Raw genomic sequence first — 44,555 nt, forward strand, 5'->3', positions numbered from 1 at the left:
ACTCCGTTTTTTCATAGATTACTTGACACTACCTTTATACCGCCGGTTAAACAAAAGAGCGATTTCATCATCATCTGCCTTACCGTTCCGGTTACAACCGTCTCTCCTCTCTGGTTTCTGCACTCTCCGTAAAATTCTCCGACATAAAATAACTTTGTCTCCCGGCAGGAGACAAAAGTCACTACGGCTTCAACCGTATCCCCAAAATATACCGGATTCACAAACTCCAGATTTTCACTCATCAGGATTGTACCGTTTCCCGGCATCTTCGTTCCCATCACCGTGGACAGCAGGCTGGCCGTCAGGACGCCATGAACTACCGGCCGTCCAAACCACTGCCGTTCGGAAAACTCCCGATCCGTATGAAGGCGGTTATTATCCCCCGTCAGCAGCGCAAATTTGTCCGCATCCTCTTTGTAAAATGTCTTTACAGCCGATGCACGTTCACCAATCCTAAGATATCTGACCGTTCCTGCTTCGGCCGTTTCTGCTTTCTCTTTTTCTTTCCCCTGTTTCATCTGCTGCCCGCTCTCTGTCTTCAGGTAATCCTCCGCCTTCGAAAACTCCTTCATGCTTGTCAGCACGAACCGTTTTTTCAGGGCGCTCAGGCCTTCGCCTGAAACACAGGCCGAGGAACAGCCGCAAACCAGCAGCCAGATATCGCACTCCGTCCGCTCAGACGCAGTCACATAGATATGATGCGGAAAACGCTCTTTCAGCTTTTTTACAAGCTCCTCTCTCACGTATCCCGGATTACAGCCGCCGCAATACTTTATACCGATCACCATACTGCCTCCTGTCACCGTATGAACGGTGCGCCGTCCCGTCCGGCACTCTTTTTACCGGCAGCCCTGTCATCACTGCCCCCGCTGCGGCTCAGGATTTTTCTCGCCATATCGAGAAGCTCGCTGCTCACTTCATGTACCAGCAGCACCTGCTCCACTTCGGGGATCTTTTCCTTCACCGCCTTTTCAATTACCTCTTCCGTTGTAAGCTGTGCCGAAGGACATCCGGAACATTGCCCCGTCAGCCGGACCCGCAGTATCTTACTTTTTTCCTCATATGATACAATCTGAACGTTGCCCTCGTGGGACAGCAGGGATGGACGGACATCCTGTTCAAGCACTTTCTCTATTCTTTCAATCATTTCTGCCATATCAACTGCCTCCTGTTTTCTTCGTCCTGATATGAACCGGATACGAATATTATAATAAGCAATTATCATGCCAGAAATCTCGTAACAGTTCAGACAGCATGAGCTGTAACTAAATTCCTCCCTTTTACGGTTTCAGCGTTCTGTCCCTAATCCTTTGTTGCAAATTTGGTGTTGCATAAATGAAACAGAAGGTCTGTTGTTGCATTTTTGCAACAACGGTTCAGCCGCCGTAAGCTGTCTTATGGGAACTGTTCCTGCCGTCCAAACTGTTACGTCTTAAGGGAACTGTTACGACTGGCCTGCCTTTTTTCTATATTTCATTTACTATGTATTTTTCTGGCACGATAATTGCTCTTAATATTGGCAGAAACGATAACCTGCACGCTCCGCGCACAGGTCACCGCCTTCAATCAAACACTAACACATTACTTATCAGGAAAGGAAGAATCATTATGGCTTTAATGACAGGAGAACAGTATGTAGAAAGTATGAGGAAGCTGAACCTTCAGGTTTATATGTTTGGGGAAAAAATTGAAAACCCGGTCGACGACCCGATCTTGCGTCCGTCTCTTAATTCCGTAAAAATGACCTATGATTTGGCACAGATGCCGGAATATGAGGATTTGATGACGAGTACCTCCAACCTGACGGGAGAAAAAATCAACCGCTTTACCAACATCCACATGAACGCCCAGGATCTCGTCAAGAAAGTAAAAATGCAGCGGCTCTGCGGTCAGAAGACAGCGGCCTGCTTCCAGCGCTGTGTCGGAATGGACGCTTTCAACGCCGTTTACAGCACCTCTTATGAAATTGATGAAAAATATGGCACCCATTATTTCGAAAACTTTAAAAAGTTCCTCCAGTATACACAGGAGAAGGATTTGACTGTGGACGGCGCCATGACAGACCCGAAAGGTGACCGCTCCCTGGCCCCGCATGCGCAGAAGGATCCTGATTTGTTCCTCCATGTAGTGGAGAGACGTCCCGACGGTATCGTGGTCCGCGGCGCAAAGGCTCATCAGACAGGCTTTGTCAATTCCCATGAGGTGATTGTCATGCCTACCCAGTCCATGGGACCTGAAGACAGGGATTATGCGGTTTCTTTCGCATGTCCCACCGATGCAGAAGGCATTTTTATGATCGTGGGCCGTCAGTCCTGCGATACGAGAAAGCTGGAGGGCTCCGATATTGATGTGGGCAACAGCCGGTTTGGCGGCATGGAAGCGCTCGTAATATTTGATAATGTATTTATTCCGAACGACCGAATTTTCCTCGACGGCGAAACAGAATTCGCCGGCGTCCTCGTGGAGCGGTTTGCCGGATATCACAGACAGTCTTACGGCGGATGCAAGGTAGGCGTCGGCGACGTCTTAATTGGAGCTGCCGCTGCGGCAGCCGATTATAACGGAGCTGCCAGAGCCTCCCATGTCAAAGACAAACTGATTGAAATGACCCATTTAAACGAGACGCTGTACTGCTGCGGCATCGCCTGCTCAGCAGAAGGCGCGCAGACAAAATCAGGCAACTATTTAATTGATCTGCTGCTGGCCAATGTCTGTAAACAGAATGTAACCAGGTTCCCCTATGAGATTGCCAGACTGGCCGAGGATATTGCCGGAGGACTGATGGTTACGGCTCCCTCCGAGAAGGATCTGCGTGATCCGAAGCTGGGCCGCTACATAGACAAATATTTCCGGGGCGTGAATGATGTACCGACCGAGGACAGGATGCGGATGATGCGCCTGGTTGAAAATCTGACACTCGGCTCCGCTGCCGTCGGCTACCGGACTGAGTCCATGCACGGCGCCGGCTCCCCGCAGGCCCAGCGCATTATGATTGCACGCCAGGGCAATATCGGCATGAAGAAAAAGCTGGCAAAGGATATCGCCGGAATTAAAGAAAGTTAAATGGAGGAGGGAATTACCATGTCCTTTAAAGAACTCTATCAGAGCAAAAAGATGGACGCGGATCAGGCGCTTAATCTGATCCGCTCCGGAGACCGGGTCGTTGTAGGCCACGCCTGCGCAGAACCGTCCTACCTCCTGGATGTTTTAACCGAAAAAGCAGAACAGTATGAGAATGTTGAGATCGTTCATATGGTGGCGATGGGAACAGCCGGATACTGCGCCCCCGGCATGGAAAAGCATTTCCGGCACAATTCGCTGTTCGTGGGCGGTTCGACCAGAAAAGCCGTTGCAGAAGGAAGAGGTGACTTCACCCCCTGCTTTTTCTCTGAAATTCCAAAGCTTTTTAAAAACGGCAGCCTCCCCGTGGACGCAGCATTAATCCAGACGGCTCCTCCCGATGAGAACGGTAACCTCAGCCTCGGCATCTCCGTAGATTATACGCTGCAGGCTGCGAAATCCGCAAAAACCGTGATTGTCCAGGTAAATCCACAGATGCCTGTCACCTTCGGAGGCACAATCCATATCTCCGACGTGACGGCTGTTGTCGAACATGACGCGCCGCTTCTTACGCTGGAGCCCCCGGTGATTGGGGATGTGGAACTGGCTATCGGGGCCAACTGTGCCGGCCTGATCAGGGACGGCGATACGCTGCAGCTTGGCATCGGGGCTATCCCGGACGCAGTGCTCCGCTTTCTGGGTGATAAAAAAGATTTGGGAATCCACTCAGAGATGTTCTCCGACGGAGTCGTGGAGCTGGCCGAAGCCGGAGTCATCACAAACCGTTTAAAAAAGACGAATCCCGGAAAATACGTAGCCAGCTTTCTGATGGGAACAAGGAAACTCTATGATTTCGTAGATGGAAACCCGGATGTGGCGATGCTTCCGGTGGACTATGTCAATAATCCGGTCGAAGTCATGAAGGAGGACAATATTGTCTCCGTCAATTCCTGCGTCCAGATCGATCTGATGGGCCAGGCCGCATCGGAATCCGTGGGCCTCACCCAAATTAGCGGAGTCGGCGGCCAGGTGGATTTCGTCCGTGGTGCCGCCATGGCGGCAAACGGCCGTTCCATCCTGGCCTTCCCCTCCACCGCCGCAAAGGGAAAAATATCAAAGATTGTTCCCCTGCTGGATGAGGGAGCCGCCGTCACCACCTCGCGAAACGATATCGATTACGCGGTTACGGAATACGGAATCGCCAAATTAAAGGGACGTACCTTGAGACAGCGCGCCCTGGCTCTCATTGAAATTGCCCATCCCGATTTCAGGGACGGGCTGAGAAAAGTATTCGAGGAGCGTTTTCCCGGCCGGCGGCCTTAAACGCAGCAGGATTGGCAGGCTTAAGCAGGCTTGGCAGGCTTAAACGTCAGCGGTCTGAAACGTTATAATCCGGCCGGCTGCGCAAGCTTTCTGACAAAGTCTTTCATCGCTCCTGCGATCTCAAGCTGCTGCGGACAGACGGCTTCACAGCTGTGACAGCCCGCGCACGCATCCGGCCGCTTTTCTTCATCAAGAGCGTCCACCGCCATATGGGTAATCAGGCCGTTTACAAAACGTGTCTCATTGTAAAGGGAAAGCAGGGTTGGAATATCCAGCCCCTTCGGGCAATGGGACACGCAGTAGCGGCAGGCGGTACAGGGAAGCACATCCAGCATACTGTCGGCAGCCTCAAGTATGGCAGTCATCTCTTCCTCATTCAGCGGCCTGTCCTCTGCAAAGGTGGCGATATTTTTCTCAAGCTGGTCTCTGTTTGACATGCCGGAGAGAACCATTGTCACGCCCGGTATGGACTGTAAGAAACGGAACGCCCAGGCTGGCACTGCCTCCTCCGGCCTCAGAGCATGGAGCTTTGCCTCATTTTCGGCGGAAAGCTCAGCCAGCTTGCCGCCCCGCAGCGGCTCCATGACCCAAATCGGGATGTGGTACTCGTTCAAAAGCTCCACCTTTGCTTTTGCATCCTGCAATTTCCAGTCCAGATAATTTAACTGGATCTGGCAGAACTCCATCTTATCTCCATAGGCCTCCAGAAAACGTTTCATCGTATCATACCGCCCATGAGCGGAAAATCCGAGATGCCTGATGCGTCCGTTCTCCTTTTGCTTTAACAGATAGTCCATAATTCCGTACTTCGGATCCAGATACGGATCGATATTCTTCTCATATATATTATGGAGCAGATAGAAGTCGAAATATTCCATGCCGCATTTGCCCAGCTGTTCTTCGAAAATCGTATCCACCTTATCCATATTGGATAAATCATATCCCGGAAATTTTGTAGCCAGATAATAGCTGTCCCTCGGGTACTTACCGAGTACTTTTCCCATTACAACTTCTGATGTCCCGTCATGATAGCCATAGGCCGTATCGAAATAATTAACGCCGTGACGGAGGGCAAAATCCACCATCTCTTCCGTTTTCTCTTCATCGATGGGGGTACCCGGGATGCTGTCCGACACAGGGAGACGCATTGCACCGAACCCCAGTGCGGATAATTTCTTATCCTGAAACTCTTTATATACCATGTTGAAACCTCCTTTGGTATTCTGCTTCGTATGTCTTTATCAGAATACACCTTGAAGTTAACTCCAAGTCAAGAGGTTTTTTATATGTTGAAGGTGGGACGCGTCGGGAACGGGGAATCCGGCCAGAATCAATTGTGCAGGGGACTGAAGACTCAGGCGAAGGTTTTCGCGGCACCGGCAGCGTCCTCACCTGCTTAAATACCCCCAACCTCTAATTATTCAAGAATTTCCGCAGCTTTTTTAAGCTCCTCCCTGATGGAAATATGCTGCGGACAGACGGCTTCACAGGCTCCGCAGCCGATGCAGGCGGACGCCTTGCCCCATCCATGTCCCTCCGTATTCCATTTATACTTTCCTTTGGCTCCGTTCAGATCCTGGTACCGTTTAAATATATTAACGGCCTGGAATGTTCCGTAAATAGCTACGGATTCCGGGCATCCCTCCATACAATAACCGCATGCGGTGCAGGGAACCGTCGGACAGGATTCCAGAACTTTTCTGACCTCCTCAATCACTTTCCGCTCCTTTTGTGTCAGCGGTTTGAAATCCTTCATAAAGGAAATATTATCCCGCATCTGCTCCGTATTTGACATGCCCGACAGAACGGTTATCACTCCGTCCAGGGAAGCTGCATAGCGGATGGCCCAGGAAGAAGGTGACTGCTCCGGATCTGCTTTTCTGAAAATGTTATCCGCCTCCTCCGGAAGGACGGCAAGCGTCCCGCCTTTAACCGGTTCCATGATAATAACCGGTTTTCCGTGCTTTCTCGCCACTTCATAACATTTTCCGGATTCTACGTGCGGATCCTCCCAGTCTGCATAGTTAATCTGGAGCTGTACAAATTCCATCTCCGGATGGGCCGTCAATATTTTATCCAGTTCCTCCGCCTTGTCGTGGAAAGAAAAGCCGAGATGACGGATTACCCCCTCTTCCTTCTTCTTTGCAAGGAATTCCCAAATCCCGTAATCATCAAAATAATGGCTTCTCGACTCGCCCAGATTGTGAAGCAGGTAAAAGTCAAAATAACCGGCTCCTGTACGCTCCAGCGATTTATCCAGCATACTCTGCGCCTTTTCCTTTGTCTTTGCCGCCCAGGCGGGACATTTTGTCGCCAGAAGATAGCTTTCACGGGGATGGCGCTTCACCAGGGCCTCTCTTGCAGCGGCTTCTGAACCTATGTATCCCCAGGACGTATCGAAGTAGTTAAATCCGGCCTCCAGAAACAGATCAACCATCTCCTTTGTCTGTTCCACATCGATTTCCTCTCCGTTTTTCGGAAGCCTCATCAGTCCAAAGCCAAGTTTCGGGATCTCTTTTCCCAGATAGTGTTCCATACTCTTATCCTCCTGTTTCCGTGGTAACAGTTCAGACAGCATGAACTGTTACGGCATCCGTCTAATTAAATCGCTACGCGATGAGCCGGACTGCCACTACATTTTCGCACGGTCAGCGCAGCCAGTGCGCAGACCTGTCTGAACTGTTACTTTCCATGTTCTATATTTTATATTCTTTACTTTATTTTGCATACCTTTTTCTCTTGCGTACAAAGGTGGATGGCGTCATTCCCAGGCTTTCGGCGGCGTCTCTGACATTGCCGTATTTTTCATATGCGTGGTTAATATACCGAAGCTCCAGCTCCCCCATTGCCTCCTTCAAGTCCTCCACCTGACCGAGCATTACCTGCTTCTCTCTTTTTTCCCCGCAGGGGCGGTCCCCGGCCGGGAATACGGGAAGGCTGTCAGGCATGATTTCATCTCCGCTGCTGATAATCACGGCCCTCTCAACGATATTTCTCAGTTCCCTGATATTGCCGGGCCAGTGGTAATCATTCAAAAGCTGGTATGCCTCTCGGGAGAAGTTCCGGTGAAAACCGTATTTTCCATTCAATTCTTCCAGGAATCTGGAGGCCAGCGGGACGATATCCTCCCGCCTCTCACGAAGCGGCGGTATCGTAATGGGAAATACCATGAGGCGGTAATACAGATCCTCGCGGAACAGCTTCTTTTCCACCATATCTTCAAGATTCCGGTTCGTAGCGGCGATCACCCTGACATTCACCTTCACAGGCTTTGAACTGCCAACCCTCTCTATCTCCTTCTCCTGAAGGACCCTCAGCAGCTTTACCTGCATCTTCATCGGAAGCTCGCCGATCTCATCCAGAAAGATCGTTCCGTTGTTGGCCGCCTCAAAGAGCCCTATTTTACCATTCCGGTCCGCACCGGTAAAGGCCCCTTTTTCATATCCGAAAAGCTCGCTCTCAATCAGGCTTTCCGGAATTGCGCCGCAGTTTACTTTGATAAAACTCTCTTCCTTTCTGCGGCTGCCGGAATAGATGTACTTGGCAAATACTTCCTTTCCCACTCCCGTCTCACCCAGAAGCATGACCGTCGTATCAAGGGGCGCTACCTTATCCGCCATGACAAAGGCCTGCAGGGAACTGCGGTCCACCGCAACAATCTGATCTCCGATGCTGAACCGTTCATACATATGGCTCAGCTCCCTTTTCAGACGCATTCCCTCCAGCTTCGTCTTCTCGACTTCTTCTCTCAGGCTGTATAACTCCGTCAAATCCCGGACGTTGGTCACTACCATGACAATCTCGCCCTTCTCATTATAAATCGGAGAACTGGTGATCAGCGCTTTCTTCCCTGTCTTAAATTCCTGCCGGATTGTGACGGGCCTTTTTTCCCGGATAGCGATCAGGGAACCGCTGGCAGAAACAATCCCTTTTTCTACCAGCTCCTCCATATTGCAGCCGAGCACCTCTGACTTCTTAAGCCCCGTGATCGTCTCATACGCCCTGTTTGCTTTTATTGTATTTGCATTGCCGTCTGTTATGTAGATACCGTCAAAGGAATGCTCGATAATTGCATCCAGCCATTCATTCGCCTCCTCCACACTTGAAAACATCTCCGATGTGTCTGTTTTTTTCACGTTCCACCTCTTTTGCCAATGCTTAATTATTCAGATCCTGTCTACTATTATACAGGAAGAAATGCACCTTCACAATCCTTAAAGAGCATCAAAACACGCCCGTCTGGAACCGGCAAAGTCCCCCACGGGCGTATTTTAATGCTCTAATACAATTCATTATATATGTTAAAAATCTGTTTTCTATCGAGCGGTACAAAGTTATTGGCCAGGAGTCTGCCCTGGTTTTCAAGAACCGAGCCGGTAAACGCCTCCAAATCTTCCACCGTGACACCGTATTCACGCAGTGCCTTTTTGGGGAGCAGGTGATTTAAAAGCTCTTCCAGCTTATCATAAACCTCGGCGGTCCCGCACCCCAGAATCGCGGCAATATACCGGTTCAGCCTGTCAATCTCCCCGTCGCTCCTAATTTCCATGTATTGTTTCATAACCCCTGTAAACATGGCATAATTGGACTCGCCGTGGGCCACGTGATATTTGGCGCCGAGAGGATAGCTCAGGGCATGGACAGCGGCGCAGCCTGCATTCCCGAAAGCGATGCCCGCGTAATTACTGGCTGTCAGGAAATCACTTAGCAGCGGGATTCTGGCCTCTTCTCCCTTCTCAGCAATGATTTTGTAACCATTCAATATCATTTCAATTGCCTTATAGCCGAACAGCCGCGTCATCTCATTTCCCTTTGGGGACAGGCTGGATTCAACCGCATGGATCAGCGCATCGATGGAACTGGCGGCAAAGAATTTGAATGGAAGGCCTCCTAAAAGTTCAGGGATCAGAACCGCGCTGTCTGCATACATCTCATCCACTGCCAACCCCTTCTTTGTCCCTTTTTTATTCAGCGCCAGGATTGCAATATTGGTAACTTCGCTTCCCGTCCCACAGGTCGTCGGCACCAGGACAAGTTCCTTGTCCTTTACAATCTCCAGTCTTCCATCGTACAAGTCTTCCACCGGCGAGACATTCTTCAGGGCAAACAGCTTTGATATATCAATCACCGTGCCGCCGCCGATTGCAATGATCCTTCTGTGGCTTCCCTTCATATCGCGGTACATAGCCTCCGCCATATCATCCGACGGCTCCCCCGCCCCGTATTTTTCCTGGAACAGGACGTCGCAGCCAAGATTCAGCCCTCCGAAATACGGTTCATAAATATATTCATTTGTAATGACCAGATCACCCTTTCCCAGGGCAAATTCCTCAGCAAAGTCTCCGGCTTTTTCGTATTTGTAAATTGCCGGTTTTATCATCAGCTGTTTCATCATATCACTCACTTTCCTAAATACAGAACCGCTTCTATAGCCGGATCATCGTTTTAAGCCAGGTTCCCCCCTGTTCCAGGGTGTCCCTGAATGCCTGTTCAATCTGCTCCAGCGGATAAATCCTGGAAATCATCTTATCTGTGATTAAGCCTTCCTTAAGCCATTCTGCCACAATATCAAAGCGATGGCAGTTCATTCGGGAGCCTTTAATTGTCAGTTCCTTTTTTGTTATATCGCTCGGGCGGATAAGAGATTCCTGTTCATCAAAGCCAATTTCCACAATATTGGCACAGGGTGCTGCCAATTGAATACATTCTGACAGGATTGATGCCGTACCAACCGCATCGATTAATATATCTGCGCCACCGGGACTGAATGCTCCGACAGCTTCATGCAAATTATCCTTCAGACTGTTCACCGTTTCGTCCGCCCCAAAGCCTCTTGCCAGCGCCAGCTTTTCTACCGCCATATCTGTAACCAGAACCTGGTTTCCCAACCGTTTAACTGCCTGCAAAACTGCAATTCCAATCGTCCCGGCTCCAAAAATAACCACGCGATCCTCTTGCCTCATATCCGCTTTTGCAATAATATTCGCAGCAATGGAAAACGGTTCCGCAAGTGCTGCACACTCGAACGGAATTTCCTTTGGAACAGGATAAAGCTTATCCTCCGAAACTGCAATCACGTCCTGAAATCCTCCGTCCATCTGGACGCCGAAGCACTTGACTTCGCGGCAGACATTTTCGTGGCCGCTTGAACACGTCCTACAGTTTCCGCAGGAATTTACAGGGTCATATATTACATGGTCCCCTTCCTTTACCCGGCTGACCGAGTCCCCCGCGCCAATCACAATACCGGAGAGCTCGTGACCCATCACCCGGGGAAATTCAACATCCGTCCGTTCTCCTTTAAATGTATGTAGATCGGTCCCGCAAATTCCCACTGCCTTCACCCTGACGAGTACCTGATGGGAGTCATTAACCTGCGGTTCCTGAGCCTCCCCTACTTCAATCCGATATGGGGCAACTAATTTTGCTGTACGCATGCTCCTCACTCTCCTCACTGCCATTCTCTGAATGACACTTTATTCCCATTAACATTCCCTCTAATAATGTTCTGTTTTTCTCAAAATATTTTTGTTCTGCAATCACAGTTCCCATAATAATGCGGCCGGAGGTATTACAGTAACAGGCTGTCTGCATTACCGTCAGTTCCAGTGCCTTTCCCATTGCCCGAAACACATGCGTATTGGATGAAAGCCCGGCCTCCAAAAATCCTGCCTCATGCCCATTGAGCTTCTCCAGCTTTTTTTCCACTATCCGGCAGCGTCCTTTCACTTTCTTTTTGTAATTCTTTTCAGCACTCTCAAGATATGCCGCAGCAAAGCCTTCAACAGGCCCTGCGTCTTCCCAGGAAAGTGTGAAGGAGGCCCTGCTGTCCGCCCCTGAGACATCATCAAATTTCAGGACACCGTCCTTCCAGCAAAAGCTCTGGCTTTGCGGTATGTAAATCCTCCATTCAGAAGGATATCGGACTGTGATACCGTATGCCTGAAATAAACAAGTCATATCCATCAACTTTCCTCGGCTACTTTAAGTCCTTCACCTGTACACATTTTCTTTGCTTCATTCACTGCTGTGTTCGTCACTTCAAAAATCTCCGGACTTCCGCTGATAATCTTATCGACTCTCACAATATATTTTTCAACGATTTCCTCCGGAACCACTGTCATCAGGCTTACGCCCACATATAGTACGATATTAACGGCAAGCCCCCAGAGCAAAGCGGAGAATCCCATCGGAGGAGCAATCACAAAGGTCATCAGGAATGTGACGATAACACCCGCAGCCGTACCGGCTATAGCCCCCTCCTTTGTACCCTTTTTCCAGAATAAACCTCCGATTGTACAGGGAAGTATCATGGCAAAGAATGGTGATGACAGCCTATAGGCATATTCTGTTATATATGTTGATTTTGTAGCCGTGACAATGATGCAGGCTATCATCAGCACCACCAGCACAACTCTGCCGAAATGCACCACCTGCCTGGAATCAGCCTGTTTACCTTTTAACTCGTAAAAATGGCGCACATAGATATCTCTGGATGCCAGCGCGCTCGCAGACAGAAGTAATGAATCTGCTGTGGACACCGCAAAAGCAAACAGACAGAGAATCGATACGAAAGAAATAAGCGGCGGACAATACTGTGTGACCAGTGTAGGCAAAAGATTATCAACGTCTTGAAATCCTGCGCCTAAAACTGCCGGGCCGATCAAGGAACCGATGATTACGAGGCCAAATACAGGAATCACATAAGCAAGCGGAAGCGCCCACGACATTACCTTAAAATTCTTTGTTCCTTTTGCAATATAGCATCTCATGAAAATATGCGGCCATACAATCGTGGCAACTGCCGCCGTCAGAGCCTGGTTCAACAGTCCCTTCCAGGTATAGGTTCCGTTTGGCCCCGGTGTGCTAAGAATAGAAGCCGTGTCCGGGTTGCTTTTTACAATGTTGGCAGCCTCCACAAGCCCTCCGTCCGGGAAGAAATGTTTCACAAGATAATAAACTACAATATAAACTGCACATACTCCCAAAATAGCATGGAAAGTATCCAGCCAGGCTACGGATTTCATACCTCCCCCGATAACATGAAGCGATACACAGACTGTTCCGAGAAGTACCGCCGGCAGGTAGGGAAACATCCCCTTTGTCGTAACTTCAATTCCGCTTCCGATCGTCATAAGCTGTACGGCCACATATGGCACGATAAAAATCACCAGCAGAACCGATACAAACAAACCAAAGCCTTCGGAATAGTATCTGGTACGCAGGTAATCCGACGGTGTCTGAAAGCCGTATTCGCGGCCCAGAATCCAGATTCGGTAGCCCATCAGACAGAATAAAAGGCCGCTGACCGCGCATCCTGCTGCAGCAACATAGCCGATTCCATTTGCGTAAGTAGATGCAGGATACCCATAGTAGGATAACCCGCTATATACTGAAATCGCCGTAGTACATACAAGGACAAATGAATTCACCCCTCTGTCCGCATTAAAAAAGCTTTCCGATGATTTTGAAGTTGCCCGGAAATTAGAAAACCCGTGGCATACCATAAACAGTGCATATGCAATAATTCCAATAATAATCCAAACTTCTGTACGCATGAAACCCCTCCTGTAAATGCTTTTTACTCTTCCCCATATCTCTCATCAATGTGTTTCTGTTTATTAAAAAAACAATTATAATAAAGCCCCCATACAGCCGCAGCCACCAGCATGGACATATAGAAAAACAATAATTGAAACGGAATCCAGCCAAAAACAAGGTAGCTCGGAAACCATGCGACAAAAATATAATTGGATGATAACAACAGAATATTAAATATAGCAAATACAATTTTAGACATTTTACTCATCTGCTCACTCTCCCATTTCTTCCGTACCCTGACAGCGCCATGGTACAATAATATGTTTAAATCCTTCCCCATCGATTGCTTCTTTAAAACCCTTTTCCCAGTCTTCCAGCGGATATACTGAGCTTAAAAGCGGTTTCAGGCTGATTTTTCCGGCATTCAGCAGTTCCAATGTTTTATCCCACCAGACCGGCCTGGTGGCATAGGTACCCTTTATTGTATATTCCCGGAGTACGATTTTCCCCATGTCGAGTCCCGCTTCCCGCGCCGGGATACCTACCTGAATATAGCATGCGCCCTTTCTCATCAGATCCATGGACAGCCGGATGGCCGGGACCGCTCCGGAGCATTCAAATACGGCATCTGCGCCGATTCCTCTGCAATAGGACTTCACCTTCACCGCTATATCTTCATCCTCTACATACATTACTTTGTCTGCCCCCAGCTCCAAAGCCATGTCAAGACGCTGCCTGTCCTTTTTTGTCCCCAGCACAATGGTCCTGCAGCCAAACAGTTTAATCACCTGCAAGGTGAGAAGACCGATTGTTCCCGGTCCCGTCACCACTACGTAATCTTCCGGTAAAAGACTGGTATGCTGAAATACGGCCTGTACACAGCAGACAAGCGGCTCTGTCATGCATGCCTCCTCAAAGCTGAGCCTTTCAGGGAAATTGTGCAGGTTTTTAGCAGGTACTTTCACATATTCCGCCATAGCGCCGTCAACGCCGCTGCCGATAGACAGCTTCTGCTCACACAGATTGGCATTTCCCGTCTTGCAGAAGTAACACCCGCCGCAGGTATAATAATACGTCTCACTGACCACTTTATCCCCCTGTTTCCAGCCGGAGACCTTCCCACCGACTTCTTCAATTACACCCGACACCTCATGCCCCAGAGTTACCGGCGGCTTCACCGGATAACTGTCATCTTTAAGAATATGCAGGTCTGTTCCGCATATTCCGGCCCCCATAACTCTGATAAGCACCTCATCCGGTCCGATTACAGGCATGTCGACATCAGCCACCCTCACATTTCCGGATCCCGGTTTGTACTTAATAAGTGCTTTCATTCCTCTCCTCCTCTGTCTGATTTACTGCTTCGTCTTTCTTTTTACCGCTTTCTTAACTGCCGCCGCAATATAATCGGCTTTCAGTTCAAAACGCTCTGCCAGATACTCCAGGTTCCCTACCTCCCCGAACAGATCCTGTATCCCTATCATCTCCACCGGAACCGGGTTATTCTTAACCAGAACTTCAGCCACTGCGGATCCCAGCCCGTTGATTACATTGTGGTTTTCTGCCGTTACTACTGCGCCGGTTTCCTTTGCCGCCAGTATCACAGCCTCTTCGTCAACCGGTTTCCAGGTAAACATATCTAAAACCCGGATATGTATCCCCTCTCCGTCCAGTATTTCTCCTGCTATCAGCGCTTGTGCCGTACAATAGCCACTGGCGATAACCGTCGCGTCACCACCGTCTCGGAGCATTACGGATTTTCCTATTTCAAATTCTGAACCTTCTTCATAAATTTTCATACAGGATTTCCTTACCAACCGCATATAGTACATTCCATAATTCTCTTTCATTTGCCGCAGCACCGATTTCAGCATAGCAATGTCGGTCGGCTCCACAATCGTCATCTCCGGGATTCCCCGCATAATACCCATATCTTCAAACGGCATATGAGTCCCGCCATTAATCTGAGCTGTAATACCGGGATCTGATCCAACCAGTTTGACATTTAACTTCGCATAGGCCCCGGACATAAATACTTGATCACAGGCTCTTCTTGTGATAAAGGGGCCGAAGGAATGCACAAATGGTATTTTACCGACTGCGGACAATCCTGCCGCAACGCCCACAGCATTGGCTTCCTGGATGCCGCAGTCTATGGTCTGTTCCGGGAATTCCTGTGCAAAAGGCTTGGTTCCCATGGCTCCCATCAAATCTCCGTCCATTAAAATAACATTTTTATCCTCACCTGCCAATTCCATAAGCGTATCACAAAAAGCTTTTCTCATCTCTGTGTTTTCCGGAAGAATTTCGTCGGACAGCCTAATCATAATATCCCCTCCTTAATTTTATCGTATGCCCCCTGCATTTCTGCCAGGGCTGAATCGAGCTGTACCTTGGAAACAGTGGGACAGTGGCCGTTTAGCTTTCCGGCAATCTCACTCCAGCCATGCCCTTTCTCCGTTTCCAGAACAATCATTGAAGGCTTTTCTTTCTGGGATTTCGCAATCTTTACTGCTTGGGCAACCGCTTCCACATCGTGCCCGTCCACATCCTGGGCAAACCATCCAAAGGACTCGAACTTCTCTCTCACATCCCCCAGGGAACATATATCGTCTGTATAACCGTCCAATTGGACATGATTGTAATCTACAAACGCAATCAGGTTGGAAAGCTTTCTATGTGCTGCAAACAATGCCATCTCCCAGACCTGCCCTTCCTGTATTTCCCCATCTCCCAGTATCAGGTAGACCATGTTTGTTTTGCCGTCCAGCTGCATTCCATAGGCGATTCCCGCTGCGGTAGACGCGCCCTGGCCCAGAGAACCGGTTGTCATATCGATCCCCGTTGTCAGATTCCTGTCACAGTGACTGGGCAGACGGGTTCCCGGCCGATTCAAAGTTTCCAGCTCACTTTCCGGAAAATATCCCATCAGTGCCAGCGCCGAATAAAGCGCCGGCCCGGCGTGTCCTTTAGAACATACCAGCCAGTCCCGTTCCTCCCACTTTGGATTCCTGCTGTCATACTTCATCTCTTTCCCGTAAAGCACAGCGAGCAAATCGGCAATTGATAATGAGCCTCCGACATGACCCACGCCCAGAGAACCGATTGTCTTCATTGTATACATTTGAATTCTTTTGGATAATAACTGTAATCGTTGTTTTTCTTTTCTCTCCAACATATCCCCTCCGATATTTTATTATATCCTTTTTAACTTTATAAAGTTTATTTATATATAATATAATAACATACGATTTAATTATTGCAATTGGCGTTTTATACAAAATATTATACCAGATTTTAGTAATAAAGTTTTGCATATTTATATTATATATATTTAAACTTTATAAAGTTTTGCATTTATGATTGAATTTTATTAAATATTACTATATAATAGAATCAAATATTAAAAATGAAACATAAGGGGGATTTTTTTGAAGACACAATCATCGGCCAGTCTGGCTGAACCTGTATATGAGCATATACTTAATATGATATTGAATATGGAGTTAAAACCTGGCGATCGCATTCCGGAAGTTGAGATTGCAAAGGATCTGGGAATCAGCCGCACCCCTGTGAGAAGCGCCTTGAAGCAGCTTGAAAGCGAGGGGCTGGTCACAATTTATCCGAACCGTTTCGTCAAGGTCACAACTTTCGATGACGAAATGATTCAGGATCTTGGTATTATGAGAATCGCCGTAGACTGCATGGCAGTAAGGCTTGCCATTTTCCGCGGAAGCAATGAAGACTTTCGCCAGCTCAGTATTCTTGCGGATAAATGCAGTGAAAGTGATTTTTCCGATGGAAAGGAGCGTATGGAACATATCAAAAATGATTACCTGTTCCATCTTCAGCTCAGCATAATAGCGAAAAATCCTGTACTGGAAAAATATCAGCTTCAGTTTCTCAGGCAGATGGAGGTCATGCTCTCCCACCGCTATGCCGACGTGATAGCCAATAAAATTACTCACAGAATGATCGCCGACGCCATCGAGGCCCGGGATGAAGAGCTGGCTGTTAAACTGACTGCGACACATCTCGCGGAGTTTTACCACCTGAAAGAGAACTTTCCGTTCCTGCTTAAGAATACGCACCTGCTGTAGCAAGCTTGAAAATAATGCACGCAAAAAAACCGTCCGGATATAACACGCCTTTTCCTTTCATGGTTTTGGTCTGTCCGAACGGTTTTTCTATGTAATTTTCTTATTTCAGTCCTTCAGATAATCAATCGCAACAGCGGCCATCGTCCTCGACGCCAGCTTTATATATGTTTCATCCACCTTAAATTCCGGATTGTGGACCGGAGCGCCTTCGCCTGTACCCATCATGATATAACAGGAAGGCACCTTCTGCGAAAAGAAGCCGAAATCCTCCGAAGCAAGTCTGAGAAGATCGCCGGTGACGATTTCCGGATACGGCTCACCTGTGGGAAGCCCCTTATAAAGTGCCTCCTCATTCTCTTTAATAGTGGCAATCACCCGTTTCGCCAGGGTTTTGTCATTATAGACCGCCGCATACCCCTCTTCAAATTTCACTTCGCAGCTTCCGCCCATGGCAGATGCGATCCCTTCCGACAGGGATCGTATCTTTTCCATCATAACACTCCTGGTCTGTGCTTCAGCGTTGCGCATCATGCCATGCATTTCAACCCGGTCGGTAATTACGTTAAGCGCAGCTCCGCCGGATATCATTCCCATATTCAAAGTTGAATGCTCCATGGGACTTAAGTTCTTCGGCACCAGTGTGTTGAGGGCCACAATGATCGATGCGGCAATATAGACGGCGTCAACTCCCTCCTGCGGCTCTGAGGAATGGGCCGCTTTTCCATGCACCACAATTTCACAGCGGTCGGAGAACGCCGTCACCGGACCGACACCCACATAGAACTTTCCCCTCTGATCGGATGTCACATGAAGTGCCATACAAGCGTCGGGAAGTTCCTCCATCAGCCCTGCTTCTATCATCTGGCGGCCTCCGCCTCCGCGCTCCTCCGCAGGCTGGAATACCAGCTTGACCCTGCCGCTCCAAAATTCCTTCATTCCGTTTAAAATTTCCCCGACAGCCAGCAGATTTGCCGTATGGACATCATGGCCGCAGGCATGCATGACGCCTTTATTCAGGGAACGAAAAGACACCTGCGCCGTCTCCTCGATTGGCAGTGCATCCATATCGGCCCTGAGCATCAAAAGCTTCCCCGGCTTGCCGCTGTCAATTACCGCCACAATTCCCGGCTCCACCGGACTCTCCTCATATGGTATTCCCATCCGCCGAAGTTCCTGCATAACCAGCCCTGCTGTCTTATATTCTTCAAAGGCCAGCTCCGGTTTCTGATGAATCATCCTGCGGACAGCGATCGTATGCTTCTCCAGGCTGTCGGACAGCCGAAGAAGCGTTTCCACCTGTTCCATTTAAGTCTTGCCTCCTGTCACTTTATCACGTCTTTAACGGGCTCATTCCCCGCCTATTCCCCTTTTTTTAAAGCTTTGATTCCATTCTCCAGGCCGCTTACCGTCAGAGGAAACATCGGAATCGTCTCCCGAATCAGGCCAATCGTCTGGTAGCCGTACGTGTAATCCCACACCTTCTCATTAATCGGGTTCATCCAGACGGAGGACGGAAATCTCCGTTTTAATGTCTCCAGCCAGTAGAGGCCCGTCTTGTCATTTCGGTGGAAATAGTCGAGGCTCCCGCCGCGGTAGAGCAGCTCCGAGGGCGCCATGGCCCCGTCCCCTACCAGGATAACCTTATACTCCGGCTTCAGATTATTAAACACCCATTCCGTCGATACCTTCTCCCTCCAGGAACAGGAAGGCGTTGTGAACAGATAATCATAAAAACAATTGTGAAAATAGTATACCTTTAAATCTTTAAAATGGGATGACTGATCCACTGCCTGGAACAGACGGTTGCACAGCTCAGCATAGCTCCACATCGAGCCGCCGCTGTCCATCAAAAGAAGAAGCTTTGTCTGGTTTTTCCTGGGACGTTCCATGACAAGCTCCAGTCTTCCGCCTTGATCACACGTTTTTTCAATCGTTTTTTCCACATTCAGCTCGGTCTTCGGCCCGTCTTCACGGCAGGAAAGCAGACGCAGCTTTCTTAAGGCTATCTGGAACTGGCGTATCTGCAGGACGGAATCATCCCGGAAATCCCTGTAGTTTCGTTCCTCAGCCACCTGAAGGGCGCTCCTGTTCTTTCCAGGTCCTCCCACACGGATTCCCCTCGGACTATAGCCGGAATGGCCGAACGCGGAGGTTCCCCCCGTTCCTATCCATTTCGTTCCGCCGTGGTGCTGCTCATGCTGTTCCTTTAAGCGCTCCTCCATCATTTTCCGGATTTCGTCCAGACCAAGGCCCTCAAAGCGGGCGTCCACCTCATCTTTGTCATAGGGCGTCTGCTCTCTCGCTTTTGCAAGCCAGTCGAGAACTTCCTGAGGCAGTCTGTCATATGTCGTGACGTTTTCAAAATATTCCAGAAACGCCTGGTCGAATTTGTCATAATCCGATTCCTTTTTCACAAGCACCGCCCTGGCCGTATAATAGAATTCCGTCAGGCTGGCCTCGTTGAGATTCATGGACAGGGCGTCCATCAGGCTGTTCCATTCATTCAGGCCTGTCTTCATTCCCTGCGCACGCAATAGATAAAGAAAATCAGTAAACATTTTTTCGCTCCACCTGCTTTAAATCCTCTGTCTTCTTTAACAATACACCGGCAAAGGGAATCTCCCTCTCAAGCTTTTTCACCGGAATGCCTCCAATTGACAAAGCCTGAATCCAATCCAGTACCTCCGAGGTACTCGGTTTCTTCTGAAGTCCCCGGATGTCCCTGATTTTATAAAATGCCTCCAGCACGCCGTCAATCAGCTTCTGTTCCAAATCCGGGTAATGAGCCTTGATGATACGTTCCATCATAGACGCATCCGGAAATGCAATGTAATGGAAGATACAGCGGCGCAGAAATGCATCCGGCAGCTCCTTTTCCGCGTTTGACGTGATGATGACGATTGGGCGTACCGTTGCCTTGACCGTCTCCCCTGTCTCAGGAATATAAAATTCCATCTTGTCCAGCTCCCAGAGCAGATCGTTTGGAAATTCCAAATCGGCCTTGTCAATCTCGTCAATCAGCAGAACCGTCTGCTTTTCACGCTTAAACGCCTCCCCCAGCTTGCCCAAACGGATATATTTGCCGATATCATTTACTCCCTCGGTTCCGAACTGGCTGTCATACAGTCTCTGTACCGTGTCATATACATAGAGGCCGTCCTGCGCTCTTGTGGTAGATTTGATATTCCAGATTAAAAGCTCCATTCCAAGGGACTTTGCAATCGCTTCAGCCAGCATCGTCTTTCCGGTTCCCGGTTCTCCCTTTAACAGCAGCGGTTTCTTTAAAGCAGCAGCGATATTGACACTGCGGATCAGTTCGTCCGACGCGATATATTCTTCACTTCCATGAAATTGCAGCATGATTTTTCTCTCCTTTTACTTAAAAATAATCCATTCATCTTTTAATTTTGTATAACTTGACTCGCACCAGTATCGTGGGATACCTCATCAAGTGCTCATAGTATATCATAACCATTGGCTGTATAACTACTGTTATTTGCAAATTTCTGCCGGTAAAAATAGTGTGCCTGAATTACAAAAAGTATAGCAAAGGCGTTTTCAGGTACAATAACCATATTATATTAGCCAAAAAAGTGAGGAAATGAAAATGGAACAAGGACAAAACAAACCTGATGAAATCTTTTCCTGTACACGGATTGCTGAATTTCAAAACTATCTGCACCAGGAGGAACGCAGTAGAAACACAATCACGAAATATATCCGGGATTTGAAAGTGTTTTTTACTTTTCTAGACGGACAGCCGATGGACAAAGAGGCGCTGCTGGACTGGAAAAAGCATTTAACACAGACACATGCACCGGCCAGTGTCAATTCCATGCTGGCGTCCGTCAACAAATTTCTGGACTGGCTCGAACTTCCGGGCCTGAAAGTAAAGCCGCTTAAAATTCAACGCCAAATCTTTTCAAACCCTAAGAAAGAGTTGACCACAGAAGAATACCGCAGGCTTATAAAAGCCGCAGAAAACAGGCAGAATAACAGATTATCTCTTCTTCTCCAGACTATCTGTTCCACCGGTATCCGAGTCTCAGAACTGAAATTTATTACTGCGGAATCTGCAAAAACGGGAAGAGCTGAGGCTGACTGTAAGGGTAAGACACGCATTATCTTTCTCCCTCCCGACCTGTGCCGGGCGCTCCGGCATTATTGCAGGGAGCGTGGTATTGACGCAGGAATCATTTTCTGCACCAGAAACGGCTGCCCTCTTGACCGCTCCAATATTTGGAAGGATATGAAAATGCTTTGTGACAGCGCAGGTGTGGAACCAGGCAAAGTATTTCCCCATAACCTGCGCCACCTGTTCGCCCGCACGTATTATGCGCTGGAAAAGGACCTGTCAAGACTTGCAGATTTACTTGGCCATTCCAATGTATCAACCACCCGTATTTATACAATGGAAAGCGGACTGATGCATTCCCGGCAGCTCAGCCGGATGGGACTTGTTTTTACACGCACATAAAAATACCACATAATGATGATTATGTGGTATAAAAAAATTCGATTATCGGTTCTTCTACATATTAATTTAACACGAAGAGACAAAAATTACAATATATTGATACCTTTCATTTTTGTCAAAGCATGAAAACCAGACCGGAACACTCAGATTTTTTTCCGGTCTGGTTTTTATACTTATTTTCATTTCGAATATGTCGCGGGGGTTGTCCTGCATGCCAGAATTGCGGGAGTTTAACCACATAATCATCATTATGTGGTAACTCACAAAACGGCAATAATAAACCCATATACCGTACCTCCTATCATTTAGAGTTGATACTTTAGAGGTCTGCGGATATTTAAGTCCATATAAACTGAAAGCAGGGAGGAGACACAGTCTTGAACGAAAATTTACTAAATGAACTGGTATCGGAGGCCGGTGTCAGTTATCTGTCTGATTTACATGACCCGCGTAGCTTCAGGAAGATTTTTCATGCCCTGGACAGGCTCTCTCCTGACAATTACTCTTTGGAAGAGTGGGAAGAGGCCGTTACCTATATCCTTGGCCTGAAGCGCCGGCCTTTTCCGTCACCTGCCTCCGCCCGGCGTTTTCTGCAGGCAGAGCTTGAAAAAGCGGCTTTGTCGAAAAAAACCGAATCTGCGGCAGCAGGAAATAGTAACCTTTAAAAATAGTGACTTTTTCAAGGGCGTATGATATGATGAGATCAAATCAGCCCCTCCGGCTGACAATACCGTTACATATCAGGAGCCGTATATGACAAAAGGAAATATCACTAAAATACTATTCCAGTTTGCTGCCCCTCTGGTAGCCAGCAGCCTGCTGCAGCAATTATACAATATAGCCGATTCCATGATAGCCGGCAATTTTATCGGTGAAAATGCCGTTGCTGCTATTGGTGTTTCCACCAGCATCGTAATGTTTTTTACGAATGTCATTATCGGCTTTACCACAGGAGTCTCCATCTATATCGCCCAACTGACCGGCCGCAGGGATAATGAAAAAATCGGCGAGGCCATACGGACCTCGTTTTTCTACCTCGTTCCAGCAGCTCTGCTCATGGCTGTTCTGAGCCTTGGGATTATTGAACAGGTTTTAACGATGATGCATACGGACGGAAGTATCTTTGCTATGACCAAAACCTATATCTCCATTATTTTTGCAGGAATACCGTTTGTCATGGTCTATAATATATGCAGCGCGATCCTGCGCGGCATGGGAAACAGCAAGACCTCCATGCAGGCCATCGTAATCGCTACCTTTACAAATATTTTTGTAGACATTCTTTTCGTAGCTGTCTTTCAGTGGGGAATTATGGGGGCTGCCCTGGCCACCGTACTGTCACAGCTTTTCTCCTGCATTTACGTCCTTGCATACCTGCTGCTGCGCGTGGTAAAGAAATTCCCATGCCGTCACAGCTTTACAAAAGAGGCGCTGAAGGAACAGACGAGGCTCGGACTTCCCTGCGTTCTTCAATCCGGAATTATGTCCTTTGGCAGCATTATCCTGCAGGGAATTATGAATACCCTTGGCGTTCAGGCCGTCACAGCCATCACCTCCGCATACCGCCTCGACTCCCTCGCTATGCTGCCTGCCGTCAGTATGGCCTCGGCTGTTTCCACCTTCACGGCGCAGAATATGGGCGCCAGACAGTATGACAGGGTATCCGAGGGGTATTCCATCAGCGTGAAAATGATGCTCCTGCTCTCCGTCACCATAGCAGCAGCCGTTATTCTGGGCGGAAAATCATTTATCCTCCTGTTCGGAGTAAGCGAAGAGGTTGCCGGGCTGGGACAGAATTTCCTGTTTATGCTCTCCGTGTTCTATCCCATATTCGGGATGCTGAATCTGTTTATTGGGTTCCTACAGGGCACCGGCAACGTGATTACTCCCGCTGTCTGCAACATAACCGGCCTGGGAGTTCGCCTTACGCTGGCAGCAATTCTTGTCGCACCGCTCGGCTTTCCATCCGTCCCTTACAGCGAGGGAATCTCCTGGATTGTGGCCGCCTGTCTGTGCTACAGTAAATGCCGGAAAGCAAAAAAGAAAATTTTAACCGCGGCGTCCGATGTCAGCCGCGTATAAAACGATAGCCTGCACGTTCTGCGTACAGGCCACCGTCTTCAAACAGAAAAGCCCGGACTTCACCGGCCTCACGGCCCCGGTGAGATCCGGGCTTTCTTTTGTTGATTTTTCCGGGCTGACCAGGAGATAGAGACAGACAGGCAGCAGCATGGGAAACAGAAAGGCTGTATTTTTCCTTTATATTTGCGTGATTTCATGGCGTCTTCCTCTCCTCCCCATTTTGTGGTACAATAAGTTCAAATAACGTTTCAAAATAAGGAACCGGAAAGGAGGCCATCCGTTTTGCCATCAGAAGACCGTATCTATATAGCCATTGATTTAAAATCCTTTTATGCATCTGCCGAATGCAGGGAACGAAACCTGGATCCGATGACAACAAACCTGGTTGTAGCCGATGCAAGCCGAACGGAAAAAACGATCTGCCTTGCCGTCTCCCCCTCCTTAAAAGCTTACGGAATACCCGGCAGGCCCAGATTATTTGAGGTAGTGCAAAAAATCAGGGAAGCCAACGCCAGGCGCCGTATTTCTGCGCCAAATCATCAATTTACCGGCTCTTCCTATTACACGGATGAACTGAAGGCTTCTCCCGGGCTTTCCATCGATTACATCATTGCCGCGCCCAGGATGGCGCTCTATGTAAAATACAGCACACAGATTTATAATATTTATCTGAACTATGTGGCTCCGGAAGACATTCACGTTTATTCCATTGATGAAGTTATTATGGATGTTACAAACTATCTGGATACCTACCGGCTTACCCCCCGGGAGCTGGCCATGAAAATGATCCTCGATGTTCTGAAAAATACGGGAATCACGGCCACCGCCGGCATCGGAACAAATTTATATTTATGTAAAATTGCCATGGACATTGTAGCCAAACACATTCCTCCTGATAAAAACGGCGTAAGAATTGCCGAGCTGGATGAAATGTCCTACCGGAGACTTCTCTGGAACCACCGCCCGCTGACTGATTTCTGGCGGATTGGCCGGGGGTATGCCAAAAAGCTGGAGGCACACGGCCTGTATACAATGGGGGACATTGCCAGATGCTCAATTGGAAAATCAAATGAATACCATAATGAAGAACTGCTCTATCACTTGTTTGGAATTAATGCAGAGCTGTTAATTGACCATGCGTGGGGATGGGAACCCTGCACCATGAAAGATATCAAATCCTACAAGCCCGCCTCCTCAAGCCTCTGTTCCGGCCAGGTGCTGCAATATGCCTACGATTTTCAAAAGGCCAGGCTGATTGTCCGGGAGATGATTGATTTAATGGTGCTTGATTTAATCGATAAAGAACTCGTAACCGATCAGATTGTTTTAACCATCGGATATGATATCGAAAACCTTACCAACCCTGACATACGCAAATTATACAAAGGAGAGATTACGACCGACCAATACGGACGGCGTATCCCCAAACACGCCCACGGCACTGCCAACCTTGACCGGCATACCGCCTCGGCCAGACTAATCACAGACGCAGCATTGGAACTCTACGACCGCATTATTAATAAAAATCTTCTGATCCGGAGAATTACCGTTTCCGCCAATCACGTGATTGATGAAAATGCAATTCCACAGACAGAAAGCTTCGAACAGCTAGACCTGTTCACCGACTATGCGGCGCTTCAAAAAAAGCAGGAGGAAGAAAAAGAGGCGTTGAAAAAAGAAAAACAGATGCAGCAGGCTATGCTGTCCATCAAAAAGAAATACGGAAAAAATGCAGTTTTAAAGGGCATGAACCTGGAAGACGGGGCTATGACCTTACAGCGCAATAATCAAATCGGAGGCCATCAGGCATAATGGGTCTCCTGAAAGGAATCGATCATGGACGGCAAAAATAAATCTCCCCGTGATTATGAGGATATCATTCACCTCCCTCATCCCGTTTCCAAATCCCATCCGCCTATGTCCATATCCGACCGGGCGGCGCAATTCGCCCCCTTCTCAGCCCTGACCGGTCATTATGCGGCGCTTCAGGAAACGGCCCGCCGGACCGAGGAACGGGTGGAACTGGACGAAACCGCAAAGACAATACTGGATGAAAGGCTTAAACTTCTTTGCAGCAGACTGGATGAACACCCTGTGATCCATCTGACCTACTTTCAGCCGGATGAAAAAAAGCAGGGGGGAGCCTATATTTCCGTTACCGGTGTCATAAAGCGGATTGATGGCTATCGGCAGCTCCTTATCTTGGAAGACGGGATGCGTGTTCCGATCCGCGATGTTTTTGAACTTGAAGGAGAATTGTTTGAATTATTTGAATTCAATGATTTTTAAGGCTGGTGTACTGCTCCCGGTTTGACCAATATCATTGTGACAGACATCAGCAGGAGGAGGCCGTGTGGAACGAATTATCGACATAAACGGAAAGAAAAGACGAATAACCATCATGGCGATACCGGGAATCCTGCTGCTTTTCGTTATAGGCGTTCTTGGATATGGATTTTGCATTTACAATGGATATCTGCTGTTAAACAACCCTTCAAAAAAACAGTATCCTGTGTCCGGCATTGATCTGTCCCACTATCAGGGAGAAGTAGACTGGCCGGTACTGGCACAGCAAAATATAATGTTTGCATACATAAAAGCTACAGAGGGGAGCAGCCATACAGATGCCAGGTTTGCATATAACTGGGAAGAGTCCGGTAAGACCGACCTGGCGGCAGGAGCCTACCATTTTTTCAGCTTTGACAGCAGCGGTGATACCCAGGCGGACCATTTTATTCATACGGTGGGAAACCGGTTTGGAATGCTTCCCCCTGCAGTTGATGTAGAGTATTATGCTGATAAAAAAAGTAATCCGCCGGACCCGGAGTCTGTGCGGGAGCAGCTGCAGATTATGCTGGACCGGCTTGAGGAATATTATCATAAACCTCCCGTTCTCTATTCTACAGAAGATGTATGGGAAACTTATTTGAAAGGCCATTTCGACGAATATCCCCTATGGATCCGAAATGTTGTTACAAAGCCGGATTCTCAGGCAGATTGGTGCTTTTGGCAGTATACCAACCGGGGACGGCTGAATGGATATGCCGGGGAAGAAACATTTATTGATTTGAATGTGTTCTATGGAGATATTGAATCCTGGAACCGTTGGAGACACTAAGCATATAGAAAGCCCCAGAGCTGCAACTCTGGGGCTTTCGCTTTATTTATTGCTAATTATTTATTATTTAATGCTGCCTGTGCTGCTGCCAGACGTGCGATCGGCACACGGAATGGTGAGCAGGAAACATAGTTCAGGCCTACTTTGTGGCAGAACTCTACGGAAGAAGGATCTCCGCCGTGCTCGCCGCAGATGCCGCACTTAAGGTCCGGACGTGTCTGACGGCCTTTCTTAACTGCCATCTCTACTAACTGGCCAACGCCTGTCTGGTCAAGTCTTGCGAATGGATCGGACTCATAAATTTTTGCTTTATAGTAGGAATCCAGGAACTTGCCGGCGTCGTCACGGGAGAAGCCGAATGTCATCTGTGTTAAGTCGTTTGTACCGAAGGAGAAGAACTCTGCTTCCTCAGCGATGGCATCTGCTGTGAGAGCTGCACGAGGAATTTCGATCATGGTACCGATGTGGTACTGCATATCGGAACCTTTCTCTTTCTTAACCTGCTCAGCTACTTCCACAACTACGTCCTTAACGAACTTAAGCTCTTTCTTCTCGCCAACTAACGGAATCATGATCTCAGGAACAATATCGATTCCTGTCTCTTCCTTCACTTCGATAGCAGCTTCCATAACGGCTCTTGTCTGCATCTTTGCAATTTCCGGATAGGTAACTGCAAGACGGCAGCCACGATGGCCCATCATTGGGTTGAACTCGTGTAATTCGTCAACTTTTGCTTTTACTTCTGCTAAAGTAAGGCCCATGTTCTTAGCCAGTTCAGCCTGCTCCTCTTCTGTATGAGGAACGAACTCATGCAGCGGCGGATCCAGGTAGCGAACCGTCATTGGCCTGCCTTCCAGAGCTTTGTACATAGCCTTGAAATCGCCCTTCTGGAACGGGATTAATTCGTTCAGAGCCTCTTCTCTTGCTTCCACTGAATCGGAAAGGATCATCTTTCTGATCTTCATGATTCTGTCAGCCTCGAAGAACATATGCTCTGTACGGCAAAGACCGATGCCCTCTGCACCCAGTTTAACGGCATTGAGTGTATCTTCCGGTGTGTCGGCATTTGTACGAACCTTTAATGTTCTGAACTTGTCAGCCCATACCATGATACGCTCGAAGTTTCCGCTTACGGAAGCTTCCTGAGTCTCGATGTCGCCCTTGTAAATCTTACCTGTGGAACCATCTAAGGAGATGTAATCTCCCTCTGCAAATGTGTGTCCGCCAAGTTCGAATGTCTTAGCTTCTTCGTTGATCTTGATCTCACCGCATCCGGATACGCAGCATGTTCCCATACCACGTGCAACTACGGCTGCATGGCTTGTCATACCGCCGCGCACTGTCAGGATACCTTCGGCTGCATGCATACCTTCGATATCTTCCGGAGATGTCTCAAGACGAACAAGGATAACTCTCTCACCCTTCTCGTGGGCAGCCTTAGCCTCATCAGCGGTGAAGTATACTTTACCTGCTGCTGCGCCAGGAGATGCCGGAAGAGCGGAACCGATTACTTCGCCGGCCTTTAAAGCAGCCGGGTTGAAGGTCGGGTGAAGTAACTGATCAAGAGATTTTGCTTCGATTCTTACAACAGCCTCTTCCTCTGTGATCATGCCTTCGTCTACTAAATCGCAGGCAATCTGAAGAGCAGCCGGAGCTGTTCTCTTGCCGTTACGTGTCTGTAAGAAGTATAATTTACCTTCCTCGATTGTGAACTCCATATCCTGCATGTCACGGAAATGTTTCTCCAGCTTCATGGCCAGATCCATGAACTGCTTGTAGCAGTCAGGCATATCGTTCTCTAACTGGGTGATAGGCTGTGGTGTGCGGACACCTGCAACTACGTCCTCGCCCTGTGCATTGATCAGGTACTCACCGTAGATGCCTTTTTCACCTGTGGATGGGTTACGTGTGAAGGCAACGCCTGTACCGCTGGTCTCGCCCTTGTTACCAAATACCATGGTCTGAACGTTAACTGCAGTACCCCAGTCTCCAGGGATATCGTTCATACGGCGGTATACGATTGCACGAGGGTTGTCCCAGGAACGGAAAACTGCTTTAACAGCGCCCATTAACTGATCCTTCGGCTCCTGTGGGAACTCTTCGCCGTTCATAGCCTCTTTGTAAACAGCTTTGAACTTCTCAGCCAGCTCTTTTAAATCATCGGCAGTCAGGTCTGTATCGAAGTGAACGCCCTTTTCTTCTTTCATCGCATCGATGATTTTCTCGAAATGGGACTTCGGAACTTCCATAACTACGTCGGAATACATCTGGATAAATCTTCTGTAAGAATCATATGCAAATCTTGGATTTCCCGTTTTCTTTGCAAAGCCCTCTACTGCAACGTCGTTTAAACCAAGGTTCAGGATGGTATCCATCATACCCGGCATGGATGCGCGGGCGCCGGAACGTACAGATACTAATAACGGATCTTCAGTGTCGCCGAACTTCTTGCCGTTCAGTTCCTCTAACCATGTGATAGCTTCGAAAATCTGATCCTGAATTTCCTGTGTGATCTGTTTTCCACTGTTGTAGTACTCTGTACAAGCTTCTGTTGTTACAGTAAAGCCCTGTGGAATCGGCATTCCTAAGATGGTCATCTCTGCAAGGTTGCAGCCTTTGCCTCCAAGAAGGTTTCTCATAGATGCATTGCCTTCTTCGAACTTATAAACCCATTTTGCCATAAGTTTTCTTCCTCCTAAAGTTTATGTGTTAACATTGATATGCTGCGATGAGCAAAGGATTGAGAATTCCCGCGGACAAAAGACCCTCGCCTGTCCGTCCGCGTTACGCTCTCGCAAGCGCACATTCAAACGCCTATTGGCTACAGTTTCCTCCGTGACCAATAGACGCTTAAATGTACGCTTAAGTCCCGCTCTTACAGGCGCATATCCAGGTGTCCACTGCTGCTCCCATACAAGATGACGCTGCAATGGGCCTCTGGATATGCGCCTGCTCAATCCGCCCATCGTGAATATTATAACATAAACTCGCCTCTAGTAAAGGGGTTTTCTTCATTTATTTCCAAATAATTTGTAAATTTTCTTCATTGAAACACTGTGGAGCGGACCGCCTCCTGTTCTCTTGTACTTTTCACGCAGTTACGCTAAAATAATTGCAGTATTTCACATTACGCTAAAAGACCGCAATATAGATGTTGATAGTTTCGTTCATAAAACACCACTGTGCTATATACTCTCTCTTTGTGGCTAATTTTAGTGTTGTCTGCCAACGACCAGCCGCAGGCTGGTATGCATATCAGATTTTAGTGTTAGCCCACTAGAAAAGCACGCTTTTCTTCTAATTTTAGTTGAATTTCACAGAAAGGGATATGAAAAAGAGAAAATCAGACAAGCAAAGAAATTTTTCATCTGTATTCGTCTTTATCCCAAAGAAATCAGAGCTAAAAATAAGCCCAGTACGGCAAATCCCGCTACAAGTCCTATAATCAGAACGTTAAACCGGGCTGACGGTTCCATTCCGCAAAAAACTCTTCGGAATGCTCCGCCGCTTCCATCCGGTATGACATCGTCCTCCTCATCTTCCCCATCCTCTTCCGGCATATCGAGATAGATTACCGGCTGTGCATTATCTATCTCAGCCTCCTCCTCCGCTTTTTTCAGGACGGCCAATGCCTCATCCAGACTGCTTTTATCCACGTAATAATTTGTAACCGGGATTATATCTACCGTGTGTTCCCGGTAATTTCCGGTTGGCACCGCTGTTTTCATTTCCTCCACATAGAAAGGGATATTTTTCCGCCTCAGGCCCTCTTCCAGATACAGGGCCTGAAGCTCCGTGTCCGTGCTGCCTGTCAGAAGAACCGGTTCCTTTATCATGGAAAGGGCCAGCTCAAAGTCATATTCAATATCGGCCAGCCGTTTTTTACACTGCGGGCATACGCTTGTATCCTGAGGATATATTTTCCTGCATCCCGGGCAGATTCGCTTCGCCATCAAGCTTCCTCCAAAGCGGTGAAAGGCGCGCTTTGCGCACAGGCCACCGTCTTTCATTCAAACAGGGCCGGAATCAATCATCGATGATCCCGGCCCTGTGTTGTCATATGTCAGTAGTGTGTTATTGCTCACATCCCGCCCAAAAAACGGCGGGATGTAAACAGTAACTATTTTAAAATCTGAATTTGTCCTCAAAATATGCCTTAAGCTCTGTAATCGGAACTCTCACCTGCTCCATTGTGTCACGATCTCTTACCGTAACGGCTCCGTCTGTCTCGGAATCAAAGTCATAGGTGATGCAGAACGGCGTACCGATCTCATCCTGTCTTCTGTAACGCTTTCCGATATTGCCTCTGTCATCGAATTCACAGTTGTAATATTTGCAAAGCTCATTATACACCTTCTCTGCGCCCTCATTTAATTTCTTGGACAGAGGAAGCACGCCGATCTTAACAGGAGCGATCGCCGGATGGAAATGAAGAACGGTTCTTACATCGCCCTCTCCGATCTCCTCTTCGTCGTAAGCCGCACAGAGGAATGCCAGCGTCACACGGTCAGCGCCAAGTGACGGCTCAATTACATATGGGATATATTTAATCTTCTTCTCATCATCGAAGTAGGTCATATCCTGTCCCGATGTGTTCTGGTGCTGGGTCAAATCGTAGTCTGTCCTGTCTGCGATACCCCAGAGTTCGCCCCAGCCGAATGGGAAGAGGAACTCGATATCCGTTGTGGCCTTGCTGTAAAAGCTCAGCTCCTCCTGCTCATGATCCCTGGCGCGCATCTCGTCTTCCTTGATGCCGAGCGCTTTCAGCCAGTTAATGCAGTATTCTTTCCAGTAAGCGAACCACTCGAGATCAGTATCCGGCTCACAGAAGAATTCCAGCTCCATCTGCTCAAACTCTCTCGTACGGAAGGTAAAGTTACCCGGTGTAATCTCATTACGGAAGGACTTGCCCACCTGCGCGATTCCGAACGGTACTTTCTTTCTGGAGGTTCTCTGGACATTTTTAAAGTTTACAAAAATACCCTGAGCTGTCTCCGGCCTTAAATATACGGTATTCTTAGCATCCTCCGTTACGCCCTGGAATGTCTTGAACATCAGGTTGAACTGGCGGATATCGGTAAAATCATGCTTGCCGCAGCTTGGGCAGCAGATATTGTTGTCATCGATGTATTTCTTCATCTCTTCCTGAGACCATGCGTCTACGGAACCTTCAATCTTGATTCCCTTCTCATCCATATAGTCCTCAATCAGCTTGTCGGCGCGGAAACGCTCTTTACATGCCTTGCAGTCCATAAGAGGATCGGAAAAACCGCCCAGATGGCCGGAAGCCACCCATGTCTGGGAGTTCATAAGTATAGCACAGTCAACACCCACGTTATACGGGCTTTCCTGTACGAATTTCTGCCACCAGGCTTTCTTTACATTGTTCTTCAGCTCCACACCGAGGTTACCGTAATCCCATGTATTGGCAAGTCCGCCGTAAATCTCAGAACCCGGGTATACAAATCCTCTTGATTTGGCAAGAGCTACAATCTTTTCCATTGTCTTTTCCATCTTTAAATTTATCCTCCTATCTATTTGAACACAACAAGGGCATTTTCGCCCTCCGGCACCGTCACCGTGTATTCATCCTTCTTTTCTATGCCCTCCGTCATATAGAGAACCTTTCCGGAAAACATGATATTGCCTCCGCCGCTAATCCGGGCAGCCGACGCAGCCGCGTCTGATTTTATCTCCTCTGCCGAGGCCGGACTTCCGTCCGCCTTGACAAATTGTCCCTCTGCAAGCCATCCGGCCGCATCGGCATCTGCCACTTTGCTGACTTCCAGCGCTGTAACCGTATTGCTTGTATCCTCGTTATCCTCCGTCTGGCGGAATTTAATCAAATCCTCCAGGGAAGCATAATCAAATACGGCCTTCATAACTCCTTTATCCGCCGTAACGCTCTGAAGCGAAGCCGGCAGCTTATCGGCTCCCATCTTATTCTCCGCCATCCCCTGCGCACCGTTCTCCTGATTAAACCGGATGACGGCAGCCTCCAGGTACTGCTGGAGATCCTTGCTGTTAACAGTATCTCCCTCGTATTCTTTCACCAGAGCACTGGAAACAGAACCATCCTGCGCCACATATACACAGCTTACGGACGGAGAGAATGTACTTTTCTGGCTTGCACCGCAGCCTGTCAGCAGCATTCCTGCCACGGCAGCCGCCGCTAACAGCAGTCCGGACTTTTTCATCACTCATCCTCCCTTTCATTTCGCATCAAGTTTTTATAGTATACCTTCTTTTTCCTTTATTTTCAATAGGCGGCCAGGTATTTATTCAGTAATAATTCAGTACTGTCCACGGGCAGCGGCCCGCGGGGTATTTTCACCCCCGTTCATAATGACAGTTCAGACAGCATGAACCGTTGCGATTCATACGATGGCATCCAGGATCTCCAGTGAATGGAATTTCCTGTCTATGTAGCGTTTCTTGTTATCCTCGACACACCGCCTGAATTCTTCAAACACTTCGTCGGTGAGCAGAAAGGTATACAGTTTTTCCACAGGGGAGAAAATAACATATTCCCAGGCGTACACAGCCGATTCGCTGGCTGCCCGGCCGGGACGCTCCGTATACTCACCGTTGAGCGACATTGCCTTCAGCTCAAAAATCCGCTGAACCAGCCTGTTTGGAATCGCGGGCCGCAGAAGGACCCGAAACGACTGATACAGCAGCTTCAGCATTTCTGTCGCCTCGATCCCTTCTCTCTCGTAGTAGTCCGCAAATTCCACAAAATAAGAGGCATAGCAGGCGCACTCCATATCCTTTTCCAGGTCTTCAAAATAATTTTCTATCTCCGCCCCGTAAAGATTATAGGCGTCCCGCCCCTCCGCCAGGGAAAATGTGCCAAAAGCAAAGGGACGGCTGGGCGCCCGAAGCAGACTGCCCGGCCGTTTTGCCCCTCTCGCAAAAGCCGTGATTTTTCCCCGTTCTTTTGTCAGGATGACAAGACGTTTGTCGTATTCACCCACCGGAAATGCGCTAAGCACCATACCCGTGATTTTAACTAATTCCCTCAAACCTCCGCCTCCTGACTTTTTTGCTGAAATGCAGTTCAATAGTTACTTTTCACAGCATTGCCGCGTTTTGGCAGGGGTGTAAAAAGTAACGTTCAATATACAGTAACCTATATGTCTTTCGGATTGTAACCGTAATTCTTCATATAGAGATCGCTGTCACGCCACTCTTTTCTGACCTTCACCCAAAGCTTTAAGTTCACCTGGGTGTCCATCAGATTCTGTATCTCCGTCCTGGCGGATGTTCCGATTTTTTTCAATTTTCCGCCGTTCTTTCCGATAATGATTCCCTTATGGGATTCACGCTCGCACACGATGGTTGCGTCGATGTCAATCAGTCCGTTCGGACGCTCCTTCATCTGGTCAATGACAACGGCAATGCCGTGAGGTATCTCGTCGTCCAGCATTCTGAGGGCCTTCTCTCTGATAAGCTCGGCCGCAATCTGGCGCATCGGCTGATCCGTCACCGTATCCTCATCATAAAACTGCGGCCCTTCGGGAAGGTATTTGAAAATGCAGTCTTTTACATCATCGATATTGATTTCCTTAAGAGCGGACACCGGTATAATCTCCGCAAAATTGCAGATGTCCTTGTAAGCCGCGATAAAGGTGAGAATCTCGTCTTTTTTTACCGTATCAATCTTGTTTATTACAAGCATCACCGGAGTCTTCACCTTATTAAGCTGCTCCGCTATATGGCGTTCTCCCGCTCCGATAAACGTAGACGGCTCCACCAGCCACAGGATGACGTCAACCTCCTTCAGCGTATGCTCGGCAACGCTGACCATATATTCCCCAAGCTTATTCTTTGCTTTGTGGATACCGGGAGTGTCCAGAAAGATAATCTGCCCCCTCTCATCCGTATATACGGTCTGAATCCTGTTTCTTGTAGTCTGCGGTTTGTCGGACGTAATCGCGATTTTCTGTCCAATCAGATGGTTCATAAGCGTGGATTTTCCCACATTCGGCCGCCCTATTAATGTTACAAATCCTGATTTTAAATTATCCTGCATTCAAACTCCTTCAATTTTCCGGTTGCGAATGCTGCAGTTTTGCCATAAGCCGGACTGCAGCATCCAAACCGTTTTTTGTTTCTCTTCTGTATATAGTTTCGGGTAACGGTTCAATAACTCCATGTTACTATTCACAGCACCGCTGAAAAACGCGGTGCAGACTTAATTAAACAAATTCTTTATGCTGCCGAACAGCTCCTTATTTTCCTTGATTTTCTCTGAATTACCGACAACGCAAAAGCTTCCGGTAGACAAAATCGCTCTGATAATCTTCGCAAGTGCGCGGATATCCTCCGGCTGTGCGGCCAGCACCTGCCTTCTCTCCTCTGCCAGCATCTCATCCGTAATGCCGGAATACCAGGCCGATACCGCCTTGGCGCCTTTATACGGCGGCAGCAGAGGCGTATCCATGTCGCTGATGGTGCCTATTACATATTTTGTCATATCCCTCTCGTCCGCGTCAAACTGTTCCAGGTAATCTGCAACTCCTTCAAATACCTGATCCGTCTCTTTCAGATTCGGATCCCGGTAGGATACAAAATAACCTTCACCGGAACGGCCGGCGCTGTTCATGACTCCGTAAGCGCCTCCTTTAACCCTGACATTCAGCCAGAGATAATCGTAACCCAGGATAGGTTTCAAAACCCGCAGCGCTCCTGTATAGGCATAGCCGCTCTCTGCAAAGCTTCCGCACCTGGCCACATAATTGACCTGCGAGGAAGTCATAAAGCCCTCGTTCCGGTTCCCCTTTTCCCAAATAAACGGATATGACGGACCGCCTGTCTCAGGCAGCTTCTCTTTTAAAAGCTTCATGGCAGGCGCCAGATATCTGAATCCCTCGTCATCCGCCGTATAGCTTACCGTCATGTTATCCGCAGTGAAAAGGCGGCCCGCCGTCTCTTTTAATTTCTGCATCAGAACTGTTTTTCTGTCCTCAAAATTCCTTGCAAGATCCTCCAGGAACTGATAATAGGCAATTCCGCCCGTAATATCATTGAAGGCCGAGGTTGCCGAAAAGTAAGAGGTAGCTCTCGCCACAGCCGCAGAGTGTGCCGCAGAATTCAGCTTTGCCTGGCTTCTGGACTTCATCTCCGCCACAATCTCACTTAGACGTTTCTCGTCGTCAAGAATCGAATCCGCCAGCATCTCTCCGATCAGAGAAAAACCGAAATCCAGCTTTTCGTAAAGAACTCTGGCGCTGGCCGTGAATGCCCCGGTAAACTTTTCCGGTTCTTCCAGGTTCGGGAACGACGTCACGCTCAGGCTGATTCCGCCGCTGTTTAAATAGATTTCGCTGGCAAGATCACTGTAGGTATGCTCCTTTGTATTCACATAGCCCAGAACCGATTTCAAAAGGCCGACATACGGCAGATCCTCCGCCGGCACCCGGTTTGTATCAAACAGCACCTTCAGGTATCCGATTCCGGATGTGAACATATTATGAGCCAGAACCGTTGTATTATCAATCTCTTTTACTTCCAGGCAGAGCTTTTCCGGCTGTTCTTCAATGTCTTCCCGTTTCAGCAATGGGATTTTCTCAAGCTCCTCCTTCGGGGACGGGGTATCCTGGTACAGCTTAAGTTCTCTGGTTTTTTCAATCAGCGTCTTAATCTCTGTATCAGAGAGGCTCTTTTTATATTCAGCCAGCTTTTCCCTCAGCTTTTCATCTTCGATGGCCGTTAAGTTTCTCTTCGGACTGACCGTAATCACTGCCTCAAAGGGGTTATCCAGCAGGCAGGTCTTAATCAGATTCTCAAAGTAGCCCTCTTCCACCGCTTTTTTAAGGAATTCAAAAGTCTTTTCATACTCCAGATGCATCAGAGGATCACCGTCATAAAGCCAGCTGTCCATGCTCTGAAGGCCATACATCAGTCCCTTCGGCGCTGAGCCGAAATCAGCTTCCCTGTATCGGAATTCATAATAATTTATCCCGGCAAGGAGACTCTTCCTGTTGATTCCCTGATCCGCCAGCTTTCTGAGAGTCCCTTTGACGACAGCAAGAAATTCCCCCAGCTGTTCCCTGTCGGCATCCTTGGCTATGACGGAGAAGTAAGGCTGCAAAATGCCGTTTTCATAACCGCCAAGGATATCCTGGCCGATACCTGCTTTCACCAGTTCTTCCTTCAGCGGCGCTCCGGGCGCGTCTATCAGTGTATATTCCAGGATCTGAAATGCCATGTAATGGATCGGATCCAGGTCATCGCCCACTACTGTATTGACTGACAGGTAAGTCGCCTGCTCTTCCGGCTCCGTCTCTGTGATGGAATAGTAAATCTCACGCTCAACAGGCTTCTCGAATGGCTTCTGCATATGGATGGCGGAATCCACCGGCTGTCTGTCATACCGGCTTAAGTATTCTCTGTCCAGCCAGTCTAATTTTTCCGCCATGTCCATATCCCCATATAAATAGATAAAGCTGTTGGACGGATGATAATATCTGCGGTGGAAATCGAGAAACTGTTCATAGGTCAGGGATGGAATCGCATCCGGAGCCCCTCCCGACTCGTTGGAATAGCAGGTATCCGGGAAAAGAACATTTCTCGTATAGCGGTCCAGCACGCTCTCCGGCGAGGAAAACGCTCCCTTCATCTCATTGTAGACTACTCCGTTATAGACGAGAGGGCTTTCCTCCGACTCCAGCTCATAGTGCCATCCCTCCTGCATGAAGATTTTCTCCTCATTATAAATACCCGGATGAAGTACGGCATCCATATAGACGTTCATCAGGTTCTGGAAATCCTTGTCATTGCAGCTTGCCACCGGATATACCGTCTTATCCGGATATGTCATTGCATTTAAAAATGTATTGAGGGAGCCTTTTACCAGCTCTACAAACGGGTCCTTCACCGGAAACTTTTCCGAACCGCAGAGTACGCTGTGTTCCAGAATATGGGGAACTCCCGTGCTGTCGGACGGAGGAGTCCGGAATCCTATCGTAAACACCTTATTTTCGTCCTCATTAGAAAGCAGGAAAATCCTGGCGCCCGTTTTCTTATGCTCCAGGATTATTCCCTCCGAATTCAGTTCTTTTACATATTTTTCACTTATTACCTGATAGGCGTTTAATTCCTTCACTGTCATTCTCATCTTCCTTTTCCTGATTGGTTTATTTGTTCCTGTTCACACCATGCCAAAAAGCGGCATGCTGTAAACAATAACACGCTTCGCGATGCACAGAAACTGCATAAAACGCAGTTTCGCGCCGTGAAACTCGGGATTTTTGTGCAAAATGCGCACGAAAACACCTCGCGGAATACAACCTGTGAACAGTAACGTTTATTTTCACTGCTAACCGTTCAGATGAACAGTTTCTTCACTTTCTTACATTTTACCCATAAATTTATCTTTCAGTACAGCAAAACACTCTCTAACCCACATATGTATGGCCAAAACAGGATCTCCGGGAGCAGCTATGCCCGATATGTTGTAAATCCCCTGTTTCCTGGCTATGGATTTGGCCCGGAACACATGGTAATTGCTGGTCAGAACCGCAATTTTGACCGAGTCGGATCTTTCTTTGTAGCTGTCAAGCAGGCTTTCCCTGGCCTCCATCGCCTTATATTTTTCCTGATAATCAATTACCTTTTTGCTGAAAACAATGTTCTGCACCGTATTGACGGACTGTTCTTCCAGAAGCAGCTGGGACTCCGGTATGCCGTTATACTGAAGATAATCATACATGGCCTCAGCTTCGCTGATATCTTCGCCCTCCCCTTTTCCTCCGGAAAGCACCAGTACGGTATTCGGATTATTCTCCGCATATTCAAGCGCCTTGTCCAGCCTTTTCTTAAGAGAATTGCTCAGTTCGCTTCCCCTCACTTTGGCTCCCAGCACTATCACATATTCCGCCGCCCGGCGCGTGGAGGTGACAGCGCTCCATCCAATCAGCAGCTCCACCGCGACAAAAATGACAAGGCATGCTGTGCAGAATGTGGCAGTCGATACCACCAGCCACTGAGGCACAGACTGGGGATGCCGGTGGTAATAGTGCAGTCCCGCCGCCAGGAGTACGAAAAATATTGCCATTGTCGGCCATATCAGGGCAAATGAAGTCGACATGCCTGAATACAGCGCAATTACCCCATAATAAAGCAGACATAAAATTGCAGCACCTTCCAAAATCCATGTCATGGTTTTCCTCCTTCGTAGAGCGTGTCTTAATCTAGTCCGCCTCCATCTCACTTCTGCGGATAATATCGCCGCACTCTGCATCCGCCCCCAAATCCACATAGAGAACTTGTTTTGGGTGGGGTGCGCTCTCCACCGGATTTCCTTCCTCGTCGCAGATGGCCGCAACCTCATTCTCCAGATTCCGGCCGTCCGGTTTCATAATCTCCACCGTCTCGCCCACAGAGAACTTATTCTTCTGTTCTATGCGTACCAGGCCGTCCTCCCGTACTGCCTCCACCGTACCGAGATACGTATAGTTTTTCACATAAGTATTGCTGTCGTAAATCTGAGTCGTGGCATCCGGCTTGTGAAAATAGAATCCGGTCGTAAATTCACGGTACGTACATTTACCAATCTCCGATTTATACCACTCCATATTCTCTCTGTATAGCTCCGGACTTTTCAGATAGTCGTCGATTGCTTTTCTGTAGGTCCGTGCTACAGTCGCCACATAGAGGGCCGTCTTCATCCTGCCTTCGATCTTGAAGCTGTCTATGCCGGCATCAATCATTTCCGGAATATGTTCAATCATGCACAGGTCTTTGGAATTAAAGATATAGGTTCCGCGCTCATTCTCATACACCGGCATATATTCACCCGGCCTGGTCTCTTCCACCACCGAATATTTCCATCGGCACGGATGGGTGCAGGCCCCCTGGTTGGCATCCCTGCCCACAAAATAATTGCTTAGCAGGCAGCGGCCGGAATAGGAAATGCACATGGCGCCGTGGATGAAGCTCTCAATCTCCATGTCCTCCGGAATCTTCTCCCTGATTTCCTTAATCTCGGCGAGAGACAGCTCCCTGGCAGTCACCACCCGCTTTGCCCCCTGGCCGTACCAGAATAAATAAGTCCCGTAATTCGTATTGTTGGCCTGGGTACTGATATGAAGTTCCATATCCGGCAGGATTTTCTTTGCAATGGCAAACACACCGGGATCTGATATAATCAGGGCATCCGGCTTTACCTCCTTAAGCTCTTCAAAATACTGTTCCACCCCGGGAAGATCGTCATTGTGAGCCAGAATATTTGCCGTTATATAAACTTTGACACCTCTTTCGTGTGCAAAAGCAATTCCCTCTTTAATTTCCTCGTTTGTAAAATTCTTTGCCTTCGCCCTCAGCCCAAACGCCTCTCCGCCCAGGTAAACGGCGTCGGCTCCGTATATCACCGCAGTCTTCAATACATCCAGACTCCCGGCAGGGATTAAAAGCTCCAGTTTTCTCATAATTCAGCTCCTCATTTCTTTACACTGATTGTAACACCGTCCCCAATGGGGATTATGGATGTCTCAAATTCCTCCATATGGGTGAGGGTATACAGATACTCTCTCATCCTTGCATGGATTGTCCTGTTTCTCCGCTCCACCGCATAGCGGGACTCGATAATATCGCCGTCCTGCAGTACATTGTCCGATACCAGGACTCCGCCCTTTGGAAGCAGCCTCAGCATGACCGGCAGCCAGTGGAGATATTGTCCCTTGGCCGCATCCATGAATATAAAATCATAAGGGCCGGAAAGTGATCCCAGAATTTCTTCTGCATCACCTTCCAGTAAGGTGATCCGCTCCTCTTCCCCTGCCCTTATAAAATTTTCTTTTGCTATCGGAATACGCTTTTCGTATTTTTCTATTGTCGTTATATGACAGTTTTCCGGCATTACACGGCTCATTAAAAGAGCGGAATAGCCTACCGCCGTACCCACTTCCAGTATTCTCTCCGGCCGCTTCATCGCAACAAGAGTCTTTAACAGAGCCGATGTCTCTTTCCTGATAATCGGAACATAAGAAGAAACAGCCTCCTCTTCCACTTCATCGCAGAGACTGCCGTTTCCCCTATCTAAAGAATTGATGTATGCGGTTATCCTCTCATTTACTATCATGATACATAAGCTCCATCTTCATCGGCCGCCCCGTCTTCCCGGGATGCACCGTTTTCACCGGTGGTTTCACCGCTTTCGTCACTGCCGATATTCTCAGCGCTGCTGCCGGCCGTACCGCTCTCCCCGCTGCTCCCGGAAGAGGTACTGGCAGCGGCGCTGCTTTCAGCAGCTTTCTTACGCTCTATACCGCTCTCATCAATCGCTTTCATCATATCTCTGGATGTCATCGACGTATTCAGCGTATAGGTCCCCGAATACACTTCATAATCAAAAAATTTAGCCTGGATAATAAATATCAGTTTATTATTAATCAGCCCGCTTTTCTCCAGCTCTTCGGCAACCTCGGACAGTGATTCACCATTCCTGATAGTGAATTCTTTGTCGGTTCCCGGCGCCTCAGCTACGGCCGTAGGCGAAAAGACTTCATGTCCCAGACTGTAGCCTCTCGTAATTCCCTCATACAGAAGAAAAAATACAAGGGCATAGAATAACAGCCTGACGGACATGCTGATTATTGTAGTCGTTATCCTGTTGATTTCTCTGGTTGTCCGGCTCATATGCAGTAACTCCTGTCTGGTACATTAGCGGTGTAAACACGTTACTATTCACAGCGCCGCCAAAAAACGCGGTTCTGCAAATAGTAACGCCGACACTGCTTCACACTGTATAACACGCAGCTTTTATCTACACTTCCATAATAATCGGCAGAATCATCGGATTTCTCTTCATCTTCTTCCAAAGGAAATCGCTTAAGCTGTCCCTGATAATATTCTTAATCTTGCCCCAGTCGCTGACATGGCGCCTCAGGCAGTCCTGTACCGCCGCGTCTACAATCTTCTGGGCCTCGTCCATCAAATCCTCTGATTCCCTGACATAGACAAATCCCCTTGAGACAATGTCCGGTCCTGCCATAAGCTGGTTGCTGTATTTTTCAAGAGTAAGCACAACGATGATAATACCGTTCTGCGCCAGGTTCTGACGGTCACGCAGGACAATATTGCCCACGTCGCCAATTCCGAGACCGTCAACCAGTATCCCTCCGGCCTGTACATGATCGGCAATTTTGTAGCCCTCATCGCCAATCTCCACCACATCGCCCGAAGACATGATAATTACATTTTCCTTCGGAATTCCCATGGATTCGGCCAGTCCCTTCTGCGCCATCAGGTGGCGGTACTCGCCGTGTACCGGAATTGCGTATTTAGGACGTATCAGGGAATACATCAGCTTGATTTCTTCCTGGCAGGCATGTCCCGATACATGGGTATCCTGGAAAATCACCTCAGCTCCCTTCATGGAAAGCTCATTGATTACCTTGGACACTGCCTTTTCATTACCCGGAATCGGTGTTGAACTTAATATTACCACATCTCCCGGCATAATGGATACTTTTTTATGAAGACTTGCCGCCATTCTGGATAATGCCGCCATAGATTCACCCTGGCTGCCCGTCGTGATCAATACCGTGTCTTCTTTCTTATAATTTTTCAGATGCTCTATATCAATCAGCGTTCCTTCCGGAATATTGATATATCCCAGTTCACTGGCCGTTCCGATGACATTGACCATGCTTCGGCCTTCCACAACTACTTTTCTTCCGTATTTGTAAGCCGAATTGATAATCTGCTGTACACGGTCCACATTCGAGGCAAAGGTAGCCACAAGAATCCGGTTGTTCTTATGCTCGGCAAAAATGGAATCAAAGGTCCGTCCCACCGTCCGTTCAGACATCGTAAATCCAGGCCTGATGGCATTGGTACTGTCACACATAAGGGCCAGCACACCTTTTTTGCCAAGCTCTGCAAACCGCTGAAGATCGGCCGGCTCACCGAATACCGGCGTGTAGTCAATTTTAAAGTCTCCCGTGTGGAGAATAATGCCTGCCGGCGTAAAAATAGCCAGGGCAGATGCGTCCGCGATACTGTGGTTTGTCTTTACAAATTCGATCCTAAAGCAGCCCAGATTAATTGACTGGCCGTGTTTTACCACCTTGCGCTTGATCGTCTTTGTCATGTTGTGTTCTTTTAATTTATTGTCAATCAGCCCGATTGTCAGCTTTGTTCCGTATACCGGGGCCGGGATGTCCTTCAGGACGTATGGCAGGGCTCCGATGTGATCCTCATGTCCGTGAGTGATTACAAAGCCTTTAACTTTGCTGATATTATTCTTTAAATAGGTCACGTCCGGGATTACCAGATCGATTCCCAGCATGTCGTCGCTGGGGAATGCCAGACCGCAGTCCACGACAATAATACTGTCTTCATATTCAAAGGCAGTCATGTTCATACCGATCTGTTCCAGCCCTCCGAGCGGAATGATCTTTACCTTATTATGTTTATTCTCTTGTTTCAAAGATTGCACCTCCGTATGTCTTTATTTTCCGTTTCATTATTTTTCGATTTCAACTCCCAGATCACTCATAAGCTCTTCAAAAATTTTGGACATATAATCAAGCTCACCGTCATCGTCCACAAATTCATAAGATGCTTCCGGGTCTTCCGGTTTTGATTTATCCCGCAAAAGATAGCAGTCGCCGTCTTCTTCTTTCGAATCGCTCACTAAAAGATAGGTTTCCCCATTCATCTTAGTCTCTTCCAGTACATAAAAGCTGACAGTTTCTCCGTCATCTGTCTGAAGCGTAATCATATCATCACTATTTTCCATGATTTTGTCAAACGTATCCATCCTGTTCTTCCTTTCCTGCCCGCAGGCGCCGGACTCCCGGCCGCCTGCCGCACTACTTCTCCGGCTGCGTATTTACCTTGCTGATAGCCAATGAGTCCAGATAGACCTGCAAAATAAGGGAAGCGGCAACTTTATCAATCACTGCTTTCCTGTTCTCGCGGCGCACTCCGCTTTCTATTAAAATCTGCTCTGCAGCAGTCGTAGTCAAACGTTCGTCCCATAAAATCACAGACAGACCGGTGCGGCGCTCCAGCATCTCTTTGAATGCAAGAGTCTTCTCCACACGCTCTCCTGATGTGTTATTCATATTCTTAGGATACCCTAAAACTATCGTTTCAATCTGATATTCCCGAATCAATTCTTCAATCCGCGCACAGGTACGGCGCAGTTTGTTCTCATCCTCCCGGGTGATTGTCTCAAGTCCCTGGGCCGTAAAGCCCAGCGGATCACTGACCGCCACCCCGGTCGTCTTGGAACCAAAATCCAGTCCAAGTACTCTCATAAGCTGTTTTACCCATAACAAAACAAGCTGGCATATTGCCAACTGTCCTGCCTCTCTTATCATTCTTACGCTGTCGTATACTCCGGAATCCTGTTATTGTCCATTCTGAAAAGTCTGCGCCGCGCACATTTCCCCGCGCCGCACTGCAAAAAATCCTGTATCGCCCAAAACCTTCCGCCAGGGGTTGTCCCCTGCCGCTTGATTATTTCAGTTTTGTCTCCACATAAACTTTCATCAGTTCTTCCAGAATCTCATCACGCTCAACCTTCATAATCAGGCTTCTGGCGCTCTTGTGGCTGGTAATATATGTTGGATCTCCAGACATAATATATCCCACCATCTGATTGATAGGGTTGTACCCCTTCTCAGTCAGAGCAACATAAACCTGCTCTAAAACCTGGCTTACTTCCAGCTTCTTCTCTTCCTGTACTGCTTTAAAAAATTGTGTATTACTGATATCGCCCATGATCTTATTCACGTCCTTTAAACTACTCTCATCTATTCTACCCTAAAAACCAATATTCGGCAAGGGAAATTTTCACGATACCAAATGGAGATTTAGTTAAGCAGGTGAGGACGCC

Annotated in this window: 41 protein-coding genes; 9 read left to right on the forward strand and 32 right to left on the reverse strand. The window is 48.1% G+C overall.

Annotated elements, in window-relative coordinates; genetic code table 11:
• Positions 1–11: 11 nt before the first annotated feature.
• Positions 12–788, reverse strand: coding sequence for a MaoC family dehydratase (locus CLOSYM_RS15400; RefSeq protein ID WP_021642817.1), 777 nt, complete (start codon positions 786–788; stop codon positions 12–14).
• Positions 789–799: 11 nt separating this feature from the next.
• A complete protein-coding gene (locus CLOSYM_RS15405; RefSeq protein ID WP_003498727.1) occupies positions 800–1,156 on the reverse strand; it encodes a NifU family protein in 357 nt (118 codons plus the stop codon).
• 452 nt (positions 1,157–1,608) lie between these two features.
• Here CLOSYM_RS15405 and CLOSYM_RS15410 point away from each other — a divergent pair, with 452 nt between their 5' ends.
• Positions 1,609–3,063, forward strand: coding sequence for a 4-hydroxyphenylacetate 3-hydroxylase family protein (locus CLOSYM_RS15410; protein ID WP_003508073.1), 1,455 nt, complete (start codon positions 1,609–1,611; stop codon positions 3,061–3,063).
• A gap of 18 nt (positions 3,064–3,081) precedes the next feature.
• Positions 3,082–4,383 carry an acetyl-CoA hydrolase/transferase family protein gene (locus CLOSYM_RS15415; RefSeq protein WP_044902550.1) on the forward strand — a complete coding sequence of 434 codons (1,302 nt, stop codon included), beginning with the start codon at positions 3,082–3,084 and terminating at the stop codon, positions 4,381–4,383.
• Positions 4,384–4,445: 62 nt separating this feature from the next.
• Here the strand turns inward: CLOSYM_RS15415 and CLOSYM_RS15420 are convergent, their stop codons facing one another.
• From CLOSYM_RS15420 to CLOSYM_RS15470, 11 genes are all read right to left on the reverse strand, one after another.
• Complete coding sequence (locus tag CLOSYM_RS15420) at positions 4,446–5,585, reverse strand: aldo/keto reductase (RefSeq protein WP_021642821.1); 1,140 nt, start codon at positions 5,583–5,585, stop codon at positions 4,446–4,448.
• Positions 5,586–5,800: 215 nt separating this feature from the next.
• A complete protein-coding gene (locus CLOSYM_RS15425) occupies positions 5,801–6,919 on the reverse strand; it encodes an aldo/keto reductase (RefSeq protein WP_044902552.1) in 1,119 nt (372 codons plus the stop codon).
• Between the two features lie 181 nt (positions 6,920–7,100).
• A complete protein-coding gene (locus tag CLOSYM_RS15430; RefSeq protein ID WP_081697078.1) occupies positions 7,101–8,519 on the reverse strand; it encodes a sigma-54 interaction domain-containing protein in 1,419 nt (472 codons plus the stop codon).
• A 143-nt stretch (positions 8,520–8,662) separates the two neighbouring features.
• A complete protein-coding gene (locus tag CLOSYM_RS15435) occupies positions 8,663–9,778 on the reverse strand; it encodes a 4-hydroxybutyrate dehydrogenase (RefSeq protein WP_021642824.1) in 1,116 nt (371 codons plus the stop codon).
• A gap of 31 nt (positions 9,779–9,809) precedes the next feature.
• On the reverse strand, positions 9,810–10,820 hold the full coding sequence (locus tag CLOSYM_RS15440; protein WP_021642825.1) for an alcohol dehydrogenase catalytic domain-containing protein: 1,011 nt from the start codon (positions 10,818–10,820) through the stop codon (positions 9,810–9,812).
• Complete coding sequence (locus CLOSYM_RS15445; protein ID WP_044902564.1) at positions 10,783–11,343, reverse strand: hypothetical protein; 561 nt, start codon at positions 11,341–11,343, stop codon at positions 10,783–10,785. The genes CLOSYM_RS15440 and CLOSYM_RS15445 overlap by 38 nt, the downstream gene beginning before the upstream one ends.
• Positions 11,344–11,348: 5 nt before the next feature.
• Positions 11,349–12,941 carry a sodium:solute symporter family protein gene (locus tag CLOSYM_RS15450; protein WP_044902554.1) on the reverse strand — a complete coding sequence of 531 codons (1,593 nt, stop codon included), beginning with the start codon at positions 12,939–12,941 and terminating at the stop codon, positions 11,349–11,351.
• 23 nt (positions 12,942–12,964) lie between these two features.
• The gene (locus tag CLOSYM_RS15455) at positions 12,965–13,192 is read right to left on the reverse strand and encodes a hypothetical protein (protein WP_021642828.1); all 228 of its coding nucleotides are present in this window, start codon (positions 13,190–13,192) and stop codon (positions 12,965–12,967) included.
• 4 nt (positions 13,193–13,196) lie between these two features.
• On the reverse strand, positions 13,197–14,258 hold the full coding sequence (locus tag CLOSYM_RS15460; RefSeq protein ID WP_021642829.1) for a zinc-binding dehydrogenase: 1,062 nt from the start codon (positions 14,256–14,258) through the stop codon (positions 13,197–13,199).
• A gap of 21 nt (positions 14,259–14,279) precedes the next feature.
• Complete coding sequence (locus tag CLOSYM_RS15465; protein WP_021642830.1) at positions 14,280–15,251, reverse strand: transketolase family protein; 972 nt, start codon at positions 15,249–15,251, stop codon at positions 14,280–14,282.
• A complete protein-coding gene (locus CLOSYM_RS15470) occupies positions 15,248–16,102 on the reverse strand; it encodes a transketolase (protein WP_021642831.1) in 855 nt (284 codons plus the stop codon). Before CLOSYM_RS15470 ends, CLOSYM_RS15465 begins: the two co-directional genes overlap by 4 nt.
• A 253-nt stretch (positions 16,103–16,355) precedes the next feature.
• On the opposite strand from CLOSYM_RS15470, the gene CLOSYM_RS15475 reads away from it, so the two are divergent.
• Positions 16,356–17,024, forward strand: coding sequence for a GntR family transcriptional regulator (locus CLOSYM_RS15475; RefSeq protein WP_003498756.1), 669 nt, complete (start codon positions 16,356–16,358; stop codon positions 17,022–17,024).
• Between the two features lie 105 nt (positions 17,025–17,129).
• On the opposite strand, the gene CLOSYM_RS15480 is transcribed toward CLOSYM_RS15475, so the two are convergent.
• Genes CLOSYM_RS15480 through CLOSYM_RS15490 form a run of 3 tightly spaced genes read right to left on the reverse strand, consistent with a single transcriptional unit; the run spans position 17,130 to position 20,384 of the window.
• On the reverse strand, positions 17,130–18,329 hold the full coding sequence (locus CLOSYM_RS15480; RefSeq protein ID WP_003498758.1) for a M20 metallopeptidase family protein: 1,200 nt from the start codon (positions 18,327–18,329) through the stop codon (positions 17,130–17,132).
• A gap of 53 nt (positions 18,330–18,382) precedes the next feature.
• Positions 18,383–19,582, reverse strand: a complete 1,200-nt coding sequence (locus CLOSYM_RS15485) for a vWA domain-containing protein (protein ID WP_003498760.1) — start codon at positions 19,580–19,582, stop codon at positions 18,383–18,385.
• The gene (locus tag CLOSYM_RS15490; RefSeq protein WP_003498763.1) at positions 19,572–20,384 is read right to left on the reverse strand and encodes an AAA family ATPase; all 813 of its coding nucleotides are present in this window, start codon (positions 20,382–20,384) and stop codon (positions 19,572–19,574) included. Before CLOSYM_RS15490 ends, CLOSYM_RS15485 begins: the two co-directional genes overlap by 11 nt.
• Before the next feature lie 247 nt (positions 20,385–20,631).
• Here CLOSYM_RS15490 and CLOSYM_RS15495 point away from each other — a divergent pair, with 247 nt between their 5' ends.
• Entirely contained in the window at positions 20,632–21,501 is an 870-nt protein-coding gene (locus CLOSYM_RS15495; RefSeq protein ID WP_044902556.1) for a tyrosine-type recombinase/integrase, read from the forward strand.
• A 115-nt stretch (positions 21,502–21,616) separates the two neighbouring features.
• Here CLOSYM_RS15495 and CLOSYM_RS22820 read toward each other — a convergent pair whose 3' ends face one another.
• Entirely contained in the window at positions 21,617–21,787 is a 171-nt protein-coding gene (locus CLOSYM_RS22820) for a hypothetical protein (protein WP_154662223.1), read from the reverse strand.
• Between the two features lie 91 nt (positions 21,788–21,878).
• Between CLOSYM_RS22820 and CLOSYM_RS15500 the strand changes: the two genes are divergently transcribed.
• The 5 genes from CLOSYM_RS15500 to CLOSYM_RS15525 all read left to right on the forward strand — a co-directional run bounded on the left by CLOSYM_RS15500 (position 21,879) and on the right by CLOSYM_RS15525 (position 26,701).
• The gene (locus CLOSYM_RS15500; RefSeq protein WP_003508105.1) at positions 21,879–22,166 is read left to right on the forward strand and encodes a hypothetical protein; all 288 of its coding nucleotides are present in this window, start codon (positions 21,879–21,881) and stop codon (positions 22,164–22,166) included.
• An 88-nt stretch (positions 22,167–22,254) separates the two neighbouring features.
• On the forward strand, positions 22,255–23,583 hold the full coding sequence (locus tag CLOSYM_RS15505) for an MATE family efflux transporter (RefSeq protein WP_021642835.1): 1,329 nt from the start codon (positions 22,255–22,257) through the stop codon (positions 23,581–23,583).
• 282 nt (positions 23,584–23,865) lie between these two features.
• Positions 23,866–25,395: a Y-family DNA polymerase gene (locus tag CLOSYM_RS15515; protein ID WP_009296163.1), complete on the forward strand. Its 1,530-nt coding sequence runs from the start codon at positions 23,866–23,868 to the stop codon at positions 25,393–25,395.
• 24 nt (positions 25,396–25,419) lie between these two features.
• Positions 25,420–25,872, forward strand: a complete 453-nt coding sequence (locus CLOSYM_RS15520) for a YolD-like family protein (protein WP_003508110.1) — start codon at positions 25,420–25,422, stop codon at positions 25,870–25,872.
• Positions 25,873–25,936: 64 nt separating this feature from the next.
• A complete protein-coding gene (locus CLOSYM_RS15525; RefSeq protein ID WP_021642838.1) occupies positions 25,937–26,701 on the forward strand; it encodes a glycoside hydrolase family 25 protein in 765 nt (254 codons plus the stop codon).
• Positions 26,702–26,757: 56 nt separating this feature from the next.
• Here CLOSYM_RS15525 and ppdK read toward each other — a convergent pair whose 3' ends face one another.
• From ppdK to CLOSYM_RS15600, 15 genes are all read right to left on the reverse strand, one after another.
• Positions 26,758–29,382: a pyruvate, phosphate dikinase gene (gene ppdK / locus CLOSYM_RS15530; RefSeq protein ID WP_003498777.1), complete on the reverse strand. Its 2,625-nt coding sequence runs from the start codon at positions 29,380–29,382 to the stop codon at positions 26,758–26,760.
• A 699-nt stretch (positions 29,383–30,081) separates the two neighbouring features.
• The gene (locus CLOSYM_RS15535) at positions 30,082–30,654 is read right to left on the reverse strand and encodes a hypothetical protein (protein ID WP_100932797.1); all 573 of its coding nucleotides are present in this window, start codon (positions 30,652–30,654) and stop codon (positions 30,082–30,084) included.
• 172 nt (positions 30,655–30,826) lie between these two features.
• On the reverse strand, positions 30,827–32,215 hold the full coding sequence (locus tag CLOSYM_RS15540) for a glycine--tRNA ligase (protein WP_009296158.1): 1,389 nt from the start codon (positions 32,213–32,215) through the stop codon (positions 30,827–30,829).
• A 20-nt stretch (positions 32,216–32,235) separates the two neighbouring features.
• Entirely contained in the window at positions 32,236–32,898 is a 663-nt protein-coding gene (locus CLOSYM_RS15545; RefSeq protein WP_003498785.1) for a hypothetical protein, read from the reverse strand.
• Positions 32,899–33,078: 180 nt separating this feature from the next.
• A complete protein-coding gene (gene recO, locus CLOSYM_RS15550) occupies positions 33,079–33,726 on the reverse strand; it encodes a DNA repair protein RecO (RefSeq protein WP_044902559.1) in 648 nt (215 codons plus the stop codon).
• Positions 33,727–33,833: 107 nt separating this feature from the next.
• Positions 33,834–34,736, reverse strand: coding sequence for a GTPase Era (gene era, locus CLOSYM_RS15555; RefSeq protein ID WP_003498790.1), 903 nt, complete (start codon positions 34,734–34,736; stop codon positions 33,834–33,836).
• Between the two features lie 162 nt (positions 34,737–34,898).
• The gene (locus CLOSYM_RS15560; RefSeq protein ID WP_021642841.1) at positions 34,899–37,823 is read right to left on the reverse strand and encodes an insulinase family protein; all 2,925 of its coding nucleotides are present in this window, start codon (positions 37,821–37,823) and stop codon (positions 34,899–34,901) included.
• A gap of 234 nt (positions 37,824–38,057) precedes the next feature.
• Positions 38,058–38,867, reverse strand: coding sequence for a YdcF family protein (locus tag CLOSYM_RS15565; RefSeq protein ID WP_021642842.1), 810 nt, complete (start codon positions 38,865–38,867; stop codon positions 38,058–38,060).
• Between the two features lie 31 nt (positions 38,868–38,898).
• The gene (locus tag CLOSYM_RS15570) at positions 38,899–40,134 is read right to left on the reverse strand and encodes a peptidase U32 family protein (RefSeq protein ID WP_003508129.1); all 1,236 of its coding nucleotides are present in this window, start codon (positions 40,132–40,134) and stop codon (positions 38,899–38,901) included.
• A gap of 11 nt (positions 40,135–40,145) precedes the next feature.
• The gene (locus CLOSYM_RS15575; protein WP_003498797.1) at positions 40,146–40,787 is read right to left on the reverse strand and encodes an O-methyltransferase; all 642 of its coding nucleotides are present in this window, start codon (positions 40,785–40,787) and stop codon (positions 40,146–40,148) included.
• Positions 40,784–41,344: an endolytic transglycosylase MltG gene (locus tag CLOSYM_RS15580; RefSeq protein WP_021642843.1), complete on the reverse strand. Its 561-nt coding sequence runs from the start codon at positions 41,342–41,344 to the stop codon at positions 40,784–40,786. Before CLOSYM_RS15580 ends, CLOSYM_RS15575 begins: the two co-directional genes overlap by 4 nt.
• Positions 41,345–41,471: 127 nt before the next feature.
• The gene (locus CLOSYM_RS15585) at positions 41,472–43,139 is read right to left on the reverse strand and encodes a ribonuclease J (RefSeq protein WP_003498800.1); all 1,668 of its coding nucleotides are present in this window, start codon (positions 43,137–43,139) and stop codon (positions 41,472–41,474) included.
• A 36-nt stretch (positions 43,140–43,175) separates the two neighbouring features.
• Entirely contained in the window at positions 43,176–43,472 is a 297-nt protein-coding gene (locus CLOSYM_RS15590) for a DUF1292 domain-containing protein (protein WP_003498803.1), read from the reverse strand.
• Positions 43,473–43,524: 52 nt separating this feature from the next.
• The gene (gene ruvX, locus CLOSYM_RS15595) at positions 43,525–43,974 is read right to left on the reverse strand and encodes a Holliday junction resolvase RuvX (RefSeq protein WP_044902566.1); all 450 of its coding nucleotides are present in this window, start codon (positions 43,972–43,974) and stop codon (positions 43,525–43,527) included.
• Positions 43,975–44,176: 202 nt separating this feature from the next.
• On the reverse strand, positions 44,177–44,440 hold the full coding sequence (locus tag CLOSYM_RS15600) for an IreB family regulatory phosphoprotein (RefSeq protein WP_003498806.1): 264 nt from the start codon (positions 44,438–44,440) through the stop codon (positions 44,177–44,179).
• Positions 44,441–44,555 lie beyond the last annotated feature (115 nt).

Origin of the sequence: [Clostridium] symbiosum ATCC 14940 (genome assembly GCF_000466485.1) — a bacterium.
Taxonomy (GTDB): Bacteria; Bacillota; Clostridia; order Lachnospirales; family Lachnospiraceae; genus Otoolea; species Otoolea symbiosa.

Coding starts and splice junctions, on each gene's coding strand:
- CLOSYM_RS15400 (WP_021642817.1), bottom strand. CDS start 788: ATGGTGATCGGTATAAAGTATTGCGGCGGCTGTAATCCGGGATACGTG.
- CLOSYM_RS15405 (WP_003498727.1), bottom strand. CDS start 1,156: ATGGCAGAAATGATTGAAAGAATAGAGAAAGTGCTTGAACAGGATGTC.
- CLOSYM_RS15410 (WP_003508073.1), top strand. CDS start 1,609: ATGGCTTTAATGACAGGAGAACAGTATGTAGAAAGTATGAGGAAGCTG.
- CLOSYM_RS15415 (WP_044902550.1), top strand. CDS start 3,082: ATGTCCTTTAAAGAACTCTATCAGAGCAAAAAGATGGACGCGGATCAG.
- CLOSYM_RS15420 (WP_021642821.1), bottom strand. CDS start 5,585: ATGGTATATAAAGAGTTTCAGGATAAGAAATTATCCGCACTGGGGTTC.
- CLOSYM_RS15425 (WP_044902552.1), bottom strand. CDS start 6,919: ATGGAACACTATCTGGGAAAAGAGATCCCGAAACTTGGCTTTGGACTG.
- CLOSYM_RS15435 (WP_021642824.1), bottom strand. CDS start 9,778: ATGATGAAACAGCTGATGATAAAACCGGCAATTTACAAATACGAAAAA.
- CLOSYM_RS15440 (WP_021642825.1), bottom strand. CDS start 10,820: ATGCGTACAGCAAAATTAGTTGCCCCATATCGGATTGAAGTAGGGGAG.
- CLOSYM_RS15445 (WP_044902564.1), bottom strand. CDS start 11,343: ATGACTTGTTTATTTCAGGCATACGGTATCACAGTCCGATATCCTTCT.
- CLOSYM_RS15450 (WP_044902554.1), bottom strand. CDS start 12,941: ATGCGTACAGAAGTTTGGATTATTATTGGAATTATTGCATATGCACTG.
- CLOSYM_RS15455 (WP_021642828.1), bottom strand. CDS start 13,192: ATGAGTAAAATGTCTAAAATTGTATTTGCTATATTTAATATTCTGTTG.
- CLOSYM_RS15460 (WP_021642829.1), bottom strand. CDS start 14,258: ATGAAAGCACTTATTAAGTACAAACCGGGATCCGGAAATGTGAGGGTG.
- CLOSYM_RS15465 (WP_021642830.1), bottom strand. CDS start 15,251: ATGATTAGGCTGTCCGACGAAATTCTTCCGGAAAACACAGAGATGAGA.
- CLOSYM_RS15470 (WP_021642831.1), bottom strand. CDS start 16,102: ATGTTGGAGAGAAAAGAAAAACAACGATTACAGTTATTATCCAAAAGA.
- CLOSYM_RS15480 (WP_003498758.1), bottom strand. CDS start 18,329: ATGGAACAGGTGGAAACGCTTCTTCGGCTGTCCGACAGCCTGGAGAAG.
- CLOSYM_RS15485 (WP_003498760.1), bottom strand. CDS start 19,582: ATGTTTACTGATTTTCTTTATCTATTGCGTGCGCAGGGAATGAAGACA.
- CLOSYM_RS15490 (WP_003498763.1), bottom strand. CDS start 20,384: ATGCTGCAATTTCATGGAAGTGAAGAATATATCGCGTCGGACGAACTG.
- CLOSYM_RS15495 (WP_044902556.1), top strand. CDS start 20,632: ATGGAACAAGGACAAAACAAACCTGATGAAATCTTTTCCTGTACACGG.
- CLOSYM_RS22820 (WP_154662223.1), bottom strand. CDS start 21,787: ATGGGTTTATTATTGCCGTTTTGTGAGTTACCACATAATGATGATTAT.
- CLOSYM_RS15505 (WP_021642835.1), top strand. CDS start 22,255: ATGACAAAAGGAAATATCACTAAAATACTATTCCAGTTTGCTGCCCCT.
- CLOSYM_RS15520 (WP_003508110.1), top strand. CDS start 25,420: ATGGACGGCAAAAATAAATCTCCCCGTGATTATGAGGATATCATTCAC.
- ppdK (WP_003498777.1), bottom strand. CDS start 29,382: ATGGCAAAATGGGTTTATAAGTTCGAAGAAGGCAATGCATCTATGAGA.
- CLOSYM_RS15535 (WP_100932797.1), bottom strand. CDS start 30,654: ATGGCGAAGCGAATCTGCCCGGGATGCAGGAAAATATATCCTCAGGAT.
- CLOSYM_RS15540 (WP_009296158.1), bottom strand. CDS start 32,215: ATGGAAAAGACAATGGAAAAGATTGTAGCTCTTGCCAAATCAAGAGGA.
- CLOSYM_RS15545 (WP_003498785.1), bottom strand. CDS start 32,898: ATGAAAAAGTCCGGACTGCTGTTAGCGGCGGCTGCCGTGGCAGGAATG.
- era (WP_003498790.1), bottom strand. CDS start 34,736: ATGCAGGATAATTTAAAATCAGGATTTGTAACATTAATAGGGCGGCCG.
- CLOSYM_RS15560 (WP_021642841.1), bottom strand. CDS start 37,823: ATGAGAATGACAGTGAAGGAATTAAACGCCTATCAGGTAATAAGTGAA.
- CLOSYM_RS15565 (WP_021642842.1), bottom strand. CDS start 38,867: ATGACATGGATTTTGGAAGGTGCTGCAATTTTATGTCTGCTTTATTAT.
- CLOSYM_RS15570 (WP_003508129.1), bottom strand. CDS start 40,134: ATGAGAAAACTGGAGCTTTTAATCCCTGCCGGGAGTCTGGATGTATTG.
- CLOSYM_RS15575 (WP_003498797.1), bottom strand. CDS start 40,787: ATGATAGTAAATGAGAGGATAACCGCATACATCAATTCTTTAGATAGG.
- CLOSYM_RS15580 (WP_021642843.1), bottom strand. CDS start 41,344: ATGAGCCGGACAACCAGAGAAATCAACAGGATAACGACTACAATAATC.
- CLOSYM_RS15590 (WP_003498803.1), bottom strand. CDS start 43,472: ATGGATACGTTTGACAAAATCATGGAAAATAGTGATGATATGATTACG.
- ruvX (WP_044902566.1), bottom strand. CDS start 43,974: ATGAGAGTACTTGGACTGGATTTTGGTTCCAAGACGACCGGGGTGGCG.
- CLOSYM_RS15600 (WP_003498806.1), bottom strand. CDS start 44,440: ATGGGCGATATCAGTAATACACAATTTTTTAAAGCAGTACAGGAAGAG.